General features: G+C 69.6%; 48 protein-coding genes and 5 pseudogenes. 24 read left to right on the top strand and 29 right to left on the bottom strand.

Annotated features, from left to right (window positions below; all coding sequences use genetic code 11):
* Window positions 1-361 precede the first annotated feature (361 nt).
* A pseudogene (locus tag ACWDNY_RS15930) lies at window positions 362-484 on the top strand (ATP-binding protein); the annotation flags it as partial.
* A 79-nt stretch (window positions 485-563) separates the two neighbouring features.
* On the opposite strand, the pseudogene ACWDNY_RS15925 reads toward ACWDNY_RS15930, so the two are convergent.
* Window positions 564-686 (bottom strand): annotated as a pseudogene (locus tag ACWDNY_RS15925) (transcriptional repressor LexA); the annotation flags it as partial.
* A gap of 245 nt (window positions 687-931) precedes the next feature.
* Here ACWDNY_RS15925 and ACWDNY_RS15920 point away from each other — a divergent pair.
* The 6 genes from ACWDNY_RS15920 (at window position 932) to ACWDNY_RS15895 (ending at window position 7,130) form a co-directional block, all read left to right on the top strand.
* A complete protein-coding gene (locus ACWDNY_RS15920; protein WP_451646338.1) occupies window positions 932-2,629 on the top strand; it encodes a serine/threonine-protein kinase in 1,698 nt (565 codons plus the stop codon).
* An 867-nt stretch (window positions 2,630-3,496) separates the two neighbouring features.
* Entirely contained in the window at window positions 3,497-3,901 is a 405-nt protein-coding gene (locus ACWDNY_RS15915; protein WP_451646337.1) for a nuclear transport factor 2 family protein, read from the top strand.
* The gene (locus ACWDNY_RS15910) at window positions 3,898-5,490 is read left to right on the top strand and encodes a GMC family oxidoreductase (protein ID WP_451646336.1); all 1,593 of its coding nucleotides are present in this window, start codon (window positions 3,898-3,900) and stop codon (window positions 5,488-5,490) included. Before ACWDNY_RS15915 ends, ACWDNY_RS15910 begins: the two co-directional genes overlap by 4 nt.
* On the top strand, window positions 5,487-6,293 hold the full coding sequence (locus ACWDNY_RS15905) for an ester cyclase (protein WP_451646335.1): 807 nt from the start codon (window positions 5,487-5,489) through the stop codon (window positions 6,291-6,293). The genes ACWDNY_RS15910 and ACWDNY_RS15905 overlap by 4 nt, the downstream gene beginning before the upstream one ends.
* A 29-nt stretch (window positions 6,294-6,322) precedes the next feature.
* A complete protein-coding gene (locus ACWDNY_RS15900; protein ID WP_451646334.1) occupies window positions 6,323-6,697 on the top strand; it encodes a nuclear transport factor 2 family protein in 375 nt (124 codons plus the stop codon).
* A 10-nt stretch (window positions 6,698-6,707) separates the two neighbouring features.
* A complete protein-coding gene (locus tag ACWDNY_RS15895) occupies window positions 6,708-7,130 on the top strand; it encodes a VOC family protein (RefSeq protein ID WP_451646333.1) in 423 nt (140 codons plus the stop codon).
* Between the two features lie 73 nt (window positions 7,131-7,203).
* Here ACWDNY_RS15895 and ACWDNY_RS15890 read toward each other — a convergent pair whose 3' ends face one another.
* From ACWDNY_RS15890 to ACWDNY_RS15875, 4 genes are all read right to left on the bottom strand, one after another.
* Window positions 7,204-7,836 carry a ScbR family autoregulator-binding transcription factor gene (locus ACWDNY_RS15890; protein WP_451646332.1) on the bottom strand — a complete coding sequence of 211 codons (633 nt, stop codon included), beginning with the start codon at window positions 7,834-7,836 and terminating at the stop codon, window positions 7,204-7,206.
* A gap of 57 nt (window positions 7,837-7,893) precedes the next feature.
* Window positions 7,894-8,736, bottom strand: a complete 843-nt coding sequence (locus ACWDNY_RS15885) for an SDR family NAD(P)-dependent oxidoreductase (protein ID WP_451646331.1) — start codon at window positions 8,734-8,736, stop codon at window positions 7,894-7,896.
* Between the two features lie 98 nt (window positions 8,737-8,834).
* The gene (locus tag ACWDNY_RS15880; RefSeq protein ID WP_451646330.1) at window positions 8,835-10,295 is read right to left on the bottom strand and encodes an aldehyde dehydrogenase family protein; all 1,461 of its coding nucleotides are present in this window, start codon (window positions 10,293-10,295) and stop codon (window positions 8,835-8,837) included.
* A 189-nt stretch (window positions 10,296-10,484) separates the two neighbouring features.
* A complete protein-coding gene (locus ACWDNY_RS15875) occupies window positions 10,485-11,696 on the bottom strand; it encodes an MFS transporter (protein ID WP_451646329.1) in 1,212 nt (403 codons plus the stop codon).
* Between the two features lie 103 nt (window positions 11,697-11,799).
* Between ACWDNY_RS15875 and ACWDNY_RS15870 the strand changes: the two genes are divergently transcribed.
* The gene (locus tag ACWDNY_RS15870; RefSeq protein ID WP_451646328.1) at window positions 11,800-12,633 is read left to right on the top strand and encodes a helix-turn-helix transcriptional regulator; all 834 of its coding nucleotides are present in this window, start codon (window positions 11,800-11,802) and stop codon (window positions 12,631-12,633) included.
* A gap of 29 nt (window positions 12,634-12,662) precedes the next feature.
* On the opposite strand, the gene ACWDNY_RS15865 is transcribed toward ACWDNY_RS15870, so the two are convergent.
* From ACWDNY_RS15865 to ACWDNY_RS15835, 7 genes are read right to left on the bottom strand one after another with little or no spacing between them, the layout of a single operon-like run.
* Entirely contained in the window at window positions 12,663-12,980 is a 318-nt protein-coding gene (locus tag ACWDNY_RS15865; protein ID WP_451646327.1) for an STAS domain-containing protein, read from the bottom strand.
* Window positions 12,977-15,046: a glycogen debranching protein gene (locus tag ACWDNY_RS15860; RefSeq protein ID WP_451646326.1), complete on the bottom strand. Its 2,070-nt coding sequence runs from the start codon at window positions 15,044-15,046 to the stop codon at window positions 12,977-12,979. The genes ACWDNY_RS15865 and ACWDNY_RS15860 overlap by 4 nt, the downstream gene beginning before the upstream one ends.
* Window positions 15,043-16,869, bottom strand: coding sequence for an AGE family epimerase/isomerase (locus ACWDNY_RS15855; protein WP_451646325.1), 1,827 nt, complete (start codon window positions 16,867-16,869; stop codon window positions 15,043-15,045). Before ACWDNY_RS15855 ends, ACWDNY_RS15860 begins: the two co-directional genes overlap by 4 nt.
* Complete coding sequence (locus tag ACWDNY_RS15850) at window positions 16,859-17,464, bottom strand: DJ-1/PfpI family protein (protein WP_451646324.1); 606 nt, start codon at window positions 17,462-17,464, stop codon at window positions 16,859-16,861. The genes ACWDNY_RS15855 and ACWDNY_RS15850 overlap by 11 nt, the downstream gene beginning before the upstream one ends.
* Before the next feature lie 43 nt (window positions 17,465-17,507).
* A complete protein-coding gene (locus ACWDNY_RS15845) occupies window positions 17,508-17,900 on the bottom strand; it encodes a hypothetical protein (RefSeq protein ID WP_451646323.1) in 393 nt (130 codons plus the stop codon).
* A gap of 18 nt (window positions 17,901-17,918) precedes the next feature.
* Complete coding sequence (locus ACWDNY_RS15840) at window positions 17,919-19,514, bottom strand: thiamine pyrophosphate-binding protein (protein ID WP_451646322.1); 1,596 nt, start codon at window positions 19,512-19,514, stop codon at window positions 17,919-17,921.
* A gap of 36 nt (window positions 19,515-19,550) precedes the next feature.
* Window positions 19,551-20,378, bottom strand: coding sequence for a type 1 glutamine amidotransferase domain-containing protein (locus ACWDNY_RS15835; RefSeq protein WP_451646321.1), 828 nt, complete (start codon window positions 20,376-20,378; stop codon window positions 19,551-19,553).
* A 310-nt stretch (window positions 20,379-20,688) separates the two neighbouring features.
* Here ACWDNY_RS15835 and ACWDNY_RS15830 point away from each other — a divergent pair, with 310 nt between their 5' ends.
* The 6 genes and pseudogenes from ACWDNY_RS15830 (at window position 20,689) to ACWDNY_RS15805 (ending at window position 27,643) form a co-directional block, all read left to right on the top strand.
* A complete protein-coding gene (locus ACWDNY_RS15830) occupies window positions 20,689-22,629 on the top strand; it encodes a maltotransferase domain-containing protein (RefSeq protein ID WP_451646349.1) in 1,941 nt (646 codons plus the stop codon).
* Window positions 22,630-22,690: 61 nt separating this feature from the next.
* Window positions 22,691-24,373: a maltose alpha-D-glucosyltransferase gene (treS, locus tag ACWDNY_RS15825; protein WP_451646348.1), complete on the top strand. Its 1,683-nt coding sequence runs from the start codon at window positions 22,691-22,693 to the stop codon at window positions 24,371-24,373.
* A pseudogene (locus ACWDNY_RS15820) lies at window positions 24,331-24,600 on the top strand (maltokinase N-terminal cap-like domain-containing protein); the annotation flags it as partial. The gene treS and the pseudogene ACWDNY_RS15820, both read left to right, overlap by 43 nt.
* Window positions 24,601-24,630: 30 nt before the next feature.
* Window positions 24,631-25,746, top strand: a complete 1,116-nt coding sequence (locus ACWDNY_RS15815) for a maltokinase N-terminal cap-like domain-containing protein (RefSeq protein ID WP_451646351.1) — start codon at window positions 24,631-24,633, stop codon at window positions 25,744-25,746.
* A 420-nt stretch (window positions 25,747-26,166) separates the two neighbouring features.
* The gene (locus tag ACWDNY_RS15810; protein ID WP_451646320.1) at window positions 26,167-27,348 is read left to right on the top strand and encodes an IS701 family transposase; all 1,182 of its coding nucleotides are present in this window, start codon (window positions 26,167-26,169) and stop codon (window positions 27,346-27,348) included.
* A gap of 97 nt (window positions 27,349-27,445) precedes the next feature.
* Window positions 27,446-27,643: a DUF6247 family protein gene (locus ACWDNY_RS15805; RefSeq protein WP_451646319.1), complete on the top strand. Its 198-nt coding sequence runs from the start codon at window positions 27,446-27,448 to the stop codon at window positions 27,641-27,643.
* Window positions 27,644-27,966: 323 nt separating this feature from the next.
* Here ACWDNY_RS15805 and ACWDNY_RS15800 read toward each other — a convergent pair.
* Window positions 27,967-28,107 (bottom strand): annotated as a pseudogene (locus ACWDNY_RS15800) (IS630 family transposase); the annotation flags it as partial.
* Window positions 28,108-30,639: 2,532 nt separating this feature from the next.
* Between ACWDNY_RS15800 and ACWDNY_RS15795 the strand changes: the two are divergent.
* From ACWDNY_RS15795 to ACWDNY_RS15775, 5 genes are all read left to right on the top strand, one after another.
* Window positions 30,640-31,161 (top strand): helix-turn-helix domain-containing protein, encoded by a 522-nt coding sequence (locus tag ACWDNY_RS15795; RefSeq protein WP_451646318.1) that lies wholly within the window; start codon window positions 30,640-30,642, stop codon window positions 31,159-31,161.
* 155 nt (window positions 31,162-31,316) lie between these two features.
* Window positions 31,317-31,817: a hypothetical protein gene (locus tag ACWDNY_RS15790; protein ID WP_451646317.1), complete on the top strand. Its 501-nt coding sequence runs from the start codon at window positions 31,317-31,319 to the stop codon at window positions 31,815-31,817.
* Window positions 31,818-31,822: 5 nt separating this feature from the next.
* Window positions 31,823-33,043 carry an MAB_1171c family putative transporter gene (locus ACWDNY_RS15785; RefSeq protein ID WP_451646316.1) on the top strand — a complete coding sequence of 407 codons (1,221 nt, stop codon included), beginning with the start codon at window positions 31,823-31,825 and terminating at the stop codon, window positions 33,041-33,043.
* Between the two features lie 45 nt (window positions 33,044-33,088).
* Entirely contained in the window at window positions 33,089-33,859 is a 771-nt protein-coding gene (locus ACWDNY_RS15780; protein ID WP_451646315.1) for a class I SAM-dependent methyltransferase, read from the top strand.
* An 11-nt stretch (window positions 33,860-33,870) separates the two neighbouring features.
* Complete coding sequence (locus ACWDNY_RS15775) at window positions 33,871-34,038, top strand: hypothetical protein (RefSeq protein WP_451646314.1); 168 nt, start codon at window positions 33,871-33,873, stop codon at window positions 34,036-34,038.
* 221 nt (window positions 34,039-34,259) lie between these two features.
* On the opposite strand, the gene ACWDNY_RS15770 is transcribed toward ACWDNY_RS15775, so the two are convergent.
* The 4 genes from ACWDNY_RS15770 to ACWDNY_RS15755 all read right to left on the bottom strand — a co-directional run bounded on the left by ACWDNY_RS15770 (window position 34,260) and on the right by ACWDNY_RS15755 (window position 37,481).
* Window positions 34,260-35,240 carry a hypothetical protein gene (locus ACWDNY_RS15770; protein ID WP_451646313.1) on the bottom strand — a complete coding sequence of 327 codons (981 nt, stop codon included), beginning with the start codon at window positions 35,238-35,240 and terminating at the stop codon, window positions 34,260-34,262.
* A 570-nt stretch (window positions 35,241-35,810) separates the two neighbouring features.
* Complete coding sequence (locus ACWDNY_RS15765; protein WP_451646312.1) at window positions 35,811-36,200, bottom strand: hypothetical protein; 390 nt, start codon at window positions 36,198-36,200, stop codon at window positions 35,811-35,813.
* 124 nt (window positions 36,201-36,324) lie between these two features.
* Window positions 36,325-37,326, bottom strand: coding sequence for a peptidoglycan-binding protein (locus tag ACWDNY_RS15760; RefSeq protein ID WP_451646311.1), 1,002 nt, complete (start codon window positions 37,324-37,326; stop codon window positions 36,325-36,327).
* Window positions 37,327-37,334: 8 nt separating this feature from the next.
* Window positions 37,335-37,481: a hypothetical protein gene (locus tag ACWDNY_RS15755; protein ID WP_451646310.1), complete on the bottom strand. Its 147-nt coding sequence runs from the start codon at window positions 37,479-37,481 to the stop codon at window positions 37,335-37,337.
* A gap of 326 nt (window positions 37,482-37,807) precedes the next feature.
* Between ACWDNY_RS15755 and ACWDNY_RS15750 the strand changes: the two genes are divergently transcribed.
* Together ACWDNY_RS15750 and ACWDNY_RS15745 are read left to right on the top strand one after the other, a co-directional pair.
* The gene (locus ACWDNY_RS15750) at window positions 37,808-41,590 is read left to right on the top strand and encodes an nSTAND1 domain-containing NTPase (protein ID WP_451646309.1); all 3,783 of its coding nucleotides are present in this window, start codon (window positions 37,808-37,810) and stop codon (window positions 41,588-41,590) included.
* A 562-nt stretch (window positions 41,591-42,152) separates the two neighbouring features.
* A complete protein-coding gene (locus ACWDNY_RS15745; protein ID WP_451646308.1) occupies window positions 42,153-42,539 on the top strand; it encodes a hypothetical protein in 387 nt (128 codons plus the stop codon).
* A gap of 95 nt (window positions 42,540-42,634) precedes the next feature.
* Here ACWDNY_RS15745 and ACWDNY_RS15740 read toward each other — a convergent pair whose 3' ends face one another.
* From ACWDNY_RS15740 to ACWDNY_RS15730, 3 genes are all read right to left on the bottom strand, one after another.
* Window positions 42,635-42,976, bottom strand: a complete 342-nt coding sequence (locus ACWDNY_RS15740) for a hypothetical protein (RefSeq protein ID WP_451646307.1) — start codon at window positions 42,974-42,976, stop codon at window positions 42,635-42,637.
* 177 nt (window positions 42,977-43,153) lie between these two features.
* Window positions 43,154-44,413, bottom strand: a complete 1,260-nt coding sequence (locus tag ACWDNY_RS15735) for a WD40 repeat domain-containing protein (protein WP_451646306.1) — start codon at window positions 44,411-44,413, stop codon at window positions 43,154-43,156.
* Between the two features lie 138 nt (window positions 44,414-44,551).
* Window positions 44,552-44,824: a hypothetical protein gene (locus ACWDNY_RS15730; RefSeq protein ID WP_451646305.1), complete on the bottom strand. Its 273-nt coding sequence runs from the start codon at window positions 44,822-44,824 to the stop codon at window positions 44,552-44,554.
* A gap of 457 nt (window positions 44,825-45,281) precedes the next feature.
* On the opposite strand from ACWDNY_RS15730, the gene ACWDNY_RS15725 reads away from it, so the two are divergent.
* Window positions 45,282-45,947 carry an AlbA family DNA-binding domain-containing protein gene (locus ACWDNY_RS15725; RefSeq protein ID WP_451646304.1) on the top strand — a complete coding sequence of 222 codons (666 nt, stop codon included), beginning with the start codon at window positions 45,282-45,284 and terminating at the stop codon, window positions 45,945-45,947.
* Between the two features lie 238 nt (window positions 45,948-46,185).
* On the opposite strand, the gene ACWDNY_RS15720 is transcribed toward ACWDNY_RS15725, so the two are convergent.
* The 5 genes from ACWDNY_RS15720 to ACWDNY_RS15700 all read right to left on the bottom strand — a co-directional run bounded on the left by ACWDNY_RS15720 (window position 46,186) and on the right by ACWDNY_RS15700 (window position 49,809).
* Window positions 46,186-47,490: a DivIVA domain-containing protein gene (locus tag ACWDNY_RS15720; protein ID WP_451646303.1), complete on the bottom strand. Its 1,305-nt coding sequence runs from the start codon at window positions 47,488-47,490 to the stop codon at window positions 46,186-46,188.
* Window positions 47,487-48,101, bottom strand: a complete 615-nt coding sequence (locus ACWDNY_RS15715) for an RNA polymerase sigma factor (protein WP_451646302.1) — start codon at window positions 48,099-48,101, stop codon at window positions 47,487-47,489. Before ACWDNY_RS15715 ends, ACWDNY_RS15720 begins: the two co-directional genes overlap by 4 nt.
* Window positions 48,098-48,412, bottom strand: a complete 315-nt coding sequence (locus ACWDNY_RS15710; protein WP_451646301.1) for a hypothetical protein — start codon at window positions 48,410-48,412, stop codon at window positions 48,098-48,100. Before ACWDNY_RS15710 ends, ACWDNY_RS15715 begins: the two co-directional genes overlap by 4 nt.
* 202 nt (window positions 48,413-48,614) lie before the next feature.
* Window positions 48,615-49,475 carry a helix-turn-helix domain-containing protein gene (locus ACWDNY_RS15705; RefSeq protein WP_451646300.1) on the bottom strand — a complete coding sequence of 287 codons (861 nt, stop codon included), beginning with the start codon at window positions 49,473-49,475 and terminating at the stop codon, window positions 48,615-48,617.
* 10 nt (window positions 49,476-49,485) lie between these two features.
* Window positions 49,486-49,809, bottom strand: coding sequence for a hypothetical protein (locus ACWDNY_RS15700; RefSeq protein ID WP_451646299.1), 324 nt, complete (start codon window positions 49,807-49,809; stop codon window positions 49,486-49,488).
* Window positions 49,810-50,929: 1,120 nt separating this feature from the next.
* Here ACWDNY_RS15700 and ACWDNY_RS15695 point away from each other — a divergent pair.
* Complete coding sequence (locus tag ACWDNY_RS15695) at window positions 50,930-51,076, top strand: hypothetical protein (protein WP_451646298.1); 147 nt, start codon at window positions 50,930-50,932, stop codon at window positions 51,074-51,076.
* Between the two features lie 871 nt (window positions 51,077-51,947).
* Here ACWDNY_RS15695 and ACWDNY_RS15690 read toward each other — a convergent pair.
* Together ACWDNY_RS15690 and ACWDNY_RS15685 are read right to left on the bottom strand one after the other, a co-directional pair.
* Window positions 51,948-52,157 (bottom strand): annotated as a pseudogene (locus ACWDNY_RS15690) (hypothetical protein); the annotation flags it as partial.
* 34 nt (window positions 52,158-52,191) lie between these two features.
* Window positions 52,192-53,358, bottom strand: a complete 1,167-nt coding sequence (locus ACWDNY_RS15685) for a hypothetical protein (protein WP_451646297.1) — start codon at window positions 53,356-53,358, stop codon at window positions 52,192-52,194.
* Window positions 53,359-53,525: 167 nt separating this feature from the next.
* Between ACWDNY_RS15685 and ACWDNY_RS15680 the strand changes: the two genes are divergently transcribed.
* A complete protein-coding gene (locus tag ACWDNY_RS15680; RefSeq protein ID WP_451646296.1) occupies window positions 53,526-53,792 on the top strand; it encodes a hypothetical protein in 267 nt (88 codons plus the stop codon).
* 730 nt (window positions 53,793-54,522) lie between these two features.
* On the opposite strand, the gene ACWDNY_RS15675 is transcribed toward ACWDNY_RS15680, so the two are convergent.
* Both ACWDNY_RS15675 and ACWDNY_RS15670 read right to left on the bottom strand, forming a co-directional pair.
* On the bottom strand, window positions 54,523-54,774 hold the full coding sequence (locus tag ACWDNY_RS15675; RefSeq protein ID WP_451646295.1) for a hypothetical protein: 252 nt from the start codon (window positions 54,772-54,774) through the stop codon (window positions 54,523-54,525).
* 362 nt (window positions 54,775-55,136) lie between these two features.
* Window positions 55,137-55,343, bottom strand: a complete 207-nt coding sequence (locus ACWDNY_RS15670) for a hypothetical protein (RefSeq protein WP_451646294.1) — start codon at window positions 55,341-55,343, stop codon at window positions 55,137-55,139.
* Window positions 55,344-56,856: the final 1,513 nt, after the last annotated feature.

Raw genomic sequence — 56,856 nt, 5'->3', positions numbered from 1 at the left:
GGGCCCCACCTTCGCTGCCGAAGGCGGACGGACTGCCGCCCCTGCTGCCGTCCCGCAGGCGATCGCCGCGCTGATCGGCCTGTGTACGACGCGGACCGGAAGGCCGCGACCGGAAGAAGCAGCAGGTAATGCGCAGAGGCGGCCCCTTCGCCACGCACTCGCGTAGGCGCTGCCCGGGTCCGCGCCGTGGGCCCTGCGCACCTCCGGACGTGGGTGGCGTGATCATGTGAGACTGTTTCCGTCAGCCGAATAGGCCCAGACGGTCGAGCCGGTCCCGTCCGCAGGCTGCGCGGGATACGGGGTGCGATTGGATCCGTCCGGCGACCAGGCGTGTCGGGGATGTCCGGCGGGCGGTTGGTTCCTGGAGATCGTCGTGGCCGTCGCTCAGGGCTTCGAGGCACAGCGCGAACCGGTCGGCAAACGCATCACCGTCCGCATCGCCCTGGCCGACGACCCGGGCGGCGCCGTCTCCGGGCGCCGCCCGCTGCGAGGCGAGCGGAGCCTGCTCCCTGGGCGAGGTGCGGGCCGGCAGCGTGCCGGGCCAAGGCTGCGTGCAGTTCCTCCTCGCGGATCGACAGCGGTGCCCGCGCCGTTGCACCAGACTCCCTGATGACTTCGATCACCCGATGCTGCCGGCCGGTGAGCTCGGAGCTGCCCACCCGGATGCCTGGAGGTCGGCCTGGCAGGGAGCGTTTGTGCCCCTCGGAGTCGTGGCGGCAGCATGCCCGACGGCCGGATGGCTTGCGTACACGGCATGACCAACAGGGCTCCCATGTCGGCTACTTGGTATGCCTTGAGTGCATGTGGCTTGTCACTCCCGGGATGGTCGACCCGGAGGCGGCGGGCGGTGGCGGGCGGTGGCGGGGCGGGAAGGGCCTGTGGTGTGTAATGACGCAGGTGCGGACGCATGCGGGGTGAGTGAGGGGGTTTGATGGAGGAGTTGAAGTCGGTCGATCCGCGGCAGGTGGGCCGGTACCGGATCTCCGCGCTGCTGGGCGCCGGCGGGATGGGACGTGTTTTCCTGGGGCGTTCGCCCAGCGGGCGGCTGGTGGCGGTGAAGGTGGTCCGGCCGGAATTGGCCGAGGACCCTGGTTTTCGCCGCAGGTTTGCCCAGGAGGTGGCGGCGGCTCGTAAGGTCACCGGCTTCTTCACGGCCGCTCTGGTGGATGCCGACCCCGAGGGCTCGCCTCCCTGGCTGGCCACCGCCTACGTGCCCGGAATGGCCCTGGACCAGGCCGTCGCGGCGCACGGCCCGTGGCCGGTGACTTCGGTGCGCGCGCTGGGCGCGGGTCTGGCGGAGGCCCTGGAGGCGATCCACGCGGCCGGTCTGGTCCATCGGGACCTGAAGCCCTCCAACGTGCTCATCGCTCCCGATGGTCCGCGAGTCGTCGACTTCGGGATCTCCGTGGCCGCCGAGGCCACCGCTCTCACCCGCGCCGGAACGATCGTGGGCACCCCTGGCTTCATGGCTCCCGAACAGCTCACGGGCAAGCCTGTCACCCCGGCCACAGACGTGTTCGCTCTTGGCGCGGTGCTGACGTACGCGGCCACCGGCACCGGCCCTTTCGGCACCGGCTCGGCGCAGTCGCTCAACTTCCGTATCGCCTACGAGGAGCCGCAGCTCGGTCGACTGCCCGGACCGGGTCTGGAGATCCTCATCGACTGCCTGGAGAAGGATCCCCTGGACCGTCCGACGGTAGGCGAGCTCATCGAGGAGCTCGCCGAGGGGGTGGGCGTGGACGGTTACACCCCCACCGAGATCGTTACCGAGCCCGCCTCCTGGCTGCCCGGCCAGGTCGCCCGCGCCCTGCCGGCCACCGCCACCGCACCCGCCGCGCCGGTGTCCCGTACGCCGGAGCCGGAAGCCGCACCTCCTGCTGCCCCGCCTGCCCCGCCGGTCCGGCCCGGATCCAGGACCACCCCGTCGGGCCGGTCCGGGCCCAGGACCGCCCCCTCGGTCTCCACACACCCCAAGGCAGCCACCGCCGACGCGGCCACCACCGCCCAGGCCCGAACCGCCCGCCCCAGGCCGGATGCGACCGCCCAAGCCGCCCGGCCCGTAACGGCCGCGAAGTCCGCGGCCGCCCGCTCGGCAACAGCCGCGAAGTCCGGAACCGCCCGAAAGACAACGGCCTCAAGGGCCAACACCAGGCGACCCGCACGCCCCGCGCAGCCCCCTGTCGTGACCGCACAGCCCTCGTCATTCCGCCGGGCTCTGCCCTTCTGGGTCGCCGGAGCGGCGCTGGTGCTCGCCCTGTTCCAGCCCTTCGCCGGCTGGCCCCTCTGGGCAACACTCCTCCTGGAGGACTGGACGTACTCGTACATCTGGGTGTTCCACAGCTTCTGGCCGCTCGCGCTTGTCGCCCTGTTCGGTGTAGGCAGCTGCGCGGCGGTGTTGTCCTCGCTGCGCCGTTCTCCCTCGGGGCCCGTGCCGCCTTGGACCCGATGCCTGCACATCGTGAGCACCGTACTCGCCACCGGATTGTTCCTCTGGGTGGGCGTCGTGATCAGCAGTAGGCAAGGCGTCGTCGGTCTTGACTCAGGTGGGTGGTTCTTCCTCCTGGGATGCGCGGCGTTGATCTGGAGCACCTTCCGGCTACGCGTCCCGAAGAACGTTTCCACGCCCTGACAGCGTTGTTCAAAGGGCGCTGAGAGGATCGCTGGGCCGGTCCAGGGACCCGCCGACCAGTGAGCCTGCTGGTGTGATGGCTGCGCGGGGGCTGGGGCGGTACCCCGGTGGGTCCTGCTACAGCACGCCGAGCAGGGCGACGGTGAGCGGGCCGACTCCGGCGGTGCGCAAGTCCTCGTCCTCAGGGTCGGTCGGGTCCACTGGGGCCCTCCTTACGGCTGACGCGAAGCATTGGAGTCAGGGTTCAGAGTTGACCGTTGACCGGTTACTGCTTGAACTCGTGTTGTCGGGTGTGAGGCCAGTTCGGCCGACAGCAGTGGTGCCCCGGCAGAGAGCTGGGTGACCCTCGTGGGCCGGTCCGAGGGGCCGTAAGGCTACTCCGCAGGCCGCTGCGGCGTCGGCTGTTGCCGACACGCGATCCGCCCGCGAGGAAAGTTGGCTCCACCGGGGGAGCGACGGGGCCCGCTGACCGGGAAGACCGCAGGCGTTGCCTTCTCGCCCAGGTCGAGGCCGGATCCCCCGGCGCCCATTTCCTGCCGACCCGGGGGAACTCAACGTCGGACCGCAAGGTCCATAAGTAGCGCACACATTTCCGCGAAAAAGGCTTCGGCGTACGCCGATGACGGCTCTGTAAGGGTTTGGATCAGGTCGCGCCGCCGCGTGACCACGTCCGTCGAATCCGCTGTTCAGCGCGCGTCTGGAACCTTTTTCACGACGCGCTCCGGCCAGCAGCAGTGCGCGCGCACGCACTATTTCTGGACGTTGACACCTCCAGTGCGCCCACAGAGCATATTTGCATGCCTTCCACGAGCGCACTCGCCGTAACAAGGCATGCCCCGACTCGTCTTTCTCACGAGGAGATGCCTCATGGAATACGGCACCGTCAGGGAATTCAGTCAGGACTGGTTCAATGATCTGAGCAGGAGGGCGCCGGTCCAGGAGATGCTTCCCCGGCTGGCTTCCCAGCAGCTTGAAATGGCGTTCCCGGAGCGGACCCTGTACAGCCACGACGACTTCGTGGACTGGTACGCCGCGGTCGGTGACCTCTTCACCGACCAGGAACATGTGCTGGAGCGGCTGGAGGTCGAGGACCGCGGCGCCGTGCTGGATCTGGACGTGACCGTCGTCTGGAAGGCCACCCACGTGCGGGACGGCAGTCGTACGGCCTTCCGCATCGACCAGCAGTGGCAGCTGCAGAAGGGCCCCGGCGACGCACTGCGGATCCTGAAGTACCGCGTGGGTGACCTGCGTCCGGTGGAGGCGGGGCGATGAGCACGGACGAGGTCTTCGACTTCGTCGTCGTCGGATCGGGCTCGGGCGGCGCCGCGGTCGCGCACCGGCTCAGCGCGGACGGCCGGTTCACGGTGCTCCTGCTGGAGGCAGGCGGCATGGACGACCGTCCGGAGATCCACCGGGCCGACGCCGCTTCCGTGCTCTCGCTGCTGACCTCGGAGTGGAGCCCGGGGATCGACTGGGGATATGTCACCGAACCGGAGAAGGGCCTGGAAGGACGCGAGGTTCCCATCGCCCGGGGACGTGTCCTCGGCGGCAGCAGTTCCATCAACGCCCTGATGTGGGTGCGCGGCAACCGGGCCGATTACGACGCGTGGGCGGCGCTGGGCAATCCGGGCTGGTCCTACGACGACGTGCTGCCCTACTTCCGTCGCTCGGAGACCTACACCGGGCCGGCGTCCACGCCGGGTCTGCGCGGTGACTCCGGTCCGGTGAGCGTACGCGCGCTGCAGGACCCGAGTCCGGTCGCCCGCGCCTTCGTCACCGCGGCGGGAGGCAAGGACCCGTCGGCCGGGTTCGACTACAACGGTGCGGTTCAGGAGGGCGAGGGCTTCTTCTACCAGACCATCCGGACCGAGGACAACGCGCGCAGCAGCAGCGCCACGGCGTACCTCGACACGGTCATCAACCGTCCCAACCTGTACATCCAGGTGGGTGCGCAGGCCTCTCGCCTCGTCATCGAGGACAGGCGCACGCTCGGGGTCAGCTACGTCCAGAACGGCACCTTGCGCAGCGCCCGGGCGCGCAAGGAGGTGGTGGTCAGCGCCGGCGCCTTCGAGACACCGAAGCTGCTGATGCTCTCGGGCATCGGTCCGGCCGAGCACCTCGCGGAGTTCGGCATTCCGGTCGTCCAGGACCTGCCCGGGGTGGGCCGCAACCTCCAGGACCACCCGTTCGTGCCGGTCTGCTTCGAGGCGGTCGAGGAGCATCCGGCCGACGCCCTGCTGTCCGAAGCCGGGCTGTTCACCCGTACCCCCGCCGCCGCTCCCGGCGGCTCGCCCGACCTGCAGTTCACCTTCGGCCCGGTGAAGTTCCTGCCCCCCGAGGCCCCGGCGGACCAGTGGGTCGGCCCGGGTTTCACGTTCGCCCCCATAGCCCTGCTGCCCCGCAGCCGCGGCGAGGTCCGTCTCGCCGACACGGACTACCGGCATCCCGCTCGGGTGCAGGCGAACTACCTGCAGGACGAGGCCGACCTGGATGTGTTGGTGCACGGAGTGCGCCTCGCCCGGAAGCTCGCCGACCACAGCGCGTTCGACCACGTGCGCGGGGTCGAGCTTTCCCCCGGGCCGGATGTCGTGGACGACAACGCCGTGCGCGCCTTCGTCCGCGCCAACGCCTCGACGTTGTGGCATCCGGTCGGCACCGCCCGCATGGGCACCGGCCCGGACGCGGTCGTGGACGCCCGGCTCAGAGTCCACGGCATCGACGGCCTGCGGGTGGCGGACGCGTCCGTCATGCCGCGCATCGTCGCCGGCAACACCCACGCACCCACCGTCATGATCGGTGAGAAGGCCGCCGATCTGATCGCACAGTCCCACGGCATGCACACCGAAGGAGAACGCTCGTGAGTGCCACACAGACCGGAGCGGACCTGTACCGCACCTTCCTCAAGGCGTTCAACGACGCCGACTACACCACGGTCGAGGCCGTCATCGCGCCTGGCTTCACCGACCACCACCCCGGCTTCGACATCGACGGCATTGACTCCTACCTGGAGGCACTGCGCAACGCCCACGCGACGCTGGCAATCCAGGGCGAGCTGCTCGACATCCTCGAGGACGGTGACAAGGTCGTCACCCGGGTCCGGCTGACCGGCACCCACCAGGGCACCGTTCTCGGGGTGGCGGCCACCGGGCGTCCGGCGGAGTGGGAGACCACGGAGATCTGGCGCGTGGCGGACGGCGCCTTCGTCGAGCGGTGGGCCACCGACGACCTGCTCGGGCTGAAGGCCCAGCTGACCCAGGACGAGGCGAACGTCGCCGTCGTGCAGAAGGTCAGCGACGCGGTCAACGCCCACCGCTACGCGGACCTGGACGACCTGTTCGGCGCGTCCTTCGTGGACCACAACCCGGCCTGGGACGTGGAGTCGCTGGAGGAGCTGAAGGGCATCATCGTCGCCGCTCATGAGGCGCTGGACTTCACCGCCCACCTCGACGCCCTGTACCCGGCCGAGGGCCAGCGCGTGATCATGCACATCACGTTCACCGGCCGTCACGTCGGGCCGTTCTTCGGGATCGAGCCCACGGGCAAGGAGGTGACCTGGACGAGCCTGGAGGTCTACCGCCTGGAGGGCGGCAAGGTCGTCGAGCGCTGGGTACAGGCCGACACCGCCGGGCTGATGGCCCAGATCGGTGTCCCGCTGCCCGGCTGAACGCACATATCCACCACCCACAGGAGGACATGGTGAACACCGCTGACGTGGTGCGCCGTTATTACGAACTCGCCAACGCGGGCGACTGGGACGCCTGGTGCGACCTGTTCGCAGCCGACCAGACGATGGACGAACAGCTGGCGGGCCATGTGGAGGGCCGCGAGACGCTGCGGGAGATGATGAAGGGCTTCCCCGCCATGTACGCGGCCTTCTCCAACACCCCCGTCCACACCGTGGTCGAGGGCGGAGAGGCGGCCGTTCTGTCCCACATCTCGGCCCTGACCCCGTCCGGGCTGGAGATCGAAGCGGACGTCTGCAACTACTTCCGGATCGCCGGCGGCCTGATCCATTACATGAAGAACGTCCATGACACGGTGCCGTTCGCCGCGGTCACCGGAGAGTGAGGGATCCGGCATGAAGTGGTCCCACGTCGGTCTGAACTGTGCCGATCAGGCCGCCACCGAGGCGTTCTACACCCGGTGGTTCGGTTTCCGGCGGGCCCGGGTGGTCCGCGCCGGAGCCGAGGAGGTGATCTTCCTCAGGGCAGGCGGCGTCTACCTGGAGCTGTTCCCCACCGCGGCCCCGGCCGTGCTGCCGGTCGAGAAGGACGGCCCCCAGCACTCCGGTCTGGTGCGGCACCTGGCCTTCCAGGTGGACAGCGTCGACGAGTTCCTGGCCCAGGCGGGTGACGAACTGACCGTGACACTCGGTCCGTTGCGGTTCGACGAGTTCATCCCCGGCTGGAAGACCGTATGGGTCAGCGACCCGGACGGCGTCGTCGTCGAGGTGAGCCAGGGCTATACCGACCAGTCACCGGAGGAACTGGCGGCGGCATGACGACCGGCCCCGGCCCAGAAGGGGTGCTCCTGCTCTCGCCGCAGGAGCACCCCCTCTTCGCGCGGCGCGGCGGTCAGACGGCGGCCGCGTCGCACGACAGCCAGGGCGGTGCGGTCACCCGCAGTTCCTCCGGGCGCTCCGTCAGGGCCGGCAGCGCCGTCCCCCACAGACCGGCCAGCCGCTCCTTGAACCGGGCCGGGTGCTGCTCGGCACGGGTCAGGAAGTGGGCGCCGACGAACAGCTCCGTCAGGAACCGCATCGCCGTCTGCGGGCCGATGCCCGGGCGTAGTTCCTCCTGCCGCCAGGCGGTGTCCAGGAACTCGGTGAGCAGGACGAAGCCGCCGTCGCCGGGCGTGTTCCCGGCGGTGTCCAGGTCGCCGAGGCGCAGCCGGACACCGGCGGAGGTGACGGGATCGCTGAGGATCCTGCAGAACGCAGTGTGGGTGAAGTCGATGAGCTGTTGCAGGCCGCTCGCGTCGTGGCCCCTGGTCTGTTCGGCCAGGTCCGCCCAGACCGTCTCCTCCAGGGAGAGAATGTGGCCGGCGATGTCCTCCTTGGACGCGAAGTGGAAGTAGAAGGCCCCGCGGGTGGTGCCGGCGGTCCGCAGGATGTCCCGGACGCTGGTGCGCTGATAGCCGCGGGTGGTGAACGACGTGGACGCCGCGGTGATGAGCGTGTCGCGGGTTCGTCGGGCTCGTTCCTGCACCTGGTCTCGTCCTCCTTGCTCTGACGCGGTGGGCTGCGGATGACGGATGGGCCTGTGCTAGGCGGTGTAGGAGGTGGGCCGGAACGGGTAGGGCGTGCCGGTGAGGGTGGCGCTGAGAGACCTGAGGGCGAGGCGGGCCTGTTCGTCGTAGGCCTGACGGTGGGCGCGGGTCTCGGTGGCGCGGTTGAGATAGAGGCCCGTGCTGTGCTCGTACTCGGGCTCCTCGATGAGGCGCAGGACGTTGCAGGCGCCTTCGGCGATGCTGCTCTGCGGGGTGTAGAGGTGGGTGACGATCTTCGTCGGCATGTACGACGCCGGGTGCAGGGCGTTGACACTCACCCCTTCGCCGCGCAAGGTGTCCGCCAGGTCGAAGGTCAGCATGATCTGGGCGAGCTTGGCCTGGCAGTAGGCCTGTTCCCCACTCCACCAGCGGTCCAGCATGACGTCGTCGAAGTCGATCGGGGCCTGTCCGGCCGAGGCGACGTTGATGATGCGGGCGGGGGCGTTCCGGGCCAGCAGCGGGGCGAGCCGGGCGCTGAGGATGTAGGTGGACAGGTAGTCGACCTGGAAGGTCAGCTCGTGGCCCTCCCGGCTCTCCCGGCGTTCGAGTTCGACGCCCATGCCGGCGTTGTTGACCAGGGTGTCCAGCCGGCCGTGGGCGAGCACGCGGTCGGCGAGGCCCTGGATTTCCTGGAGGGAGGAGAAGTCGGCGACCTCGTAGCTGAGGTTGGGGTTGCCGGTGGAGGTGCGCAGGTCGGACAGGAGCCGGTCGCCCTTGTCCTTGCTGCGGCCGTGCAGGATGAGGGTCGCGCCACGCGAGGCGAGTTCCTCGGCGACGGCGTGGCCGAGGCCGTCGGTGGCCCCGGTGAGGAGGATGGTGCGGTTGCTGAGGTCGGTCATGTGCGGGCCTTTCGTGCGTGGGGCCGATGGGGGAGCGGAGGGGTGACGCCCGGGCTGCGGGCGTCACCCCTCCTTTTTTCGCGGCGGCCGAGGCCGGGTCAGTCGGTGTTGACGACCACGGACTTCAGCTGCAGGTACTCCTGGACGCCCTCCGGGCCGAGTTCGCGGCCGTAGCCGGAGTCCTTGTAGCCGCCGAAGGGGATGCTGTTCTCGAACATGGCCCAGGCGTTGACCCAGACGATGCCCGCCTGGAGCTGGGCCGCGACCTGGTGGGCGCGGGCCAGGGAGGTGGTGTGCAGGCCGGCGGCCAGGCCGTAGGGGGTGTTGTTGGCGAGGGCGACGGCCTCCTCGTCGGTGTCGAAGGCGGTGACCGTCAGCACGGGGCCGAACACCTCCTCCTGGGCTATGTGCATGTCGGGGGTCACGTCGGTGAACAGGGTGGGCTGGTGGAAGTAGCCCTTGCCGTCGATGGCGTGGCCACCGGCGCGCAGGGTCGCCCCTTCGGCCTGGGCGATGGCGACGTAATCCGTGACCCGCTTGAGCTGGGCTTCGTGGGCGAGGGGGCCCATGAAGGTGTTGGGGTCCATCGGGTCGCCGACGGAGGCGGCGGCCACGGCGCCGGCGAGGCGGTCGACGAGTTCGTCGTGGACGCTGCGGTGGACCAGGAGGCGGGAGCCGCTCATGCAGAACTGGCCGGTGTTGAAGAAGGCGGCCTGGAAGGCCCACTGAGTGACCGCGTCGAGGTCGGCGTCGGCGAAGACGATGTTGGCGCCCTTGCCGCCGAGTTCGGCGGTGACCTTCTTCAGAGTGCCGGCGGCGGTGGCGATGAGCTTCTTTCCGGTGGCGGTGGAGCCGGTGAAGGCGAGCTTCCGGACGTCGGGGTGCTCGGCCAGGCGGGCGCCGACGGTGGGCCCGTCACCGGTGACGACGTTGTAGACACCGGCCGGAAGCCCGGCCCGGGACATGATGTCGCCGAGCAGCAGCGAGCTCAGCGGCGTCTGCTCGGCCGGCTTGAGGACGAAGGTGTTGCCGGCGGCCAGCGCCGGGGCGATCTTGTTGACGGCAAGGTTGAGGGGGAAATTGAACGGGGTGATCGCGCCGACGACGCCGAGGGGCTCACGGCGGGTGTAGGCGAGGGACCGGGCGCCGGCCGGGCGGGCGGCGCCTTCGATCTGCTCGACCATGCCGGCGTAGTAGCGGAAGAGCTCCACGGCGGAGGGGACGTCGAATCCCTGGGTGAAGGTGAGGGGCTTGCCGACGTCGATGGACTCCAGGCGGGCCAGTTCGGCGCCGTTCTCCTCGATGGCGTCGGCGATGCTCAGCAGCAGACGGCCGCGCTGCTTGAGGGTCAGACTGCCCCACTCGGGGCCGGTGAAGGCCTGGCGGGCAGCCTCGACGGCCTCGTCCATGTCCGCCACGGAGGCCCAGGCCTGCCGGCAGACGACCTCACCGGTGGCGGGATTCACGACGTCCTGGGTTTCCCCGGTGGACGAGGGACGGAACTTTCCGCCGATGAACAACTGGACGTCTTCCACCGTGCGATCCGCGTACGCAGTCACGATTTGACTCCCTGATACAGGATTTCCGCCCGCCCACCCAAATCCGCTTGTGGGCAGGCGGGCGGGCATTTCGACTGGGGTGAATTTCCGTGCTGCTCCGACGTTAGGGGCCCGGTGGATACCCGTGAGCGGTCCGGGAGCCGAAGGGAGGAGAATTCGTTAAGTCTCCTCCCGGGTCGGATCTCAGTTTCAGGACTCCGGGGTCGGCCGGGGGATCAGCGCGTGCACGATGCCGGCCACCACGGCGATGCCGGCACCGGTCAGGCACAGGACGCGGGCGGTGACGTCGTGGTCGAGCAGGACGCCGCCGAGGGCAGCGCCGAGGGCCTGGCCCAGGTAGATGCCGGAGGAGTTGAAGGAGATGACGACGCTGGGCAGCGTCGGCACCAGCGCGGTCAGCCGGTGGTTGTTCGGGGTGGACACCGCCCAGCCCGCGGCGCCGTTGAGCACCATGACAATGATCACGGGCACGATCGAGGTGCAGACCGTCAGCAGGGCGAGGGTGACGATCAGCAGGAGGACGGCGCAGGTGAGGGTGCGCGCCGCGCCCAGGCGGTCGGTGAGGAAGCCGCTGCCGAAAGAGCCGAAGATGCCGCCGATGCCCCAGGCGAGCAGCGCGGTTGCGAGGGTGGTGCCGTGGATGTGGGCGGTCTGTGCGAGCACGGTGGCGGTGTAGGTGTAGACCATGATGCTGGCACCGCTGGCCAGGAGCATGAACACGACCATGGCCACGACCCGGCGGTTGGCCAGCACGGCCAACCGCTGCCCGAGGGGGATGGCCGGCGGGATCGGCAGGCCCGGCAGCACCAGCAGGACACCGAGCAGCGCCAGCGCGCCGACGGCCGCGACGAAGACGAGGCTGGCCTCCCAGGACATGTGCTGGCCGATGGCCGTGCCGACGGGGACGCCGAAGACGGTGCCGACGGTCAGGCCGCCGAGGATCATCGACAGCGCGCGGCCGCGGCGGGCGGGCCCGGCGAGCGCGGCCGCCGCGGCGGAGGCGTTCGGTGTGTACAGGGCCGCGCCCAGACCCGCGACGACCCGCGCCACGAGGAGGAGCGCCAGGTTCGGTGCGGCGGCGGAAGCCAGGTTGGCCAGGACGAACAGGCCGAGCGCGGACGCCAGCAAGGGCTTGCGGGGCAGCCGGCTCGTCAGGACGGCCAGGAAGGGCGCCGCCAGGCCGTAGGTCAGGGCGAACGCGGTGATGGTCTGGCCGGCGGCGCCGGTGGAGACGTGCAGGCCTCCGGCGATCTGGGGCAGGATGCCGGCCAGGACGAAGGAGTCCGTGCCCATGGCGAATGAGCCGAGGGCGAGCACGGCGACGGGCCTTCCCCAGGCGGGTGAGGACGGCGGCGCCGTGGCGGGGCTGTTCGTGCCCGTGGTAGTCGATTCTGTCGTCACGCAAAAGAGAGTGGTGCGTTGCGTGAAGGGGGTACAGAGGGCCAATCATGCTGGTGTAATGACCACCAGGACACGGCCGAAGGGGGATGCTTGGATGGCCGGCATGCAGCGCGAGCTTCTGGCGGCGTTCTTGAGGTCCCGCCGAGAGATGCTCTCCCCCGAGCAGCTCGGATTGACCCCCGGGCCGCGGCGGCGCACTCCGGGGCTGCGCCGCGAGGAGGTCGCTCAGCTCTCCGGGGTGAGCCTGACCTGGTACACCTGGCTGGAGCAGGGGCGGAATATCCGGGTGAGCCGGCAGGTGCTGGAAGCCCTGGCGCAGACGCTCCAGCTGGACCCGGCGGAGCGGCGGCACCTGTTCACCCTGGCGGAGACGGCGCTGCCCGCCGAGCGGCCGCAGCCGGCGTCGGTGAACCCGACGCTGCGCAAGCTGGTGGAGACCCTCGACCCCAACCCGGCGCACGTCATCAACGACTCCTGGGACGTGCTGGCCGCCAACCGCGCCTACGCCTCCCTCGTCGGCGGTCTGGAACAGCTGCCGCAGGAGGAGCGCAACAGCATCTGGCTGCTGTTCACCCGCCCGCAGATGCAGTCGCTCCTGGTCGACTGGCAGCACGAAGTCCGCGACATCCTCGGCCAGTTCCGCATCGCCGTGGGCCAGCACCCCGACGATCCGCGGACCACCGCGCTCATCGACACCCTGACCAGGTCGAGCAGCCAGTTCCGCGCCCTGTGGTCCGAGCATCCCGTACGGGCGTTCCGGCCGACCATGAAACGTTTCAGTCACCCTACGGCCGGGCGGCTGGATCTGAACTACACCAAACTGGACGTGGCGGAGGTGCCGGGCCAGCACCTGGTGGTGTTCATGCCCGCCTCCGAGGCGGACGAGCGAGCGCTGGCCCGGCTGGTCGCCGAGTCCCCGCAGCCGGCCCTGCTCTAGGGTCGGCTGCGCCGGCCTGGCGCTTCGGATCAGGCGTACGCGCCGACCAGGGTCAGTGACCGCTCCAGGCCGCTGAACCGCAGCGCTTCGCGGATCTCCGCGCCGGCGCCGTCCACGATGACCTGGGTGCCGGGCCGGGCCTGTTGCTGGGCCATAGCCAGGCACCGCACGCCCGCGCCGACCATGCTGCGCAGCTCTCCCAGGTGGATGACCAGGCGCCGTACCGGTGCCTCGGCGGCCTGTCCCACCAGGGCGCGCAGGCGCGGCACGTCCGCGTCGGTGAGGTCTCCGGCCAGGTGCAGGGTCGCGGTGGACTGACTGGTGCCGAGGTAGGCCTCGAACATCATCGGAGTGTCCTTTCGTCGGGCTGTGCGGTGAGGACGGCCACGCTGCGGCCGCCGAGGGTGAACGGGCCGCCGGTCAGGGCCGGTCCGGCGCCCGGCGGATGGCTGGGGAGGTCGGCCGCGGTGTCGATCTGCGTGTGCCAGCGTGTTCCCGGCGGGGGCGCCGGCACCTGGATGTCCACTGCGTCCGTTGCGGTGTTGGCGGCGATCAGCACGCAGTCCGGGCGTCCCCGCTCGTCCTGCTGGTACAGGCGCGCCACCAGCAGCGTGGAGTGCTCGTCCCAGTCCGGGGCGTCCGGGCGTTCGCCGTGCCAGGAGACCGGCGGCAGTGCCCAGCCGGGCGGGGTACGGCCGCTGGGGTGCTCGTCGCGGCGCAGCACCGGGTGGGCGCGGCGCAGGGCGATCGCGTCTCGGGTGAAGGCGAGTAGGTCGGCGTCGGCGCGGGCGAGGTTCCAGTCGAGCCAGCTGGTGGGGTTGTCCTGGCTGTAGGCGTTGTTGTTGCCGTGCTGCGTGCGGCCGAACTCGTCGCCCGCGGTCAGCATGGGGATGCCGCGGCTGGTGAACAGCAGGGCGAGGGCGTTGCGGTGCTGACGCAGCCTCAGTCGCCGAATGTGGGGGTCGGCGGTGGGGCCCTCGTGGCCGTGGTTCCAGCTCTCCTCGTCGGGGATGCCGTCATGGCCGCCTTCGCCGTTGGCGTGGTTGTGCCGGTGGTCGTAGGCGGTCCAGTCGGAGAGGGTGAGGCCGTCGTGACAGGTGACGTAGTTGATGGAGGCGGTGGGCCCCCGGCCGGGGTAGAGGTCGGATGAGCCGGCCAGACGGGTGGCCATGGCGGCGGTGCTACCAGAGCGGGCGAGCAGGAAGCGGCGGACGGTGTCGCGGTAACGGCCGTTCCATTCGCTGAACCGCCGGTGGCCCGGGAAGGCGCCGACCTGGTCGAGCCCGGTGGCGTCGGTGGCCTCCGCGATCAGAAGGCAGTCGGCGAGCACGGGGTCGTGGGCGACGGCCTCCAGCAGCGGTGGGTTCGCCTGCACCTGGCCGTCAGGGCCGCGGGTGAGGATGGAGGCCATGTCGAAGCGAAAGCCGTCGATGCCGTAGCGGGTGACCCAGTGGCGCAGGCAGTCCAGGATCAGGCGCCGGGTCACCGGGTGGTTGGCATTGACGGTGTTGCCGGTCGCGGTGAGGTTGCGGGGGCGGCCGTCCGCGTCCAGGAGGTAGTAGGCCGCCTCGTCGAGGGCGCGCAGACCCTGGTCGGGGCCCCGGTGGTCGCCCTCGGCGGTATGGTTGAACACCACGTCGAGGACGACGCGGATGCCGGCCCGGTGCAGGGCGCCGACCAGCGCGGCGAGTTCGGTGTCGGCGCCCGCCGGGTCGGCGGGGTCGGTGGCATAGGCGGCCTTCGGCGCGAACAGCGCGACGGGGTTGTAACCCCAGTAGTTGAGTAGCGGCTGTCCGGTGCCGGGTTCGGTGTAGGTGTTGTCGGTCTCGTCGAACTCGGCGATTGGCAGCAGTTCGACGCAGTTGACGCCGAGGTCGAGCAGGTACGGGATCTTCTCGATCATCCCGGTGTAGGTGCCGGGGGCACGGACACCGGAGGTGGCGGACCGGGTGAAGCCGCGCAGGTGGGCCTCGTAGACGACGAGGTCGGCCGGTGCGGTGCGCGGCCGGGCGCCGACCGTGGGCGGGGCGGGGTCGTAGGCCGGGATCCGGGCGAGGAGGCGGCGCGGCCGCACTGCCCAGGCGGTGGTGGTGACGGCGCGGGTGTAGGGGTCGTGGACGAGGACGGGCGGGCGGCCGCCGGCCGGATGGACCCGCAGGGCGTAGGCCAGGTCAGCGACACCGGGCCCGTCGAGGCGGAGGGTGTGCACCGTTCCAACGCGGTGTTCGAGCCGGAACGGGTACTCACCGACGACGTCGCCGGTGTGCGGGTCGAGCAGGACCAGGGAGAGCCGCGCGGCGGTGCTGTGGACGGCGAAGTTGACCCCGGAGGCGTCCGCGGTGGCGCCCAGGGGTGCCGGTCGGCCGGGGCCGGCCCGCAGCGGAGGGTGCGGGCTGCGCACTGCGGAGGTCACCGGCCCGGCTCCCGCGGGCGCAGCCGGGCCTGGACGGTGACGCGGTGGTCCACGGCCGGGAGGGTGACGGTCAGGGCCTCGGCGTCGAAATCGGTGTACGGGGCGCCGTCGACGAGGACGGAGTCCAGGACGACGCTGCCGCCCGGCAGGCTGTCGGGGGCGACGCGGAGCTTGTTCTGCGGGTAGTTCGCGTCGGTGCGGGGCTTGAACCACAGCGTCAGGGGCTCGCGCCGGATCAGCAGCCGGGTGTAGACCTCGGCGAGGAAGCACAGTTCGGCCTTGTGGTACATGCTCATGGCGTGGCTGCCCTTGAGGCGTTCGTTGCCCAGGTGGTACGGCAGCCCTTGGGCCAGGACGGTGAAGTGGACCGCGCCCTCGTCGTGGTCGAGGAAGAAGGCGTTGTAGAACGCCGAGGCCTCGTCGGCGTGGCGCAGGAAGTCCTCGTCGCCGGTGGTGCCGGCCATGATGAGGTAGGCAAGGATGGCCTGCTCCTGCTGCCACCAGGCCTTGCGGTCGTGCCAGGAGAAGGCGTGGACGCCGTCCTCTGCGGTGCGCTCGACCATGTCGTACCAGCCGCCGCGCTGGGGGTCGCGGCCGACGCCGGGCATGGTGCGGCTGATCCGTTCGGCCAGGTGTCGGTATTCGGGTTTGGGCCGCAGGGGGAGCATGCGGGTGAGGTTCCAAGCGATCTTGAGGTTGTGGCCGACGACGGCGCGGTTCTGCTGCCAGCCCCAGCTGTGGTCGGGCGTCCAGTCGGCGTGGAAGCGTTCGTCGACGAAGGGGCTGCCGTCGGGGGCGCGGTCGGGCAGATGGGTGGCGATCATGTCGAAGCTGTGTTCGAGCATGTCCCGGTAGCGCTCCTCGCCCGTGGCCAGGTACAGGTTGAACAGGTAGGCGGGGGCGTGGTCACCGACGGAGTTCCAGTTCTTGCGGGAGGCGTTGGGCCCGAGTGAGGGGTGGTGCGGGCTGAGTTCGACCGGGTCGATGTGGGAGTAGTAGCCGCCCAGGCGCGGGTCGTGGAAGAACCGCTCGAACAGGCGCACCGTTCCCTCGATGTCCTTCAGCAGGCCGGGGTCACCGGTGAGGCGGTAGGTCTGCACGAGGCCGACCAGGGCGTAGATCTGCTCGTACGCGGGGATGGTGCGGTAGTCGTCGTCGAACTCGGAGGCGAACAGGCGTCGTTCCCGCGGTCCTTCGACGTCCACGCCGTGGTACCAGTAGACGACGTCCTCGACGGTGTCGACATAGCGCAGATGGTCGCGCAGGTACTGCGAGCCGCGCTCTGCGACCTCGAGGAAGTCCTCCTCGCCGGTCAGCATGTAGGCAACGGCCATGCCGTAGACCATCCGGGAGATGGTGTCGGTCTCCTGGATGTGGCGGGTCGTCTTCTCGCCGCTGCTGCGGATCTCCGTGCGGTAGTCGGCGAAGTCGACCGGGCCCGTGCCGAACTGCGAGCGGCGGTAGAAGCGGGCCAACCGGCTGAGTTGCCCCGTCCACCAGCCGGCCTCCGCGAACGGCGGCCGCCGGCCGGGTTCGGTGACGAACAGCAGTTGGGTGGCCTGGAAGTGCAGGCCGGTGGGGCGGGGATAGACCGGGCCGTAGCTGAACAACAGGACGCCGGGACGCAGCAGTTCGTCGATGCGGCCGGTGGCGTCGCGGTAGGGCTCGCCCAGGTTGCGCAGCAGCTGGGCGTAAGTGGTGTCGGTCAGGTGCACGGTGACAGGGCGTCCGTCGAGGGTCTTCAGGTGCACGCTGGAGCCGTCTCGTCCCTGGACGTAGCCGGCGACGCTGTCGGAGAAGGTGAAGTCGAGCTCAGCGGCCATCGCTGGCCTCCAGCTGGGCGATCACGGCGCGGGCGAGCAGGTGGCAGTGGTCGACGGTGCGGCCGGTCACCAGGTCGCCGTCCATGACCAGGTCCTGGTTGGAGTACCGGGCCCCCATGTTGCGGACGTCCCCGATGAGGTTGTTGTGGCAGGTGACGGGGCGGTCGCGGAGCAGGTCCGAGGCGGCGGACATCAGCAGCAGGCCGTGGCAGGAGAAGGCCTTCACGAGATTCGGCAGCCGGAACGCGCGGCGCATCAGCTCGACCGCGGGCGCCGGTTTGTCGACGTCCTCGCTGTAGCGCAGCCGGTCGGAGACCATGCCGGAGGGGACGATGAGGGCGGACAGGCGGGCCAGTTCGCCGTAGCCGAGTTCTTCCAAGTCGCCGTCGACAGTGATGGCCGGTCCGTGGTCGGCTCCGGTGAAGGTCAGTTCGGGCCGGCCCCACAGGCGGGTGAGGAGGACGACCTCGGCGCCCTCCTCGGCGAAGCGGCGCTGGTAGTAGGAGATCTCGTCGGCGACGAAGTCGTTCTCCACCAAGATCCCGACGCGTCTGCCGGGCAGGCGGCCGGCGGGCAGGGAGACGGGTGCTTGCATGAGGAGTCCTCGGGTCGAAGGGGCGCGGACGGGTCGGTGGCTGTCAGACGGCGGTGAGCCGGGCGGTGCGGTCGATGCGGACGGTGATGCTGCGAATGCGGGGCACGCCGTCCTGGAGCACGATCCACATGGACCGCCACAGGCCGTCGGACGAGCCGTGCAGGCTGATCTCGGCGTGTTTGGGGGAGACGACGCGGACGGTGACGTCCTCGCCGGTCGGCGGCCGGGACAGGGCGGTGGCGTCCCGGTCGCGGTACCAGGCGTCGAACTCCGAGCTCCCGCGCAGCACATGGTCGGGCAGCTCGACGAGCAGGCCGTTGGCGAAGAAGGTGTGCAGTTCGCCCAGCGGTGCCTTGCGGGCCAGGGCGTCGTGCCACCGCTGGACGGTCTCGCGCACGCGCTGTTCGTCGAGCGCGGACGGTTCGGGGGCGGTCACGTCAGAGCCTCCTGACTGTCATTCGATGGCGAGGTCGATGAGGTAGGGGCCGTCATGGGCGAGCATGTCGGCGACGGCTCGGCTGACCTGCTCCGGCCGTTCGACGCGCCGGCCGGGCACGCTCAGGGCTCCGGCGAGGGCGGCGAAGTCGATCGGCGGCCGGGACAGGTCGAAGGCGTCGGGCATGGGGTGCGGGGCGATGCCCAGATCGCTCCAGTACTGCTCCAGGTTGTTGTCCAGCAGGCGGTAGCGCTGGTTGTTGCAGATGACGAACTTGGCGTCGATGTGGTAGCGGGCGGCGGTCCACAGGGCCTGGAAGGTGTACATGCTCCCGCCGTCGCCGGTGAAGCCGACCACGGTCGCCTCGGGGCGGGCGAGCTTGGCACCCATGGCTCCGGGGATGCCGACGCCCAGGGAGCCGCCGCGGGTCTGGAAGAACCGGCCGGGTGCGGTGGCGGGCAGATGCGTGGCCAGGGGGCCGCCGGCGGTGAGCGCCTCGTCGAAGACGAGGAGGTCGAGGGGGGCCTGTGCGGCCAGTTCTCGGGCGAAGTCATCCATCAGGGTCCCGGCGGGCGCCGGGGCCGGGCGCGCGGCGGCCGGTGCTGCGGGGCGGCGGTGCCGGCCGAGGGTGCGCGCGAGCGCGTCGAGGGTGAGCTTGGGGTCGGAGACCAGGCCGAGATCCACCGGGTGGTTCTTGCCGATCTCATAGGCGTCGAGATCGATGTGCACGATCTTCGCGTCCGGGTGGAACGGCGATCCCAGGTGCGGGAAGACCTCGGGGAAGACGTAGGTGCCGACGATCAGTACGGCGTCGGCGTCGGCGACCACACGGGCGCTGTCCTTGCCGAACATGTGGCCGAGCTGGCCGCCGTAGAGGGGATGGGTGGTGTCGAAGTTGAATTCCGAGGAGTTGACGCCCCACACCGGTGCCTGCAGCAGCTCGGCGACGTCGGTCAGTTCCTCCTGGGCGTCGCTGGCGGCGACCCCGTCCCCCATGAGGATCAGGGGCCTCGTCGCCCCGGCGAGGAAACCGGCCGCGTCGTCGACCAGGTCACGGGCGGGGGCGGTGCGGGTCTGCGGTATCGGGGTGGCGAAGGCGGCTTCGGTGGTGACCTGGTCGAGGACGTCCGCGGGGACGACCAGGACCACGGGCCCCCGTGGGGGCGTCATGGCGATCTTCACAGCACGCCGCAGGAGCCTCAGGGTCGAGGACGGGTCGGTCACGCGCAACACGTCCTTGGTGACCGGCTGAGCCATGGAGACCAGGTCGGCAGCCATCTGGGCGTCCATGGCGTCGTAGCGCACGCCCGCCTCGCCGACGAGCACCACCAGGGGTGATCCGCCGCGCCTGGCCTGGTAGAGCATGCCGATGCCGTTGCCCAGGCCCACACTGCTGTGCAGCTGGACCAGCCCCGGCCGACGCCCGGCGCGGGCGTATCCGTCGGCCATCCCGACGGCGACGCTCTCGTGGAGGGTCAGGACGTAGGACAGAGGTGTCTTGCCGCCCTCGTCGAGGAAACCCTGCTCGACCGTTCCGGGATTGCCGAACATCCAGGTGATGCCGTCGGCGGCGAACTGCTCGTAGATGGCTGCCTTGCCTGGCCTCGCGGGCACGGCTGCCTCCTTTCGTCGCGGTGGTGGGAAGGAGTGTCACCAGCCGGAGCGGCGCAGGCCGTTTTCCAGCACCTCGACCAGTGCCTCACCGCCGGGGATGGAGTCCGGGGTGGAGCGGGCCGTCACGAACGGGAAGTCGACGATCACCGATGTCTCCTTGCCGACGTTGCCGTGGAAGGCGCCGTCGGGGCCGGTGGCGTCGCGCAGGATGTACTCCAGCGGGTACGGCGGCGGGCCCATGTTGAAGTCCACGCCGATGAACCCGGTGCCGTCCTTGTAGTCGTACTCCTTGGGGTGGCCGGTGACGTGCTTGCCCCACAGCAGGCTGGCCCTGGTCTCCAGGTCCCGGGCGAACGCGAGGACCGCGACGCCGTAGCACTCGGCCAGGATCGGCTTGTCGGCCGCGGCGAAGGCGAGGACCAGCTCGTGCAAACGCTCGTTGTTGGCGAGGTCCACGATGGGGCCGCTACCGCCGACGATGACCAGCGCGTCGAAGCCGGCCAGCAGTCCGGTCAGGGACTCGCCGAGCCGTCGGTGGTAGTCCTCCAGATCCCGCAGGTGGTTCAGCGCGCTGTAGTAGGGGCGCTCGGGGACCAGGTCCTCCAGGCTCAGCGGGTCGTCGAGGCGGCTGGAGCCGTCGACCTCCTGCACCTTGCGGGCCATGTCACGGGTGGTCACCGAACGGCCCAGCGGCGGGTCGATGTAGTCGGGGTCCATGCTCGGCGGCAGCGCGCGGGCCCGCTTGCCGGTCGGGGTGGCGAAGGTGACGCGGTAGCCGCGGGCGTCGAACACCTCCAGCGGGCCCACGAGTTCCTCACCCCAGTAGCCGAATTCCGAGAGGATCATCAAGATCCGTTTGGACATGTCGCCTCCCAGCGCCATTCGTTTCGGGTTTGTTTCGGCTGTCCAGCCCTGCGGGTAATTCCCGTGGCCAGCCGTCCCCGACGAGTCAACGCGACCGTGCGGGCCGATACAAGGAATTTCGACAGCTGCTGGGCCACTTTGTGGACTTGATGAAATGTGAGACGGCCGGCGGACGTCCTCCCGGATTTGCGGGAGTCCGCACAATGTGCGGGCGATCAATGGAATTGCTTCCGCTGGGCAACTTCCGTCACGCAAGCTGAGCGCACCGACTGCCACCAGAAAAAAGGGGACGACGATGATCGGGCGCTTGGTGATTCAGGATCTCTCACCGTCCGTCGGCGACGGCACTCTGGCGTCGAAGGCCGTGGTCGGCGAGTACATCCCCATCAGTGCGACGATCTGGCGCGAGGGCCATGAGAGCGTGTCCGCCGCAGTGGTCTGGCGTCACCGGGAGGGCGACGCGCCCTCGACGTCCACGCCGATGGTCCTGGCCGACGAGGGGACGGACCGCTGGTCGGCCACCGTGGTCGCCGATCGGGCCGGACTGTGGGCCTACCGCGTCGACGCCTGGCACGATCCCTGGCTGACCTGGAGACGCACCGTCGGGGCCAAGCTCGATGCCGGCCAGGACGCCGAGGAGATGGCCAACGACCTGGAGGCGGGGGCCCGGCTGCTGGAGCGCCATGTGCGGCGCGCCGCCGCCGGGGACCGCCCCCGGCTCCAGGACGCCGTACGGGCCCTGCGCGACGACCGGCTCCCGGTCGCCGCCCGCACCGCCCCGGCGCTGCACGAGGAGGTCACCCAGATCACCGCGCACAACCCGCTGCGGGAGCTGCTGACCCGCGGCCCCGTGCGCACCGTCCGCGTAGAACGGCCGCTGGCCCTGGCCGGCGCCTGGTACGAACTGTTCCCCCGCTCCACCGGCGGACACCACCTGGACGGCACCCCCCGACACGGCACCTTCGCCTCCACCACGGCGCACCTTCCCCGTATCGCCGGCATGGGCTTCGACGTGGTCTACCTGCCGCCCGTGCACCCTGTCGGCACCACCCACCGCAAGGGGCCCAACAACGCCCTGACGGCGGGTCCCACGGACGTCGGATCCCCCTGGGCCATCGGCTCACCGGCCGGAGGCCACGACGCCGTCCACCCCGACCTGGGCACCCTCGCCGACTTCGACGCGCTGGTCGCCAACGCCCGCGGCCTCGGCCTGGAGATCGCCCTCGATCTGGCCCTGCAGTGCTCCCCGGACCACCCTTGGGTGCGCGAGCACCCTGAGTGGTTCACCACCCGCCCGGACGGCAGCATCGCCCACGCCGAGAATCCGCCGAAGTCCTACGAGGACATCCTGCCGCTGAACTTCGACAACGATCCCGAGGGCCTGTACGCCGAGGTCCTTCGCATCGTGCTGCACTGGATCGACCACGGCGTCACCGTCTTCCGCGTCGACAACCCGCACACCAAGCCGGCCCGCTTCTGGCAGTGGCTGATCGACCAGGTCAAGTGCCGACACCCGGAAACCGTGTTCCTCGCCGAGGCGTTCACCCGTCCCGCCGTCCTCAAGGGCCTCGCCGACATCGGGTTCAGCCAGTCGTACACGTACTTCACCTGGCGCACCGGCAAACAGGAACTGACCGACTACCTGACCGAGTTGTCTGCCGGCGTCGACCGGCTGCGTCCCAACTTCTTCGTCAACACGCCCGACATCCTCCCCGCCCATCTGCAGACCGGCCTGCCCGCGAGCTTCGCACTGCGCGCCGCGCTGGCCGCCACTCTCTCCCCCACCTGGGGCCTCTACGCCGGCTTCGAACTGCTGGAACACCAGGTGCTGCGCGAGGGGACGGAGGACTACCTGGACTCGGAGAAGTACCAGTTACGCCCCCGCGACTTCGACGGGGCGCCGCTGACGCCGTGGATCACCGAGCTGAACCGGCTGCGGCGCGCGCACCCGGCCCTGCGGCAGCTGCGGTCCCTGCGCTTCCTCGACATCGACAGCGACGACTTGCTGGCCTTCCTCAAGCACGACGCGGCCAGCGGCGATACCGTCCTGTGCGTCATCACCCTCGACCCCGAGCGGCCGGCCGAGGGGTTCCTGACCCTGCCACCGGACCTGCCCGGCGCCGGACCGGACGGGGACATCCCCGCCCAGGACGCGCTCACCCGGGAGCCGGCCCTGCTGACCTCCGGCACCGTCAAGCTCGATCCGGCCGAGAGCGTGCTGCGCATCCACACCTGGACTTCCGGTGAGTGAGCGCGGGGGGGACCAGGTCGTCCCCACGCCCCGGTCCTGGGACTTCGGCAGCGCCCGCCCGATGCCCGGCGACGACACGGACTGGTTCAAGCGGGCCGTGTTCTACGAGGTGCTGGTGCGGTCCTTCAGCGACAGCAACGCCGACGGCGTCGGCGACTTCAAGGGCCTGACGTCCCGCCTGGACTACCTGCGCTGGCTCGGCGTGGACTGCCTGTGGCTGCCCCCGTTCTACGCCTCCCCGCTGCGTGACGGCGGCTACGACATCAGCGACTACCGCGCGGTCCTGCCCCAGTACGGCACCATCGGGGACTTCGTCGAGCTGCTGGACGCCGCGCACGCCCGTGGCATCCGCGTCATCACCGACCTCGTGATGAACCACACCAGCGACCAGCACGCCTGGTTCCAGGAGTCCCGCAGCCATCCTGACGGCCCCTACGGCGACTTCTACGTCTGGGCCGACGACGACACCGGCTACCCGAACGCCCGGATCATCTTCGTCGACACCGAGACCTCCAACTGGAGCCGCGACCCGGTGCGCGGCCAGTACTACTGGCACCGCTTCTTCTCCCACCAGCCCGACCTCAACTACGACAACCCGCGCGTGCAGGACGCCATGCTCGACGTACTGCGGTTCTGGCTCGACCTGGGAATCGACGGCTTCCGCATGGACGCGGTCCCGTACCTGTTCGTCGAGGAGGGCACCAACGGGGAGAACCTGCCGCGTACGCACGCCTTCCTGCAACTGGTGCGCAAGGTGGTCGACGACGAGTACCCGGGCCGGCTGCTCCTGGCCGAGGCCAACCAGTGGCCCGTCGACGCCGTGGAGTACTTCGGCGACCCGGGCACCGGCGGCAACGAGGCCCACATGGCCTTCCACTTCCCGCTGATGCCACGGCTGTTCATGGCCCTGCGCCGGGAGGACCACCAGCCCGTCTCCGACATCCTCGAGCAGACCCCGGCCATCCCCTCCGGCAGCCAGTGGGCCATCTTCCTGCGCAACCACGACGAACTCACCCTGGAGATGGTCAGCGACGAGGAACGCGACTTCATGTACGCGAGCTACGCCAGGGAACCTCGGATGCGCGCCAACATCGGCATCCGCAGGCGTCTGGCCCCGCTGCTGGACAACGACCGCAACCAGATAGAACTCCTCACCGCGCTGCTGCTGTCGCTGCCCGGCTCTCCCGTCCTGTACTACGGCGACGAGATCGGCATGGGCGACAACATCTGGCTGGCCGACCGCGACGGCGTACGCACCCCCATGCAGTGGACCCCCGGCCGTAACGCCGGCTTCTCCACCGCGGCCCCCGGGCGCCTGGTCCTGCCCGTCGTCGCGGACGCCACCTACGGTTACGCCGGCGTCAACGTCGAGGCGCAGATGGGCCAGGATTCCTCGCTGCTGAACTGGACCCGCCGCATGCTGGCGATCCGCCGTCGCCATCCCGTCTTCGGCCTCGGTGACTACCGGCAGGTGCCCACCGGCAACAACGGCGTGCTGGCGTACGTCCGCCGGATGACCGGCCCGGACGGAACCGAGTCCATGGTGGTGTGCGTCAACAACTTCTCCCGCCATCCCCAGCCGGCGTCGTTGCACCTGCCCGACGCGGCGGGTCTGAGGCCGGTGGAGCTGACCGGCTCGGTGCCCTTCCCGGTCATCACCACCGAGCCCTACGGAATCACCCTCGCCGGCCACGGTTTCCTGTGGCTGGGCGTCGGCGCCGATCACGCGGGGGTGGCCTCGTGAACGGTCCGCTGCGCGTCCTGCGTTCACCGGCCGCCGCGGCCGCCGTCCAGCGGTGGCTGCCCCGGCAGCACTGGTACGCCGACAGGGGGCGGACCCTGCTGCGCGTGCACGCCCAAGACGTCCTTCCCTTCACCGACGACGCACACCACCCGGGAGCAGTGGTGCTGTGGCGCGCGACGTTCGCGGCGGGTCCGCCGTCCGTGTATCAGGTCCTCCATGGGCTGCGCCGCCCCGGCGGTGCGGCGACCGGAGACGCCGTGACGGAGATCGCGCGCTGCGCGGGATGGTCGGTCACCGAGGCCCTGACCGACGCTTCGGTGGTGGGGGCCCTTGCCCGGCGCATCCTCGCGGGGGGCGACCTCGGAGCGCTGCGGTTCCAGCGCGAGAGGGAGGACTTGACGGAGCCGTTCCCAGTTGTTCCGGTGCGTCCGCTGGGTGTGGAGCAGAGCAACAGCTCGGTGGTGATCGGCGACCGCCTTCTGCTGAAGGTCTTCCGGCGGCCGGCGACCGGTCTCGGTCTCGACCTGGAGGTGCAGCGTCTGCTCACGGCCGCCGGTTCCGCAGATACTCCGGCGCTCTTCGGCTCCCTCGAAGCGACGACGGACGAGGGTACCGCCACGCTGGCTGTGCTGCAGCACTATCTGCCCGGCGCCGTGGACGGATGGACCGCTGCGGCCGGCACGCCGGACTTCGAGGAGCACGCCCGGGAACTGGGGCGCGTGGTGGCCCGCCTTCACGAAGACCTGGCCGCCCACGGACCCACCGCCGCCCTGGACACCACCGTCGCCCGACGGATCGGACGGTCCCTGCACTCACGGCTGACGGCGGCAGTCGACACCGTCCCCGGGCTTCGACCCTTCGACGCCGCCATCCGCGAGGTGTACGACCGCGCGCAACAGGTCGTCGCCGGCGCGGGAATTACCGTCCAGCGCGTCCACGGCGACCTGCACCTGGGCCAGGTCATCCACGCGGGCCGGCGGTGGCTCGCCGTCGACTTCGAGGGAGAGCCAGCCGCTACCCAGGCCGAACGCGAGGCCCTGCATCCTGTAGCCAAGGACATCGCGGGCATGCTCCGCTCGTTCGACTACCGGGCGTTGGCGGACCTCGCCGAGGACGGCGCGGCGGACGACACGGTGCGCCGCCGTGCCGCCGCGCGGTGGGCCGCCCGCGCCTCGGAGGCATTCTGCACGGGCTATGCGCAGTTGTCCGGGCAAGATCCACGGAGGCAGCACCCTGTACTCACGGCCTATGAAATCGACAAAGCGGTTTATGAACTTTCCTATGAAGTACGGCATCGCCCTCACCTGGCCTGGATCCCCCGGCAGGCGGTGGTACGACTGGCCAGACGGACACATTCCCGCCAACCTGCGTAAAGCTTTTTCCAAGATAGCGGTTGCGGCGATATCGTGCACGTGAGCACGGAAAAATGCTGGGTAGTGAGCGGGCGTATGCAGTCGCCGGCACGGCACACACGGGGGAAACATGACAGAGCCGCAGCAGGACACCCGGGACTTGGCGAGCCCGGACACGGATGCTCCTGGCCCGCACGCTCCGCAGAGCGCGCACCAGTGGTCGGCTGCCACATGATTCGTTAAAACGACAGCAGCAGGCATCGCACGGCCCCAGGCGCGGACTTTCTTCCCCGGCGCCTTTCTTGGGTATTTCTTTTTATCCCGCCACACGTAAAACTGTGTGACTCATGAGACTTCGTTAAGTCGCTATTGCGGGACCAGTCCGCCCCCGGTTCATCATGTCTAAAAGTTGTACCGTCCGCGAGGCAACGAAAGGCGTGAATGCAGGTGATCTCATGCGCGGCGCCCCAATTGGACCCGATGGCAGCCTTCTCGGCCGAGATTTTCAGTCCTCTTCCGCGTGCCGACCAACGGCGTTGGGCGGAAATATATCTGCGCGGACTGCTCATCACGGAAGGAAAGAAATCCATCCGTCGAATAGCAAACGCGGTGTCGATATACCGGGCGGACCAGTCGCTCCAGCAGTTTATCAACCAGAGCCCCTGGGACTGGGAGCCCGTGCGTGCGCTGACCGCCCGCTATGTCGACACCGCCCTGGCCCCGACCAGTTGGTCCATCGAGCGGATCATCATCCCCAAGCGGGGCGACCGCTCCGTCGGAGTCCAGCGCCGCTTCGTCCCCGAAGCCGGCCGCATCGTCAACAGCCAGCTCGCTCTCGGGATCTTCCTGTCCGCCGGGGAGCTCAGCATCCCCGCCGACTGGCGCATCGCCCTGACCGACGGCTGGAACCAGGACGCCGCCCTGCGGCGCGCCGCCTACATCCCAGACTCCGTCTCGGGCAAACCGGAGTGGTTCGAAGTTCTCTCCATGATCAATGAGATGACCCGGCACTGGAAACTGGCCCCGGTCCCGGTCGTCGGCGACCTGCGGCACTTCACCGACGTCGGCCAGCTCATCGCTGGCTTAGCCGGAGCCGGAGCCGACTTCGCCCTGCAGGTCGACGGTTCCCTGTTCATCATTCCCGCCAACCGGGGCGCCGCCGGTGGGCGGGGCGCCGGCAGAGGCAAACCTGGCTCCGTCGTCACCGTCCGCGAATACCTCACCGAGGCGGAGCGCAAACCGCCGCTGACCGCACCGCTCACCCTGACCCGCGTCAGTTCCCGCAGCGCTATCCTCTCCTCGCTCGCCCGCATTCCCATCGTCCAGCCCAGCCATGGCAGGACCACCCGCATCATCCGCGTCATCGGGGAGTGGAACGACACCTGCGGCTTCACCCGTTTCTGGGTCACCAACCTCCTCCAGCGCAGTCTGTCCGACGTGCTGGACCTGGCCCGTAACACCTTCCACAACCGTGTCGATGAGGGCGTCATCACCAGCGAATACGGCCTGCGGGACTTCGAAGGGCGCTCCTACCGGGGGCTGCACCACCACCTGACCATGGTCTCCGCCGCCGCCGCCTACGCCGGACTGTCCGCCCGCCCGGACTACCCCGCTCAGACCTGATCGGGCATCAGCCGTTCTCGCGACCGGCGAGAGAGAACAGCGCCGTTCTCCCTCAGCCGCACCATCCCGGCTCCAGCTGGCACTCTCCGGACACCGCATGCCCTCCACAGCATCCCTGGTGGATGCCCGGCACTCCTTCAGCCTCGCTCCGGTCCACGACGTCGTCCGCACCTGGCGGGCCCGCCTCGCCGCGGCCCCGGCCGTCGACGCGTTCCTCACTCGTTGGATGCCGCTGTGTGTACGGTCCGCAGCGGATCGAGGAAGTCACGCTGGTCGATTCCCGGGCGGGGCGTGATGAGCATGTGGGAGGCCTGCCAGGGGTGGGCCACACAGGACCGCTGGTTTCCAGCAGGGTGTGGCCCGCGCCTGCTCCGCCCGCGTCCCGGAGCGGCGTCACAAAGCCTATGACGTGTGGGGTTTGTGAGGCTCACAGGCCGTTTGCCCAGCTGGTGCCGTGTCCGCATAGGTTCGCCGGGTTGGCGGTGGAGGCGGTGCTACAGAGGCGATTGGATCTGAGCATCCGATGCAGGGTCAGCAAGAGATTGGGGCAGAGCCGGAGCGCCTACCGCACGGCCGGCCAAACGCTGCGGGAGTAAGCAGTCGTCGAGGTAGAGGTTGCGTGCGGTGGCAGGTGGCAGGCAGTCGGTCGGGGTGCTTCTGTTCGGCCCAGCCCGAGCCGGCGGTGGGCCGGATTCCGAGCGGGCCGAACTCGTCGAACGCGAAGACCCGGTCCGGGAAGCGGTCCAGGACCTCCTCAATGAACACGCATCATTGCGCTGCCGGGGCCGGCATACCGCTGCGGCTGGGGAACAACAGCCTCTCCGACTGCCCGACGGCCGACGACGAAGCCTCAGTCCTCTGGGAGAGGCGTTCCTCCCGGCACGGTTTGCACAACCCGTCAGCGAGCGCCCGTCCGGTCCGCAGGATCCGGCAGCCGCACTCCCCGCAGTTCCCGCGGGGCGCGCCCTGAGCGCGCTGCGCCCCCGCTGTCGGCATGGCCGACTCGCCGGGGGAGTCGGCCATGCCGACCGTGCTCAGCCAACCGCTGTGCCGGGTGGGTGCATCGGCCGTCGGCTGCGGTGAGCGGCGCCGGTCTGCGGCGACCTCACGGCATACGGCACACCGTCGGCCGCTCGTCCACAAGACCCCGGACTCGCAGTCGGACAGACCACAGCCCCAGCGCGGCAGCGCCACACCCAGTAGCCAACGGCCAGGATCCCGGATCTCGGTCGGCGAGGTCTGGGCGAAGCGCATCTGCAGTCGGGCCCGTAGTCGGTTCAGTTCCGTGCCAGTCCGCAGCTGGCGCCCCACCTCACGGGCGATCTGTCGCACGACGAACACGTTGCTGATCCGTGCCAGCAGCCAGTGCACGGGCTCCAGGACTGCGTAGATCTGCGGGCTCAGCGTCAACGGCGGCCCACTGTAGGACGGTGGCGAGCCTTTTGCCGTGCCACTGCTCGGTGCGTCCGGTGCCAGGGCAGCAGGCGGGTGACCTGCTCTTGCACGCAGTGCGCGACCGCGCGGCCGTGTCGGCTGCATCGGGCCGTCTGGACCGCGCTCAGCTCGGGTGGTCCCAACTACGGGTATCTCGCCTACGGCGGGTGAGAGCCGATGGCGCGCGTTCTCCGGTCGGTCAGTCTTAGGTGATTCCTTATCCGTGAGTGATACGTCACCGTTTGCCGAACCCGATCCCTCACCAGTCGGCACAGACGTGGTACTCGATGTGCCGGCCGCCCAGTCCGCCGTGCGGTTTCCGGTGCCGGACGGCGGCTCGGTGGCCACGGCAGCGGGCGAACGGTGTCGGACGAGAAACCGGTGTCGGCCTTGCGCTCCGGCACGCCGGAGCACAGTGACCCACCGGGCTGCCTCCAGGTCGTCGACCACTGTCGCCGCGGCCGCGGCGGTGATGGGCTGCCCGGCGCGTCGTCCCCTGTGGTGACGCAGGAACCCGGCGAGGTCACTCAAGCTCAGCGCGATGTGCTGCTCCTGAGCGAAGCTGAGGACGGCGTAGGCACGCAGTTGACGTGGTGTGAGGTCCTCGCATGCCGCGACTGGAAGCCACACGAAGCGCTCCGTACTCTGCAATGCGCGTACGCGGCGTCGTGCAGTGGTGCCGTGTCCGCCCGGAAGAGAACGCCGGGTGTTCTCCGGAAGCTCCACTACCCCATCCGGAGCCGGCCGGCGCAGGTGGCCGATGCCCCGTTCCACTGAGGCCTTGGACAAGCCGAGATAGCGAGCGATCGTCGTCGCTGCCGCGGTGCAGCCCTCCGGTCGCAGCGCCAGAGCCTTGATCTTCACATAGACGCTCAGCGCGACATCGGGGTAGTGGGCCGACGCCACCAGGCGCCATGGCACCTTGATGCGCTGACCAACTCGCTGCATGTCGGCGTCCGGCGCTGACGGCGATGGCGGGTGCGCCCCGTGGTCCATCGTCATGCCCGCGAACGCAGCGGGTGCACGAGGCACAGGTGGCTGCTTGCCACCGGGCTCCATCGGCGCCGGTCCCGAGAACAGCGCAGGTCTTGGGGCCGAGCAGCCGGTTTGCCGGGCAGGTTCAACTCGTGCTCGGGATGACACGAGGCAGTGTGATGCTGCATGATGACGAACGTCCTTCGTGTGGCTGCACTGGGGCAGACGAAGCCCTCTGGGCTTCCGGGTTCTGGCGAGAACCCGACTATCGCGCTGACCGACTCCGGGGCGTCCGGAGGGACAAGCGCTTCCGCAGGGCCCTGGCAGGCCTCGCGGATACAGGGGCCCCGGCCGTAGAAGACTGGCATCTTCACGCACCGGGCGTCCCGCACTGGCGGCTCCTCTCTCTGGAGCCGCTCATGAGCTAACGCATTGCGGCCTCCACGGTGCGAAGATCCGGAAGCTGCATAACGGCAAACGCCGGGGCTGGGGCGCCCGTTGCAGCGCCCCAGCGCCCCACTCGGTGTCGGGTCCTCACAGCGCCCGGCGTCCGTCAGCGCCCCGAGGCGCGCCAGGCCGGATGCATGTGCAGCAGACTGTGGTGCAGTGTCGGCACCACAGCCCGTTGTGCGTGAGCGACACAGCGACGGCCGGCACAGGGCGGTGCCCGCCGGACTTCTCCGGCGGGCACCGCCCCGCGAGCGAGAGGGCGGGAAGTCCGGCCAGCAGCCTTACGGGCACGACCTGCTGATAGCGCGTTAGCATGTGCCCCATCACCCTCTCGTGAGCCCCCGCTTCACACCGAGGACCATAGGCCCCTCGAACGCCAGGTTGCAACATGTTGCCACTGTGGTGCAATATGACGCACCAAGGAGGTGGGCGGTGGACGAGCAGAACGCGCCCGATACATCCGGATCGCGGACCTTGGACGACCACGTCCACGCGACAAAGGCCGATATCGCCGCGCGACTTCGCCACATCCGCAGGAGCCACCCCGAAGGACCTTTCAGCCTGGCCAAACTCGCCGAGCTGGCCGGGGTGTCCAAACGCAACCTGGCGTCAGTCGAGTCCGCCGAGGGTGCCAATCTGACCATCGAGACGCTGGTGAAAGTCGCTCACAGCCTCGGCATCCAGCGCTGTGCCTACTTCCTCGATGACGAGGTCTTTCAGCAGGTCAACAAAGAACTCGAATTCCTCAGGGAGTTGAGGGACAGCAAGGCCGCGGGCCTTGCCCTGCGAACGTCGCACGCGCAGCCCGTCGCCACTACCACCGACCAGGTCTCGCAGCTCCTGTCCGGGATCATCGACGCTGCGGCGCAGGCCCGTGATTCGCTGCGTGGCGTGCTGCCGACAGGAGATGACGTGCGGCACAGGTCCGGTCAACAACCCCCCACCAACACGTGACACCGAAACCGCACCCGAAGCCGTGCCCCGCTCGGACAGGCGGCTGCCGAAGCCGCTGCCAGAAGCAGACCGGCTCGGGGCCGCAAGGTGTGGCCATATGCCACGCACGTGACGGCGGTTTCCATCGGTGTCCGATCGCAGAGCAGGGCGACACCATGACCACACGGAAGGTTCGCAAACGGTGCGAGGCGCTAGTCAGCGCGCTCGACATCCCAAGCCCGTTTTCCGTCGACGCTTTCGTGCACGAACTGTCGGTGCGGCGGGGCCGGCCGATTCGGATCCATACCGTGCCGATCGGCTCTGCCATCAGCGCCTGCGGGCTGTGGATCGCCGTCGATACCCACGACACCATCTACGTCGAGGAAAAGGCCACGAAGTTCCATCAGGAACATATCGTTCTCCATGAGGTCGGGCACATCCTGTGGGATCACCGCATCACTGACCAGGAGACACGCGGCGCGCTCTCCACGTTGTTGCCGAGCATCAGCCCCGACATGATCAGCCGGCTCCTGGCTCGCACCAACTACTCCACTGAGCAGGAGCAGGAAGCCGAACTTCTCGCCAGCCTGATCCATTCCACCGCAGGTATGCGCGCTCCTTCGCCGTCGGCAGGTGTGCGCGGCGCGCTCGAAGCCGCCCTCGGGATCCGCAGGTAGAGGCCATGAACTTACAATCGATCCACGACCTGGGGTACCGGGCAGAACTCCTGGGCGCACTGGCACTGTGGCTGGTGATCCTCCTCCGGCTGCCCACAGCCCGCCGCTCTTATCAGCAGAAAATGCTGCTGATGGCCGTAATCGGCATGGCGGGGTCGATCACCGTCTATCTGGACCCTGTCTCCGCCGCGCTGAACCGCACTTTCACCTTCGCCCAAAGCTGCGGCTTGTTCATGAACGCGTGGGGTGTCCTGAGCTCGGCCCTCATCCTCGACTTCGTCCTCGCAGCCATGGCACGGCGCCGTCCCTGGCTGATCTACGGACCGATGATCGTGACAATCGCCGCACTGATCGTGCTCGACTACACGATTGACCCGCATGCCGGCTGCGTCAATGCAGAGGCAGTCCCCTGGTACAGCCCCTTCTGGTGGCTGCTCGTCACCGCTCACCTCGTCGGCACGGTCCCGTGCGCTGTGCTGTGTGTGCGCTACGGCCGCCAGGCCCGTGACGACCGGCCCCTGCGCGCCGGCCTGCTCCTGCTCGCCGCCAGCTTCCTCTCCTCCAGCGTGTTCTGGTGCGTCGTTCTGGCCTTCCTCCTGACTCGACCCGCATGGCTGGGCGAGCTGTTCCCCGACAACATCGCGCTCACCGCTTGGCTGATGACCACCGGGGTCGGTCTGCCACTGGCTCTTGCCGCCCATCGCACGGTCCGCGACGCGCAAGCCATGTGGCGCTTGTACCCCCTATGGCACGACCTCGTCGAAGCCGTCCCACACATCGCCCTCGACAAACCGCGCAGCCGGATCCGCCAAGTGCTCGGCAGCACGCACACGATCCATCTCCGGCTCTACCGCCAGGTCATCGAGATCCGCGACGCCCTGCTCATCCTGCAGGACTATGTGACCCCCGAGACCATGGAACACGTCCGCCGCCACGTCACCACTCACGACCTTCCCCAAGAGCAAGTTGAGCCGGCGGTAACCGCCGGCTGGCTGCACGCCGCCCTGGAGGCCAAAGCCGCCGCAAGCGCACCCCGGCCGAACCCTCTCGCCACCGCACACCCCAGCGATGACTGCCTGCACAGCGAGGCCAAATTCCTGCTCGCCGTTCTCCGAGCCCGTGCGCTTCCCGCCGTACGTTCTTACGGCCCACAGCCCACCGCCGATTCCGCTACGACGGACCGCAGCGATCAGAAGGTTCCGGCCATCCCTAACGACTCCGAATAGGCGACGCCCGTGACACAGCGCCCGGCCACCCCCTACAGCACTGGCATGCTGAGCAACGACGCCCCCCGCGAACGTGACCGCTTAGAGTCCATCCAAGGCAGCGTCGACACCTTTACCACTGGCATCCTCGATCGCCTCGGCATCCAGCCATCCTGGAATTGCCTGGAACTTGGTGCAGGGGCCGGCTCCATCGCCTACTGGCTCGCCGCACGCTGCCCGGACGGCCGAGTCGTCGCGGTAGACCTGGACACCCGCCACCTCGACGCCGACCGCGCCGCGAACCTGGAAATCCAGGAAGCCGATATCACGCACGAGGATTACACGCCCGGCACCTTCGACCTCATCCACGCCCGCTATCTGTTCTGCCACCTGCGCGACCGCGACGACATGGTCACACGGGCCGTCAGCTGGCTCTCTCCCGGTGGCTGGCTCATCATCGAAGAGCCCTACGACCTGCCGGCCGACCACTCCCCCTTCCCCCTTGTCCAACGCATCCTGTCCGCCTACCAGCACACCTACCGGAATCACGGCGCCGACATGTCCTGGGCCCGCAGCCTGCCCTCCCTCCTCGCCCGCAACGCACTCAACGAGGTGAGCTACTCCGGAAACCTCGGCTGCATGGGTGGGCTCGAAAAGGACCGCTGGGCTCCACTCATCGACCGGGCTGCCCCCTCTCTCCTGGCCAGTGGCCTCGTCACCGACACCGACCTCACCGAATTCGCCAGCCTGTTGAAGGATCCGGGGTTCATCGACATTCCTCAAATGACCATCTCGGCATGGGGCCGTCGCCCGGCCGACGCCCGATCCTGCAGGTGAAGGCCTTGAGGGTGGGCAAGATCAAGGTTGACATCAACGCAAGCGTCACCAAGTCCTGGACCTCTGAACTCGGCATTGAGACGGGCGGCAGGGTCAAGGCCCATTCCACGGTCTACGGCGACTACGGCATCGTGAAGGGTTCCCCGGGGCCGGCTGTGAAAGGCGCCGCCAGCAGATGAGTGCTGAGTTTTGACATCCCTGCTCTTCGTTGGCTGAGCGAAGCATTTGGGCATGCTGCTGCGCGGTGGAGCCGCCTACGGTGGCTCCACCGCGCAAGGTTGAAGCTCAGGGTGCAGGCCGGGCCTGGTCAGCCTTCGCCCAGCCGTACGAGTCGGTATGCCTGGCCCGGGTGCCTGAACTGGGCCGAACGGCCCCACCGGAATGGGGCCTGCCTCGCCTGTTAGGGCATGACAGGTAGGAACGCATCCACGGGGAATTCCTTGAAACGCGAAATGCTGAACCGCTTGGTGTGGTCCAGCCAGACCACAGCGACGTCACTGGGGCGGTTCTTCGGGTCGAGCATGCGGGAGTTCAGAAAGACTCGGAACTTCTGCCCAGCAGGGACTCTGCCTGACGGATCGGTCTGGCGGTTGGCCTGATCGAAGAGGGTGACTTGTGTCGCCTGGTAGGTCCCTTCGCCCAGCGGTTCGCTTCCGCTGAGGTCAACACCGGCAACGGCGTCGACGCCGATGCAGTAATCAGGATGCCCTTGTACCGGGATCGTGCAGTCGGAGGAGTTCGCACGGACACGGCCGGCGCTCACCGCGGCGCTGCTGTAGACCAGGAACCAGCCTTCGTTCAGGCCACCCAAGTACTTGCGGCTGCCCCAGTCTGGGCTGGTCTTGCCGGTGACGGAGATCCCGGGAATCGCGGAGATCCCGGATATCTTCGGGCCTGAGGACCAGTTGGCGCTGGTGAAGGTGGGCGGCTGGGAAGTCGGGGGTGATGGGGCCGCCGATGGGGAGTCGTACAGGTCGTACGTTTCAATTCCCAGGTCGGAATCGAGATGGAGCCGGTGGCCGTTCTGTTGGATGGTGCCGTGTACGTTGCCGCCCAACGCCTCTCCCGTCAGGCTGATCTCGTTGCCTCGTTGCGTGCCCTGAAAGGGTTTCGGGTCGCTCGTTGTCGTCCAAGGTGCGGAGTCGTTCGCCTTTTCCTGGAGGGTGTATGTGCCGTCGATCGGGCCGTTGTCATCCTGCGACGACCAGTTGAGAACCTCGCGCTGGTTAGGGGACTCAGGGTCGACGCCGTAAAAAGTGTGCTTGATGATCTTGTGGGTCGGCTGGGCTGGCTGAGTCGGCTCGCTCTTGCTGCAGCCGGTTGTCGCCACCGTCACGGCGGCGGCAGCGGCAACTAACGAAGATCTCAGGCCTGTGGGCATTCTGATGTTCACCTCTCGCGTGACGTTGACGGCTCTTCTCGGGACTGGGCACGGGGGATCAGGACGGCGGCTGCTTGGGTTTCGGCTATGGCGGCTGCGGACGATGACACTCTCCTCACCCTACAAACGACGCTGGTCAGGATCGGGCCACCGCGCAGACAGGCCGGACTGCCCGGAACGGCCGGCGAGTCTGGTTCTGCTCCTGGGCCTCGCGCGACGACACTGCCCCTCGTCAGCCTCGTCCCGCACCACGTGCGCTGGCAGATCGCCCACAACCGCGAGCAGTTCGGGCGCGACCGGCTGGACCTGGTCCTGCTGCACACCCCCGAGCACGGCCGCTCCGGCGACCGCAGCGCCCTGCCCACGCACTCCGGGACGCCTTCGCCGTCCTGGAGAAAGCTGTGGTGGACGGATGTGTGGCCGGGTCGGGAGGTGAGTCCAGAAGCTTCGCTGCCGTCCGGGCGCCCACCCCCGTTGGGTGCCCGGACGGCTGGTTAGGCACCTCAGGCGGGGGCTTCGGCGCCCCGGTCCGAATGGTTGGGACGGGCCCCCGCGGTGATGTGCCGATGGTCACGTATGGTCGGGACGCCAGGGGCTGCAGGTGTCGGTGCCTGCGTCATCGACGCAGATTCGGTACTTGATGTTCTGCCGTCCGGTGAAGGAACGGTCGAAGTCGACGTGGCTGTGGCAGCCGAGGCTGTTGCGTAGTGTGCGGGTGGCCGCGCCCGCCCGGCGGTACTGGGCGTAGACGTCGTTGCCGTCACACTTGGTGTCGGAGACACGAAAGTCGTCGGTGCTGCTCCAGTAGTTCACGCGTGCGGCCTCGGAGCGAGGACTGCCGGTCTGCACAGTGACCTGTCCGGAGGCCGAAGCAGATGCCGTGACCACGGCGATGGTCAGGGCGGTGGAACTGGTGATGAGGAATCCGCGCTGGAACCAGCGGGTCATGGATGTGCGCATGGTGGTCGTTCTCCCTGCGTGCGTGCGTGCGTGCGTGCGTGGGTGGTCATGGCACGGCCCAGCGGTACTGACGATGCCCGGCATGTGGGGATGGCCAGTCCGCAAGGACCGTCCCGGGGACGGCTCAGAAGGTGTTCGCGTCGAGGGCCTTCTGGAGCTGGGTCGTGGTGGCCTCGTCCCAGCTGTCGTGTGGTGGCAGGCCCAGGTGCTTGTTGAGGGCGGTCACGGTGTCGGGCCCGGTGAGCCCGTCGGCGGTGACGCCGACGTAGGCCTGCAGGGCCTTGATCGTCAGCGGGCCGAACGCCCCGTCGACGTCGAGTCCCGCGCCGGCCTTTCCGTTGAGGGCCCGCTGCAGGGCCGCACAGGTGGCCGGCCCGAACTGGCCGTCCACGACGAGCTGCTCGGCCGCGGCGACGAGCGCCTTGGGCTTGATGACGCCCGGCTTCCCGGCCAGGGCTGCCTTCATCACCGCGGCGGTGTGGGGCCCGTATTCTCCGTCGACGGTGAGCTTGTGCGCGGCCTGGAAGGCGCGGACGGCCTTGTCGGTGGCGGGTCCGAACTGTCCGTCGACGGTGAGGCCGGCGTGCTGGACGGTGTTGAGGTTCTTCTGCAGTGCCTTGACGGCCTTGCCGGTGGAGCCCTTGCGCAGGATGCCGTCGTGGGAGGGCATCGGGGCGGCGCCGTCGTAGGCGGGCCGGCCGTAGCCGACGACGCAGGCGCTGTTGCGCAGGCGGCGGCGGAAGGCGTCGGAGGTGTTGCCCTCCAGGGTGGTGATGGTGCCGTTGGAGTGGACGGCCTCGACCAGACCGACGTGGTCGATGCCGCTGATGGAGCGGCCGCCGGAGAAGTCGAAGAAGACGATGTCCCCGGCGCGGATGCCGCCCAGTCCGTAGTGCCATCGGCCGTGGTTCTGGAAGGCGCGGGCGTGGGCGGTGGTCAGGGCGAACTTGCCCATGACGGCGGAGAGGTTGCCGGAGTGGGCGGCCTCGTAGCTGATGGACATGTCGCACCACGGGCCGGAGAAGCCGTACCAGGAGGTGACGACGTTGTGGTTGGAGCCGGGCGGGTGCTCGGTGGTGCCCAGCAGCTTGCGCGCGGCGGCGATCATTCCCTGTGCGGATCCCATGGCAGGTGTCAGAGCTCCGTGTCGTCGGGGAGTGCGTCGAGGTCGGAGGTGACCTCGTGGGCCGGGTCCTGGCTGACGCCAATCTGGTCGGGGTCGACGTCGAAGACGCCGGCACCGGCCGCCGGGTACGGCGGGGTCTGCTCGCTGTCGCTCATCAGAGTTCCTCTTCGAAGTGATGTGACTGTGCTGGAAAGGGGTCCTCACGCCCAGCGGCCGCGGCCGGAAGACGCGAAGCGCCATGGGGCCGTAGGTGCCGTGCTGGTCGCGCCGGCCGCCTTGCACCACCGAGTTCAGCGGACCGGCCATTGAATGGGCAGTCGGTTTCGCCGTCCTGATCAATGACTGCGCCGCAGCTCATGGGCGTGGTGTGCGGGGCTGACCAAGGAAGTCCGCCTGTGCTTGCCGTGGCCTCACGGGTGCGCGTAGTTTCACCGACCACAGCGCTGCGTCCACGGGGGAAGCGGCGCAGGGGGTGATGTCGATGGCGGGACGTCCGGAGAGTCCGCTCGATCCGAGCGCGGGTCCGGTGCAGCGGCTGGCGTTCGAGTTACGCAAACTCCGTGCAGAAGCCGGGAGCCCGACCTACCGGGTGATGGCGCAGCGCGCGGGGCAGGGGGCGAGCACGCTCTCGCAGGCGGCCGCGGGGGAGAGGCTGCCGACCCTGCCCGTCGTGCTGGCCTACGTGCGTGCCTGTGACGGCGATGAGACGGAATGGGAGGCGCGGTGGCGGGAGGCGGCCGCGGAAGCGGCGGCCGAACCCCGGCCCGGCGACGAGGACGCCGAGCCCCCGTACCGGGGCCTGACCCGCTTCGAGCCCACAGATGCAGATTTGTTCTTCGGCCGCGACGGACTCACGGAGCGCCTGTTCCAGCAGGCCTGCTCCCGCCGCTTCACCGCCGTCTTCGGCCCTTCAGGTTCGGGCAAATCCTCACTGCTGCGGGCCGGCCTCATCCCCCGCCTCCGAACCACTGACCAGGCCGGGCCGCGGCCGGCCGCCCTGCGCGTGCTCACCCCGGGCGAGCACCCGATGCGCACCCACGCCCAGCGCCTGGTGCCGGCCGACGGGGACGGCGACACGTGGCTGATCGTGGACCAGTTCGAAGAGCTGTACACCCTGTGCACGGACGCCGGTGAACGCGACCGGTTCATCGGCCACCTACTGACTTCCACTGAGCCGGCGAGCCGACTACGCGTTGTGATCGCAGTACGCGCTGACTTCCTCGGCCGCTGCGCCACACATCCCCGGCTGACCGCCGCGCTGCAGGATGCGACCGTGCTGGCCGGCCCGATGAGCCGGGAGGAACTGCGCGACTCCATCGTCAAGCCGGCCCAAGCTGCCGGGCTGATCGTCGAACGCGTCCTGACCGCCCGTCTCCTGGACGAGGTCGAGGACCAGCCCGGCGCGTTGCCGTTGATGTCACACGCCCTGCTGGAGACGTGGCGCCGCCGCAGAGGCCGTGCCCTGACGGTCGAGGCCTACGAGGCGGCCGGCGGCCTGCACGGGGCGATCGCCCACACCGCGGAGGAGGCCTATGCCCGCCTCACCCCGGAACAGGCCGACCTCACCCGTCGGATCCTGCTGCGGCTGGTTACCCCGGGTGAGGGCACCCCCGACACCCGACGTCCTGCTCCTCGCACGGAGCTCGAGTTCGATAGCTCCACAGACACGGCCGTTGTCCTCGACTGCTTGGCCCGCGCCCGCCTGATCACGCTCAACCACGACACCGCCGATCTCGCCCACGAAGCCCTCATCACCGCCTGGCCGCGGCTGCGGCAGTGGATCGACGATGCCCGCGAGCAACTGCGCCTTCACCGCCAACTCACCGAAGCCGCCCGCACCTGGAACGATCTCGATCGTGACCCGGGCGCCTTGTACCGTGGCACGCGCTTGGCCGCAGCCCAGGACGTCTTCGGTCCTGCCCGCCAGCCGGACCTCACCGCATTGGAAGTCGCCTTCCTCGCCGCCAGTGCCGATGCGCGTGACGAAGCTGAAATGTCCGCAGCGCGCACCACGCGGCGCCTGCGCTCATTCGCCGCGGCCCTGTCCGTGCTGCTGGTCCTCGCGCTGACCGCGAGTGGGATCGCCTTGAATCAGAGCCGGGTCAGCGAGCAGCGGCGGGATGCCGCTGAGGCTGCCCGACATGTGGCCCTGTCCCGGCAGCTTGCCGCGCAATCGACTGGCCTCATGGGTACAGACCCCGAACTGAGCTCGCTGCTGGCCATCCAGGCCTACCGGACTAGCCCCACCAAGGAGGCAACGACCAGTCTGTACGCCGCTGCCGCTTCCCCTCTCATACGTCGCCTCACCGGCCACTCGGCGTGGGTGTCGGCACTGACCTTCAGCCCCAACGGGCAGACCCTGGCCACCGCGAGCGACGACCACACGGTGCGCCTGTGGGACCCGGCCACCGGCCGCACCCGGAACATCCTTGCCGGGCATCATGACGGCGTCGACTCGGTTGCCTTCAGTCCAGACAGCAGCCTCCTGGCGACTGCGAGCGATGACCGCACCGTGCGCCTGTGGAACGCAGCCACCGGTCACCCGGTGCGGCAGTGGCACACCGCAGGCAATGGCCCCGGTGAACGGGATACCAACGGGCATCCCGACAGCAAGGCGTCTGTGGCCTTCAGCCCGGACGGACACACCCTTGCCACCACGAGCGACGGCCGCACCATAAGCCTGCGGGAGGTGGCCACCGGCCGCACCCGCACCCCCCTCACCGCCCCCGACGTCACGGCGTCCGTCGCCTTCAGCCAGGACGGCCGCACCGTGGCCACGACAAGCGAGCAGGGCACGGTACGCCTGTGGGCCACAGCCACCGGCCAACTGCATCTGACGCTCCCCGAAATCAACGCAGGCGGGGGACCGGTGACCTTCAGCCCGGACGGCCGCGCCTTCGCCATCGGCAGCACCGTCGATGGCACTGTTGGCCTGCGGGACGTGGCCACCGGCCGCACCCGTGCCACACTCACAGGCCACGCCGATGCGGTCAGGGCAATGGCCTTCAGCCCGGACGGCCGCACCCTGGCGACTGCGAGCGACGACCGCACCGTGCGTCTGTCGGACGCGACCACCGGCCGTACCCGCCTCACCCTGCCTGGACGCACCGACTGGATGGTGTCCCTGGCCTTCACCCCGGACGGCCGCACCCTGGCCACCGGCAGCTACGACGGCACCGTAAGGCTATGGGATGTGAGCACCCTCCAGCCACGCCTCACCCTAGGCCGAACCGGAATCGTCTTGTCGGCGGCGTTCAGTCCGGACGGCCACACCTTGGCCACCGGTAGCTACGACGGCACCGTAAGGATGTGGGACACGGCCACTGGCCACTCATACGCGGCCATCGCCACTCATCACGATGTAGCGCTGCTCGCGTTCGGCCCGGGCGGCCGCACCCTGGGCATCGCCAGTAGCGAGGGCACGCTGCGCCTGTGGGACGTGGCCACCCGCCACTTACGGACCGTGCTCAGTGGCCGTGACGGCCACACGGGGGCAGTGGTGTTCGGCCCTGACGGCCGCACCCTGGTCACCACAGACCTCATCCGGAAGCGCCCCAGCGCCACAGATCAGCTCCTGGAAAGCGTGCGGCTGCGGGACGTGGCCACCGGCCGCACTCACACCATCCTCGGCACCACCGACGGAGTGGCATCGGGAGCCTTCAGCCAGTCCGGACACACCCTGGCTGTCAGCGGCCATGACGGCACGGTACGCATCTGGAACATGACCACACAGCGTGTGCGCACCGTCCTCATCAACGGCGGCGCAGGAGCGTCGGCTTTGAGCCCGGACGGCTCCACCGTGGCCACCGCAAGTCCAGGCAACACCGTGAAGCTGTGGAATGCCGCCACCGGTCAACTCCAGACCACCCTTATCGGCCATCAGAACAGGGTGACATCAGTGGCGTTCCACCCTGACGGACACACCCTCGCCACCGGCAGCAACGACGGCACCGTGCGTCTGTGGGATACCACGACCGGCCAGCCTCAGGCGACTCTCACCACTCCCACGAGTGTCGCCTCGGTCACCTTCAGCCCCGACGGACACACCCTGGCGGCCACAAACGACAGCCCTGATCGCTCTGGCCGAGCCGTGCGTCTGTGGGACGTGTCCCCGCTCGACCTGTCCAAAGCAATCAGGAATATCTGCCGGGCCGTCCACCGCGACCTCACCACGCGGGAACGGTCGGTGTACCTGCCCCAGCTCAGTGGTGGCAGAGACACGGACATGTGCGGGTGCCGTCCGGCGTTGACGCACAGTCCCTGACGTGCCAGGACCAGCTGCCACGCTGACGACGGGTTGTTCATATTCCTGTGCAGGTCCGCGACGGGAGCGAGATTGATGTGCTTCGTGGTCTCCAGCTGGGCGTGGCCATGCAGGTCCTGCAGCATCCGCCACGGATCGCCGTACAGCAGCCGGAAGTCCCGCCGCTCCTCCGGCGTCAGGTCCTCCGGCGTCAGGCCCATGCGCCGGTCCATGACGTGGTTGGGGACCATGAGCATGAGCAGTGCGAAGCTGTGCCGGGCCACGGCCTTCCACCGCCTGGGGCGCGAAGGGATGAGCAAGCCGGGCACGCAGGCGTGGTCAGCCATCGCCGCCCGGGACGCCGGCCCGAACCGGCTGCCCCATTGGCGCTCTCGAACTCCTTGCGAACACAGGTACGAGAAAGCGTGCCGGTGTGAGGACAAATAGAACCGATCATCACGGCTGCGTATGGAATGACCCGCAGCTCCTGTGCTGTCCCCTCACGCATGCATGATCGGTTCAGGGCCGTGATCTGTTCCACGCGGCTCGAAAATGACGAACATCGGCAAGTTGGGGCGGGTGCATGGTGAAGACAGGACTCAAGAGGTTGTCCGTTGTGCTGTCGGTGCTCGGGCTGGCCTTCAGCGGTGTGGCCGCCACTGAGGGGACTGCGCAGGCAGCCAGCTACGGCTGGGTGTACATCTCCTTCCCGAAGTGGCTCGGGAACTGCCCGAACGCCACTGTCAAGGGCATCCAGGCATACACGGACTACTGGAGCACCAACTGGGACATGGGTGATGACCTGGTGTACGGAAAGGTGGCTCTCGGCCAGCGGAACACCATCATCGGCAACCTGTTCTGCAAGCGGCCCACCGGCGGTTACTACCAGGCCGTGGCCCGCTATGACGTCGTGCCGACGCGCAGCGGGCAGACCGTCTGGGTCGGCCCTGGGGGATGGACCCGCAACTGACGGACGTACCGGATGAGCGGAGGCCCCCCACGCGCAGGCGTCGGGGGCCTCCGGCCGTCGGCCGCGCTCCTGCTCGCTGCCTGTTTGCGGGGTGCTCATGACGGCTCCCGTACGGTCCAGCGTGGAGGGGGCGGAGTCGGGTCGGCGGTCGCCGTGTCGGGGTCGGCTTTCATGGGGGCGGGTGCCAGGACGTGTAGCGTGGGGATGTTCGTGCGGCGTACCTTCTCGTTGGCGGCTGCGACCAGCTTCGCCGCGCTCCGGGGCAGTTTCGTGCCGTACGCGGGTGCGTCGTCCAGGCGGCCGGTGTCCGCGTCGAGGGCCACGGCCTGGACGTGACCGGCGGGCTGCGGCGCGGCCGCGGGGAGGATGTCGTCGAACTGCGCGAGGGCGCTGCCGCCGGCGGCCGGGGCGACCATGCCGCGCTCGGTCATCATCATGCCGATCGCCGCACCGAGCCTGAGCGGCTCAGGCGGTCACGGTGTATGACAGTGCCGGTGCGCCGTCCCCGGCAGGCAAGCGGCGGCGGCCTCGGACGGCCACCTGCCGCGGCTGCTGCCGGTCCTGGGCTGAGGGGCGGGCGACGGCGCCTCACTACGTTTGTCGCGCCCGCACGTTCAGGGTGTGTCCGTCGTCCGGGCTGGATACGTGCCGCACGCGGTGTGGGAGCGGGAGACGGCGGTCAGGTAGCGGGCGCGCTCCGTTGCGGTGAGGCTGCGGCCCACCCGCTTGCATAGCGTCGCGATCCAGGAGTCGACCGATGTGTCCCAGGACAACACCTCGCCGCCTTCGGTGGTCGACCACAGATGCTTCCCGTCGGGCGAGAAGGCGAGGCGGCTCTGCGCGCCCGTGCCTCCGGTGCCGGACCAGGAGAAGTCCGGGGCCGGGAGGACCATGTCCGCCAGCCGGTCACCGGTCCTGGCGTCCCACAGCCAGACCGTGCCGTCTCCCGACAGTGTGGCCACCCAGCGGCCGTCCGAGTCCACCGCGAGACCGCTCCCGCCGGACCCGTCCGACCGCCACTGCAATGCCCCCGTCCGGGTGTCCCACCTGGTCAGCGTGCGACCGTCGACTTCCGCGTACAGGCTGCGGTTCTTCTCGGAGAGGGCCAGCGCGTCCACGGTTCCGTCGCCGAGGTCAAGTTGGTGGAGCAGGCGGCCCGAGGGCACGTCGTAGACACGGACGGGGCCTTTGCCCGAGGCGATGGCTGCGAGGGCGCCGTGTTCGCTCAGGGCCATCGTGTATTCGGTGAGGCCGATTTTCTTCCGGTCGTCGTCCGACAGACGGGGTGCGGTACGCGGAAGAGCCGTGGACAGGTTGCCGGCTCTGGGGTCAAAGGTCAGTACGGCTCCGTCCGTGGTCAGGACCACGGCTCGGCCGTCCTGTCTGTAGGCGACCCGGTTCCATCCCAAGGTGTCGCTGTTCTCGGGCAGAGGGACGGCCGCGGTTTTGCGCAGCGCCCCAGGGGTCTTCTTCCACATCGCCAGTTCGGTTTGCGACACGGCGTACAGGGTGCTGCCGTCCGGGCTGAGGGCAACGTCGTCGTACAACATCTCCTTCTCGTTGCTCGGAACGTCCTTGCCCCCGGCCCAGAGGTGCAGCGTGAACGGGGACTTCTCGTTGGTTTCCTGGCTCCAAGCCACCTGCCCGTTCCTGCTCACGGAGAGAGGCGGCGGGTTTTCGGCCGTCGCCCCGTCGACGATCTTTGCGCCGTACCTGTGCAGGGTGGGCCCTGCCTTGCCCAGGTCCCAGAGTGCCACGGTGCTGCCACTGGCCGACGCCAGACGCTCGCCGGCGCCTGGTGAGAACGTCAACAGCGTGGGCGCCCTCATCCCGGGAAGCGAGTCCATGGCCACGTGGGAGGGGTCCTTGTCCACCCCGAGACCCCACTCTCCTTGGCGAGTGCCTCGAAGGTCTTGCCCGAGGTCTCCTTGGCGGCGCGCAGCCGCTGGACGAGAGCCCGCAGCTCGGGGGGTGCGCTGGCCGGGATGGGGCTGAGCGGTCGGCCGGCCATCTCAGAGCACCCCGCCGAACGCGCGGCGCAGGTCCAGGTGCAGCCCCGGCCGGGCACGCGCGAGCCGGCCGGCGGCCGCGGCCGCCAGCATCCCCAGCGCCGCGGGTACTTCGTGGCCGGTCGCGGCCAGCGCGGTGACGGCAAGGACGACGATGACGATGACGACGGTGTCGCCGGCCGGGAGACGGTCGGCGAGCGGGTAGGCGATGCCGCACTCGGCGGCCACCGCGGCGACCGCACCGGCCGTGGCCAGGCGGGCGGAGAAGACGAACATGATGCTCCTCGAACTGATGACGGGACAGATGGAGCTCGCCGCACGGCCGTTGTGGGTGAGGTGCCCGCAGGCCTTGGCGAGGCCTCGATCGTGGCATCTGACCGGCCCGGCGGGCCAGGCCGATCACACGCATTCCGACACCTGTGTCCACACGGACGTACCGTCGTCGTCCGAGGTCTCCATCGTCCATCACCGCAGGTCAACGCGGTTCGGACACGGCATTCCGTCTCTTTATCCAATTGGGCACCCTTGAGACGGTAGCCCCCTCAGCACACCCCTCGAGACCGCCCGGCCCGTAACGCCCTGCCGGTCACCGCGGATCCAGAACACGAACAACTCGCCACCTCCATCCGGGCCGGCCGGTCCGCAACAGCCCACGCCCGGCGGCGAGCCAGGGAGGTCGTACCTCTCCCTCGACCGGCCGGCGTTGTCAGTGCCACGCCCCAGGGTGCCGGGCATGGCCCGTTCCTGGACACGACTGCATGAGCACCTCGGCGCTGCGCCCGGCCCCCTGGACTTCGGCATGGTCGCCAAGGCTGCTGCCGACCGGCTGGCGGAGTCCGACGACCTGGACTGGAAGGAACAGCTTCCCCAGCCCCCGCGCGAGGGCCGCTGGAACGAACTGGCCAAGGACATCACCGCGATGGCCAACACCCGCGGCGGGGTGATCATCTTCGGAGTGCGGGACACCACGTGCGAGCTGGTCGGCATTGACCCGGAAAAGGCGAATGCCGAGCAGTACGCCCAGTGGGTCCGCAACCACGTCCACCCCTACCTGCCCGACCTCACCTTCACGGTCCTCACCTCGGCCGACGGCGCCACCAGCGTGCTCGTGGCCGACGTCCCGGCCAGCCCCATGGCCCCCCACCTCGTCTACGGCACCGCCGCCCGGGACAAGGACCAGCAGGCCGCCGTCGCCCCTTACCGCGACCGCGACCACACCGCCTGGATGGCCGAACACCAACTCGAACGCGCCTACCGCGACCGTTTCACCCGCGCCCAGCGCGCTGAGGACGAAGCACACCACCTGCTCGCCCACGTCCAGGAGACGGTGTCCGCCCAGCACATCGAGCCAGCCGCCTACTTCGGCGCCCTGGCCCGCCCTGAACGCCCGCTGCTGTGACACCTGGGCACGTACGGCCTACAGGCGTGATTCGTACGCGATATGTACGCTCTCATCCCTCAGCCGGTTCACCGCCCCGTGAGAACCATGACGCCGGTCCGGTACGGCGCACCCTGATGGCTGCCCCGCCGACTCGGAGCTCCTCGCGAGCGAGCCAGGTTCCCCGGCTGGCCGGGGACCTGCTCGCCGCCGTCGCGCCCCGCCGTCCGCGGCAGACGGGCGACGGCTTGCCGGAAGCTCACTGCCCGCTCGTCTCTGGCAAGGGCTGAGCCTCTGCTGCACGACTCGTCCCCTCCGCTTCTAGGACGTCCTCCACGCTGCACGCCTTCAGGATGTCCTCCACGCTGCTATCCGTAGCGATGAAATCAAGCGCACTCACGACATGGATCGTGATGCCCGGTTCTCCCTGCCACTCGTCCTCGCACCGCAGTAGACGCAGCCGTACCCGTCGTGCCACCTCGCGCCAGGTGGCCGCGAACGGGCTCTGAACGACGGGTTCGTGCCCGATAACTGGATGCGCGGAGGAAGCAGAAGCGCTGCTGGAGGCAGTACGCGGAGCGTCCGGAAACTGCCTCACTGCGGACTGCATGAGGCAGACCCCCCGCACGGCACTCAGCACCCCCGTGATCGGAAGTGTCTGCGTGGGCGCAAGCGGACCAAGACGCCAAGAAGGCACCTCGCTGTCGAACCGGGCTAGCGCGACCTTATGCGCCGTCTCGAAGTTCGTGTACAGACGCTGGTACGCGGCGCTGACTGCATCCTGGTCTGCGGCCGTCGCGGGCAGTGCCTCACTGGGCATCCCGATGCTGTGCTGCTGCGTCGCTGTCCTGGTCTGATCGGCTTGGACCCGGGCTTCGTCGACGATCTGCTGCGCCTGGTCGCGTGCCTCCTCCAGGAGAGCTTCGGCTTGCCTGCGGGCCTCCTCCCGGATCCCCCAGGTCTCCTGCTGGACCTGCTCGGCCTCGCAGAGCAGCTTCGCCACCGTACGGCGCGCCTTCTCAAGGCGCCCCATGGCCTGCGCCCGTTCGCGTCGGATCGTCCGCCGTGTCTCGGCGAGCAGGCCCTCGGCCGTGCGCCGGGCCTGTTCGGTGATCCGCCTCGCCTGCGCCTGGGCGCAAGCGGCTACGTCCAGGGAGTCCACGACCGTGGCCCACGTCCCGAAGGGCTCGTGGGCGAGGGAGGACGACGGGATGACCGTGCCGGGAGCACTGCCGGCCGGATCGGCGGCTGTGGCCGGGGCGGCCGGGGTGACGGCGTCGATCTCCTCGAGGGCCTCCTCGGCGCCAGGGACACTGTGGTCGGCAGCAACACGCAGCCACCGCTTGGCGGCGACGTAGTTGCCGCGCCTGCGGTAGTCGTGGCCCAGTGCATACGCCTCATGTCCCAGCACCGCAGCATCCGCCTGCGCCCGCAGGCGGGCCTGCTCCTGCACGGTACGGCCCTTAAGCCGCCCCATCACGGCGGCGAAGCCGTCCGCCTTCTCGACCGGGCTGAGGCGGAGTGGCTCGTGCCGCTCACCATCGTGGTCCTGTCCGAAGTTCACTGGTGCCCCTCCTTCGCCGTCCCGGCGGTTTCATAGCCGTCCACCCGCAGTGACTGCCGCAGCTTGCGCAACGCCGTCTTCAGGATCTTCTTCATGTTGTCGATGCCGACCCCCAGGATCTCGGCGCATTCCTTCACCGGCAGATCGGCTTCGTACCGCAGCTGCAGAGCGTGCCGCTCGCGCTCGTCGAGCCTGGTCAGCACCATGCTGAGATCGACGCGATGGGCGACGTCCGTGCCGAGGTCGACGTGCTGGACGACGTCCGCGAGGTCGATGAGGTCGTTGGCCTCGACGGTCAGGACCCGCCCGCTGCGGCGGCGATGATCGCTCCAGCGGCAGCGGGCGATCCGATACAGCGTCGCCACTGGATTGGGATGCTCGGGGTTGTGCGGCCACCAGGCGAAGAACTCCTCGAAGACCTGGCCGAGGATCTCCTCGCCGTCGTCCCGGCTGCCGGCCGCGCGGGCCAGGAACCGCAGCACTCCGTCCACGTGCGCTTCGTAGAAGGCGGCGAGCGCCGCCTCGTCGATCTCCGGGATGCCGGTGATCTCGCTGCAGGGCTCGGCCGCCTCCTGGCCGAGCCCGGCTCCTGAGTGGTCCTGCACGGTCACCGGCGCCGCCTTGCCGCGACCGCGCGCCCGTCCACCCGCGCCCCGCGCCCGGCGGACACTTCCCGGCGTGGCGCACCGGCGGACCCGGTGCCTGTCAGCGACCACACCCCGGTCCCGCCGCGGTGCACCTGGACTCCCTGGCCGCCCTCGGCGACCTCGGCCACCATCTCGGCCAGCAGCTCCTGCTCACGCTCGCGCCGCTTCTCCCGGGCCAGTTGTACCCGTCTCCACTCGCGCGCCGCGATGACCACCGCCGTGACCAAGAGGGTCATCACCCCCTCGGGCACCAGCATCTGCTGCATCTCCTGCACCGCCCCGTTCCTCGACTCCCGTGACCTTCCACCGTGTTCATCGAACGAGCAGCCCATGACGGGTACCGGAGACTCCAAGATTTTTTAACCGGGCCGTTCACGAGCCCCACCATCTGCACCCCCGCCTGTTGTCCGATGTGCGTCAACGCACGGCTCGCCTCCAGGCCCCCCGTCTCGTCGTCGAGGGCCGGAAGTCGGTAGGTCAGCTGGTGGAGGAGGCCGGTGGGCGGTAGCGGGGGAGTGCCCTGGCGACGCTTTCCAGGCCGGCGGCGAGGTGTTCAGGCAGGGATCTTCCGTTGCGGTGGGCTTCCTGGTCGAGTGATCGGGACACGGCGAGGGCTGCCTCGACGCCGGGTGTGAACTTTTCGGGGCGGACGTCCATGCGGCCGATCGCGGCGGCGAAGGTTTTGAGCCCGGCGGCGAGCGCGGCGGTGTCGTAGTGGGTCAGGGTGCCCGGATAGACGCGTTGTGAGGTGCGCCGGGCGCGCGGGGGTGCGGGGCGTGCCCGACGGCTGCGGGTGATGCGGTGGTAGGCGTCGATGTAAGGGCGCTGATGGGCCGGGGGGACCTTGCAGGCGGTCAGGAACGTCACCATCTGCCCGACGGTGGTAGGCAGGGACTTGCGGTTGACGATCCGCGAGGCCGTGGTGAGCGGTAGCCGTGCCTGGTCCCGCCGGTTGAGGCTTCGTAGAGGCGGGGCGCCGGCTTGTTCGTAGGCGGCGGCGAGAGCGGCGCCGAGGTCGTCAGCGGTGCGAATGAGGGTCGGGTGCGGGGCCTTGACACGACGGAGCCGGTCGCGCTGGGCGGTGCGGCCGCGGGCAAGCAGGAGGCTGGCCCTGTCGAGGTCTTCCTCACGGCCTCGGCAGGCGCGGACGTAGGCGGCGAGGACGGCCGGGGTGGGGGCGGCGGTACCGGACTCCGCGCGCTGGACGGCGCCGCGGGAGATGCTGGCAGCCTGGGCCAGGGCGCGCTGGGGCAGCCGTGCGGTGCGCCGCAGGGCGGTCAGATGCTCGGCGAGATGAGCGTAGGGGCGCTTGCCGGTGTCGGCGGGGACACGGGTCATGCCGGGCCGCCTACTTGCCCGCGCCGCGTACGGCGCTTTCGGCGAGGACGGTGAGCAGGCGGCGGCCGCCGCCGGGCGCGGCCAGGGTGGCCGCGCCGATCGCGCCCAGGCCGCCCAGCAGCGTGAAGACGGTTTCCAACGGGGTGCCGGCGAGGAACAGGCCGCTGCCCAGCACCAGGACGGACAACAGCAGGATCAGCGCGTGCGTGGGCCCCAACCGCTTCTCGGCGGGGGCCGGTTCGGCGTCGTCGGCCGCGGCGGGGTGGATGCACGAGCAGGGTGCAGCCGGGCCGGCCGCAGACGCGGCCGGGCGGGCGGTGAAGGTGTCGCTCATGGTGAGCAGGACTCCGTCCTGACGGGGGCCCTCGGCGAGACGCCGGGGCCCGGGTGCTGGTCGCAAGACTGCGCCGCCCGTGGGCAGTTGGACCCTGCCGATCGTCGGGCTGCGCGGCACAAGCCTTCCATGCACGGCCGTCACCCCGCCGCACCGCGAGTCCACTTTGTGCTTTATGGGAAGTTGTGGCCCCACGGCTGTTCCCCGCTCCGCGATCCAATCCGCAGCCCGGCCGAGGCGCCAATACCGGCGTGCCACCAGGCGAGCTGCCGGCGCCCCGTCGCTGGCGCGGCTCACCATCTGTTCCGGCCGACTTGCGGTCTCGGCCCCGCCACCAGGACGGTAGTGGACAGCACGGCACCAACGGCGAGTTCGCCGGTGTCTTCCTGACGGCACCTGGTCGCAAGCCCGAACCCGTCCCGGAACCCTGGCAGGCGCGTTGGACCCGCGTCCGCCGACACATCGGTCCGGCACCCCACCCGGGTGCCGGACCGACGCGCATGCCCCACGCCCGGCACAGGGCACCCGCCGGGAGAGCCGGAGCGGGGAACAGCCTGCGCTGCTCACCGCGCACCGTCCGCCCGTCGCCGCTCCGCACCAGGGCCGCCCGCGCTTGCACCGACGGCGACGCCCCGCTCCAACCGCCACCGCCCGCACCACAGTCCGGCTCTCCCCGACCTCATGCCACGTGCCCTGGCACCCACCACGAGGCTCCCTGCCTCCACCCAGCGGCGCGCTGGGCAGCGGCCGTCCCTGCGCGGGGTGCTGTCACCTCCCGGGTGCGCCGCACCCGCGGGCGGACCGGGCGCTCCGCAGCGACATCAAGGAACTGTGACCCACGTCACTTGCCGCGAGGGGGAGAGTGCCAGGCCGCCCGGATGCCATCGATCGTCCTGAGCCGCTGACCAGCAACTCTATAGAAAACCCTGCAGAAAATCAGGACCTCGAATAGGCACTCCGCGACCCGAGAACCCCGGTAACTCACTAAGACTTCTTAGAGAGAGGCCACCCGCGAGCTCGCCGAGTGAACTGCCCGACTGCGGGACTGCGGTAATGTGATCCTTCCCTGACGGGTCACCGCTGATTGGCGGTCTGGATACCAGAAGGGAGGTAATGACGCATGTCCGAGCCTGCTCACCAGGGCAGGCCGGCGAGGACCAAGCTGCTTCGCCGCATCTGGCGGGCCTTCGCCCGCATGCGGCCCGTGGCCACTGTCCTGCGGGTCGTCTACTACGCGCTACGTGTGATGGACGAACTGACGGACTGAGCTGCGAAGAAGTGGCAGGACCCATCCCGCGGGAACGGGATGGGCCCTTAGTCCACGTCGTGCCGGGTGGGCCTCGTGCACGTTTGCTGGGTGCGAGGCCCACACCCATGTGTGGACTGCTGACCGCTACATTAGCACGACACCAAATCTAATTGGCAACCAACCTGCACTCCCCGAATATTTGAACCGGGGCCGTTTACTTTGCTCGGCGATTATAAATTGGTCCGGCTGTCGAAATATAACGTCGGTCGGGAAAATCTTCGCTGCACGCGCGTCGCCACTAATTTGGGCTGAGCAATAATGATTAGGGCAGACAGGTTTGCGACGGTTGCTGTCCCGGTGCCAAACCGCACCTCTTCCAGGCGCCGCCGGTCCGTCACCGCAGCCAGGACCGCCCGGCGTCACGCCTGCTCAGAAGCAGGTTGCCTGCTGGATGCACGCGGCAGGCCACTGGCGTTCCTGCCACAACCGGACGCAGCGTCAGGAACGCCAAGTCCCCCTACGCGATGAGGCGTCCACCGCCCGTGCCTGGCTGACAATGAGGCTTGGGCGGTCGTGCGAAGCATGCTCTTCCGGGTCCGTCGGTACCACGGGTCGACAGACCCGAAAACGCTCACCGAGTCGTTTTCCGGGGCAGCAACGGCCACAGGTTCATACGATTTCGGCCTGCCCAAAAATGCGCCGCACCCCCTCTGACCTGCGGAGACGCGAGACAGTTGGTCCTGTAGAGTGGGGCGGCGGTCCACCAGTCGCCACCGCGTCACCGGCACGGTGACAGCCGGAGGAAGACCGCGCCGGCGGCGATGGGGGAGGCAGCCAGCCCGGTCAGCGCGCCGGCTACACCCCAGCGCGCGCCCGAATGGTCCTATCGCCGTCGGAACCCACTCATTCGCGACACCCCGAAGCCCGACGGCAGCTGATGCCGCGTACATCCGAAGGCGGCCACGGAGATGATCACGGCCAGCACCTCGTGGTCCCCTCGCCGACGCCGGCCGCCGCGTTGCGGACGCTCCTGAGCGGGAGGAACCACCCGCCCTGATCGCTCCCACCGGCCTTGCTGCACCACCAACAGGCGCAGCAGTCACCCAGGCTGCCGCGAGATCACGTCATCCGGGTTACCAACGCCCTTCACCAGGGTCGTGGTGCGCGCCGCCCCTTACCGCCCGCCTTGCGTCTCGCGACTCGTGCAGGGTGTGGGTCCATGCCTCCATGAAGGCGGCCGGGCCGGTGTCGTCGCCGGGGAGACGGAAGATGTCCGGGTCGGCCGTGAGCTGCTCCATGAGCACCTCGTACAGGTTGTCGAAGAACGGCTCGAGGAAGAGCGCCAGGGACTCGGCGAACTGCCTGGGGGAGGGGTTGATGGCGATGACGTGGTCCAGGAACGGGAACATGCCCCATTCGTCGATCCGCTGCCGCAGCGCGGCCTGGGCCGGGGTGTCCGGCAGGAGCAGTCCGTGCAGGAGGTACAGCCCGTAGAAGCAGCGCAGGCCGACCAGTACCTCCCGTGCCCGCACCAGCTCCTCATCGCTCGCCCGCTGCACCCGAGCCACCATGTCCGCGTTCTGCTGAAGCAGCCCCCAGTCCACCGGCGGCCCCTCACCGCGCTCCGCCGCACCGAGCGCCCGCGCCCAGTCCTCGACCGTCATCCCGAACATGCCGAGCGCGGCCAACGACTCGGCCAGTGCATCCGCCCCGACCTCCTGCGCTCCGAAGCCGATCGCGGCGACCAGATGCACCATGCTCCTGGAGTCGGGCCCCTGCGCCTCGGCCGGTACGTCCTCGCCGGCTTCGAGCGCCGCGCGCATCAGTGCGGGGTGCGCCGCCCCGCGGTACAGCCCCATGAGCCGGCCGGCGGCCGCGTACAGCGCGTCCTGCCCCTCCTCGCCCGCCCCGGCCGCGCTGCGCGCGAACTCCACCAGCCGCTGCGACGCCGAGCGCTGCAGCACCCACACCAGGGCCTCACGCACGGCGGCCACCGGCGGCTCCGGTACCAGGACCGCCCCCGGCGCCGCCGGCGCCGCCAGCGTTCCCGGGGGCGCTGGCGGCGTGCCGGCCTCGGCGAACCACTCCAGCACGGCCAGCCGCCGGTCACGTCCCTGCCGTAGATGCCGGGCCAGCGCCGCCGCGGTCTCCACCACCAGCGGATCGACCGCGTCGACGACCGATCCCCGGCCCTGCCCGAGCCCCCGGCGCCGGTGCCGGGGCAGCAGCCCCGTCCGCCGCCAGCTCTCCAGCTGGCTCGCCGTCACCGTCAGATCCCGCGCGGCAAGTGCACGGATCACCCGTTGATCCGCCGGGCTCGCAGCTCCTCGTGTCATGCCCGCCATTAGAACCCCGAGAAGTGCTTTTAGAACCCCGAGAGGTGCCCTTTTTTCGCGGGTTCCGTCTCTGGCTCACTGGTCTTCAACCAGCACCGGCAGCACGTCAACTCCAAGGAACCAGCCCGGCCATGACCCCTCGCCCCCGTTCCCGCGTCCGTACCCAGGCGGCCACCGCCCTCACCGCCGTGCTCCTGACCGACGCCATCACGGCCGGCTTGGACCGCCCCGGCCACCTGGTGCGCCTCCTGGCCGTCCTCGCGGCCGTGCTGGGCGCTCTTACCGCCACGCTCGTCCTCGCCGCGGCCTTCGCCCCCACCGCCACCACCCGCACGGCCGCCCGCACCACCCTCGACCTCGTGCTGCGCCTGGTGCCCTGGTACACCCCGCGAAGCTGACAGCACGCGCACGAGAACGCTGCCCGCACAGGCCGACGCCCCCTTCGCACCGAGCAGGCGGCTCGGACGCCGACTGTGGGAAGACGTGATCGTCCGCAACCATGTCCGCCGACTGCTCACTGGTGCCGGGCACATCCGCGTCGGGCAACACCGCTGGTTCGGTGGGATGCTCTGCTCGGAGACGACGCCCTATTCCAGCAGCGGGCATGCCTCCCGCACGCGATCGGTACGCGAAATGTGCGCATGCGTGCGGGCGTCTCGGAGGCTTCGGAGGCTTCGGAGGCGGCGGGTCGCGCCACTGGCGCTCCCTGGCCCTCGGCCCCCGGCGCCGGACATCGTCCTCCAAGTGTCCCCGCTGTCTTGCGCCGGTCGTGGGCAGGTGTGCGGGCTTAGTGATAGAAAGCGCTTACTGTGTCTTTTGGGATAAATCGCTGAGTCCCCAGGTGCGGTGCGCCCTCGTAGGGGAGGGAGTGAACGGCCAGGACGAGTGCGAGGAGGACGTTCATCGGAGCCCTTTGTGCGAGCTCGCCGCGCGTCGGCGAGGCTCACAGTGACCGTGCCGCCGGGGGAGAGCCGCGCACGCTCGACCGCCTCCCGGCCGGACCCCCCGGGGCCGTCGTGGCCTCCGGCCCGGGGGCCCGCGGTTCGCCTGGCGACCGAAGTGTCCCGGTCGGAGGCACGTGCGTGCCTCCGACCGGGAGCGGGGCCCGGTGAGGGCCCCGCTGCTTCGTCAGTGGCGTGGCAGGTCGCGGCCGGCATCACCACCGACAGAGCTGCCGAACCGGTCCCGCAGCCAGGACCGTGCGTAGTCCTCGGCTACCGCGCGGGCGGCGAGCCCGGCGGCCTTGCGCACGACCCACCCGATGGCCTCGCGCAGTTCCGCCTCCGGCATCGCGTGAAAGAGGTAGACGGCGGCGACGCAGGCCAACAGCAGCAGGCAGCCAAGAAGGGGGCGGGGGAAGGGGGACGAAGGTGCGCGCAACGGGTCTCCTCTACGCAACGGGACTACGGACAGCGCCTGCTGGTGCTTTGAGCGCCAGTGCCTACCGTGACGGCGGTGCCCGGGGCGGCACGCTCGACCAGCTCCCTGGCGGACCGGCGCCGGGCGGGCGACGGGCAGGCTCTCCTCCTGAGGTTGTCGGCCCGCAGCACCCGGGCACACTCAACCCGCCTCCGCTCCGCCCCGCCGTCCAGGCCTCGCCCCCGGCCCGTTCCTCCCCGGCTCTCGGCTGCGCCCTGGCGCCCTCCGCGTGCCCGCCCGGTGCGCACGCCGGGACCCTGCCAGGCTGGGCGGGTGGCCAGGGGCGACCTGGCCACCCGCCCAGCAGTGCGCCAGCGGTGTCGCTACTGCTGGTTGTCGGTGTTCTCGGGCGGCGCTTGGCGGCGCCGCTGCCGCCAGGCCTCGACGCGCGTCTTGATGGCGCTGTCAAGGAGAGCGCCGGCGGTCTTCTCCAAGATCCAGGAGGCGCCCTTGACGAGGAGGGACCAGGCTGTCTCCGTCTCGGGCATCACGGCGAGGAGGAGGCGGGCCAGGAGCTCGAAGAGGTACAACGCGAAGTCCTTTCTGGGGCCAGCCCCGTGGCTGGCCTCCTACGTATGAGGGTGCGTCCGGCGGTGAGCCGGGCAGTCTCGACCACCTGCCGGCAGGCGTGAGGACGTGGGCGGCAGGTTCGGCCCCGGGCCGCGTGCGGCTCGCAGGGCGCGTCACCGCCCCGTCTCCGGCCCCGGGGGCCGGCGGGAGCGCAGACAGACCTGCTGCTTCGTCAGGGCCGCCTCAGGCCGCGGCCGCACCGGCTGCCGGGAGGATGGCTGTCGGAGCAGGCCAGGCATCCAGGGCCTCCTGCGCCGCCGTCCAGGCCGTCCTGCGCAGCGCTCAACACGCCACTTTCCGCAGCTCGCCCGGCACCCCGCGACCGAAGAGGAGCGCGCCCGCGATACAGGCTGCGATGAGGCACAGAACCACCAGGCGGACGAACGAGCGGTCATCGGGCACAGCACTCCATATCGTCAGCGGCCAACAGGCCTGAGCACAGCGCCTGCTGTCGTCATCGGCGCCCACCCACGAGGGTGATGACCACGCCCTGGGCGACTGTCCCGACCAGGCGAGCCAGGACCGGCACCTGGCGGACGACCAGCAGGTTCCCTACGACCGTGCCGGGCCCCTGACCAGCCGCCACAGCCAGCCGCCACCCCGCCTCACAGCAGCGCCACTGGACCCCGCGCCCGCATCGGCAGCCGCAACACGTCCGCCCGCCCCGCCCCGCGACTGCGCCCAGCAGTCCGCAGGGTCGCCGGCCACCAGCGGCCCGGAGAGCGGCCGCGCCCTGGTGGCCCGGGCGGGTCGGGCCCGGGCCACCAGACAGCCGTCACTGGCGCGAGGAAGCCCCTTCCGCTTCGGAAAGGGAGCCCGTCTGCGGCCCGCAGGCTTCTCGGGGCTGGACCCTGCGAAGCTCGACAGCGCTCAACAGCGCGCGCCCCGCCTGGCACAGGACATCCGGGCCCACACCCGGACCGACGATGAGAGCTTGGACGATGAGCACGAGCCCGTGAAGAAGATCCATCTCGCTGACAACCTTTCCGAAGGAAACGAACTGACGTGAGGGCCCGCTCACTTACGACAACTCGCTGCCAGGAGCCGGCCTCACCCCTGCGACCGTCCGAAGCCGCGCCCTGTGCGCAAGCAGCACCAGCAGCCGGGACCCCAGGCGGTGACGGTCCGGATTGACCAAAACTTCTGCGCGAAGGGGAACACCCCACCCAGTAGCCAGCCGCCCGCGAACGGGACCCACCACGCCCCTTTTCGTAGCCAGCCCGGCCCGCGCCAGCGGGCCCAACGGTCCTGGGGGCGCAGCCGGAAGGACCGCCAGGCGGGGGAGCGCAGCGGACCCGCCGGCCAGGCCGGGCGAAGCGGAAGCCTGGTCCGGGAGCGCAGCGAACGGACCATCAACCGTGGTGCGCAGCACCACGGTTGTACGGGTGGCGCAGCCACCCGCCGGCGCTCACGCGGAGCGGGGGCGCAACACCCGTGCGCAGCACGGGTGTTCGCTTGCTCCGGGCGCAGCCC

The organism is Streptomyces sp. NPDC003697 (genome assembly GCF_053587115.1).
This window is presented reverse-complemented; position numbering and strand designations above follow the sequence as displayed.

Excerpts from the sequence above, each read along its gene's own strand:
- ACWDNY_RS15920 (WP_451646338.1), top strand. The coding sequence starts at position 932 with ATGGAGGAGTTGAAGTCGGTCGATCCGCGGCAGGTGGGCCGGTACCGG.
- ACWDNY_RS15915 (WP_451646337.1), top strand. The coding sequence starts at position 3,497 with ATGGAATACGGCACCGTCAGGGAATTCAGTCAGGACTGGTTCAATGAT.
- ACWDNY_RS15910 (WP_451646336.1), top strand. The coding sequence starts at position 3,898 with ATGAGCACGGACGAGGTCTTCGACTTCGTCGTCGTCGGATCGGGCTCG.
- ACWDNY_RS15900 (WP_451646334.1), top strand. The coding sequence starts at position 6,323 with ATGGTGAACACCGCTGACGTGGTGCGCCGTTATTACGAACTCGCCAAC.
- ACWDNY_RS15895 (WP_451646333.1), top strand. The coding sequence starts at position 6,708 with ATGAAGTGGTCCCACGTCGGTCTGAACTGTGCCGATCAGGCCGCCACC.
- ACWDNY_RS15885 (WP_451646331.1), bottom strand. The coding sequence starts at position 8,736 with ATGACCGACCTCAGCAACCGCACCATCCTCCTCACCGGGGCCACCGAC.
- ACWDNY_RS15870 (WP_451646328.1), top strand. The coding sequence starts at position 11,800 with ATGCAGCGCGAGCTTCTGGCGGCGTTCTTGAGGTCCCGCCGAGAGATG.
- ACWDNY_RS15865 (WP_451646327.1), bottom strand. The coding sequence starts at position 12,980 with ATGATGTTCGAGGCCTACCTCGGCACCAGTCAGTCCACCGCGACCCTG.
- ACWDNY_RS15855 (WP_451646325.1), bottom strand. The coding sequence starts at position 16,869 with ATGGCCGCTGAGCTCGACTTCACCTTCTCCGACAGCGTCGCCGGCTAC.
- ACWDNY_RS15850 (WP_451646324.1), bottom strand. The coding sequence starts at position 17,464 with ATGCAAGCACCCGTCTCCCTGCCCGCCGGCCGCCTGCCCGGCAGACGC.
- ACWDNY_RS15835 (WP_451646321.1), bottom strand. The coding sequence starts at position 20,378 with ATGTCCAAACGGATCTTGATGATCCTCTCGGAATTCGGCTACTGGGGT.
- treS (WP_451646348.1), top strand. The coding sequence starts at position 22,691 with ATGCCCGGCGACGACACGGACTGGTTCAAGCGGGCCGTGTTCTACGAG.
- ACWDNY_RS15810 (WP_451646320.1), top strand. The coding sequence starts at position 26,167 with ATGCAGGTGATCTCATGCGCGGCGCCCCAATTGGACCCGATGGCAGCC.
- ACWDNY_RS15805 (WP_451646319.1), top strand. The coding sequence starts at position 27,446 with ATGCCCTCCACAGCATCCCTGGTGGATGCCCGGCACTCCTTCAGCCTC.
- ACWDNY_RS15790 (WP_451646317.1), top strand. The coding sequence starts at position 31,317 with ATGACCACACGGAAGGTTCGCAAACGGTGCGAGGCGCTAGTCAGCGCG.
- ACWDNY_RS15785 (WP_451646316.1), top strand. The coding sequence starts at position 31,823 with ATGAACTTACAATCGATCCACGACCTGGGGTACCGGGCAGAACTCCTG.
- ACWDNY_RS15780 (WP_451646315.1), top strand. The coding sequence starts at position 33,089 with ATGCTGAGCAACGACGCCCCCCGCGAACGTGACCGCTTAGAGTCCATC.
- ACWDNY_RS15770 (WP_451646313.1), bottom strand. The coding sequence starts at position 35,240 with ATGCCCACAGGCCTGAGATCTTCGTTAGTTGCCGCTGCCGCCGCCGTG.
- ACWDNY_RS15765 (WP_451646312.1), bottom strand. The coding sequence starts at position 36,200 with ATGCGCACATCCATGACCCGCTGGTTCCAGCGCGGATTCCTCATCACC.
- ACWDNY_RS15760 (WP_451646311.1), bottom strand. The coding sequence starts at position 37,326 with ATGGGATCCGCACAGGGAATGATCGCCGCCGCGCGCAAGCTGCTGGGC.
- ACWDNY_RS15755 (WP_451646310.1), bottom strand. The coding sequence starts at position 37,481 with ATGAGCGACAGCGAGCAGACCCCGCCGTACCCGGCGGCCGGTGCCGGC.
- ACWDNY_RS15750 (WP_451646309.1), top strand. The coding sequence starts at position 37,808 with ATGGCGGGACGTCCGGAGAGTCCGCTCGATCCGAGCGCGGGTCCGGTG.
- ACWDNY_RS15745 (WP_451646308.1), top strand. The coding sequence starts at position 42,153 with ATGGTGAAGACAGGACTCAAGAGGTTGTCCGTTGTGCTGTCGGTGCTC.
- ACWDNY_RS15740 (WP_451646307.1), bottom strand. The coding sequence starts at position 42,976 with ATGATGATGACCGAGCGCGGCATGGTCGCCCCGGCCGCCGGCGGCAGC.
- ACWDNY_RS15730 (WP_451646305.1), bottom strand. The coding sequence starts at position 44,824 with ATGTTCGTCTTCTCCGCCCGCCTGGCCACGGCCGGTGCGGTCGCCGCG.
- ACWDNY_RS15725 (WP_451646304.1), top strand. The coding sequence starts at position 45,282 with ATGGCCCGTTCCTGGACACGACTGCATGAGCACCTCGGCGCTGCGCCC.
- ACWDNY_RS15705 (WP_451646300.1), bottom strand. The coding sequence starts at position 49,475 with ATGACCCGTGTCCCCGCCGACACCGGCAAGCGCCCCTACGCTCATCTC.
- ACWDNY_RS15700 (WP_451646299.1), bottom strand. The coding sequence starts at position 49,809 with ATGAGCGACACCTTCACCGCCCGCCCGGCCGCGTCTGCGGCCGGCCCG.
- ACWDNY_RS15695 (WP_451646298.1), top strand. The coding sequence starts at position 50,930 with ATGTCCGAGCCTGCTCACCAGGGCAGGCCGGCGAGGACCAAGCTGCTT.
- ACWDNY_RS15680 (WP_451646296.1), top strand. The coding sequence starts at position 53,526 with ATGACCCCTCGCCCCCGTTCCCGCGTCCGTACCCAGGCGGCCACCGCC.